62 protein-coding genes and 1 CRISPR repeat array (2 of these 63 running past the window's edge) are annotated in these 57671 nt (G+C 29.8%); of the genes, 41 read left to right on the top strand and 21 right to left on the bottom strand.

Annotated elements, in window-relative coordinates; genetic code table 11:
- From tolB to recO, 9 genes are all read left to right on the top strand, one after another.
- Positions 1-1122, top strand: partial view of a Tol-Pal system protein TolB gene (tolB, locus tag L8X40_RS01155; RefSeq protein WP_263667131.1) — the 3' portion only. 78 nt of this gene lie to the left of the window's left edge; the window shows 1122 of its 1200 coding nt (coding positions 79-1200); its start codon lies off the left edge, out of view; its stop codon occupies positions 1120-1122.
- Positions 1123-1192: 70 nt separating this feature from the next.
- Positions 1193-1678: a peptidoglycan-associated lipoprotein Pal gene (gene pal, locus L8X40_RS01150; RefSeq protein WP_087699394.1), complete on the top strand. Its 486-nt coding sequence runs from the start codon at positions 1193-1195 to the stop codon at positions 1676-1678.
- Between the two features lie 12 nt (positions 1679-1690).
- On the top strand, positions 1691-2680 hold the full coding sequence (locus L8X40_RS01145; protein WP_087699396.1) for a tetratricopeptide repeat protein: 990 nt from the start codon (positions 1691-1693) through the stop codon (positions 2678-2680).
- 13 nt (positions 2681-2693) lie between these two features.
- Positions 2694-3275, top strand: coding sequence for an FKBP-type peptidyl-prolyl cis-trans isomerase (locus L8X40_RS01140; protein ID WP_263667130.1), 582 nt, complete (start codon positions 2694-2696; stop codon positions 3273-3275).
- Entirely contained in the window at positions 3275-4195 is a 921-nt protein-coding gene (fabD, locus tag L8X40_RS01135; RefSeq protein WP_263667129.1) for an ACP S-malonyltransferase, read from the top strand. The genes L8X40_RS01140 and fabD overlap by 1 nt, the downstream gene beginning before the upstream one ends.
- Positions 4192-4878: a 5'-methylthioadenosine/adenosylhomocysteine nucleosidase gene (locus tag L8X40_RS01130; protein WP_261529626.1), complete on the top strand. Its 687-nt coding sequence runs from the start codon at positions 4192-4194 to the stop codon at positions 4876-4878. Before fabD ends, L8X40_RS01130 begins: the two co-directional genes overlap by 4 nt.
- On the top strand, positions 4875-5636 hold the full coding sequence (locus L8X40_RS01125; protein ID WP_039627820.1) for an ATP-binding protein: 762 nt from the start codon (positions 4875-4877) through the stop codon (positions 5634-5636). Before L8X40_RS01130 ends, L8X40_RS01125 begins: the two co-directional genes overlap by 4 nt.
- Complete coding sequence (locus tag L8X40_RS01120; protein ID WP_263667128.1) at positions 5629-6141, top strand: cysteine hydrolase family protein; 513 nt, start codon at positions 5629-5631, stop codon at positions 6139-6141. Before L8X40_RS01125 ends, L8X40_RS01120 begins: the two co-directional genes overlap by 8 nt.
- A gap of 1 nt (position 6142) precedes the next feature.
- The gene (gene recO / locus L8X40_RS01115) at positions 6143-6757 is read left to right on the top strand and encodes a recombination protein RecO (RefSeq protein ID WP_263667127.1); all 615 of its coding nucleotides are present in this window, start codon (positions 6143-6145) and stop codon (positions 6755-6757) included.
- Here the strand turns inward: recO and L8X40_RS01110 are convergent.
- The 7 genes from L8X40_RS01110 to bamA form a co-directional block, all read right to left on the bottom strand.
- On the bottom strand, positions 6741-7061 hold the full coding sequence (locus L8X40_RS01110; protein ID WP_039617382.1) for a hypothetical protein: 321 nt from the start codon (positions 7059-7061) through the stop codon (positions 6741-6743). The two genes, recO and L8X40_RS01110, sit on opposite strands and share 17 nt — an antisense overlap.
- A gap of 61 nt (positions 7062-7122) precedes the next feature.
- Positions 7123-8049, bottom strand: a complete 927-nt coding sequence (locus tag L8X40_RS01105) for a tRNA dihydrouridine synthase (RefSeq protein WP_263667126.1) — start codon at positions 8047-8049, stop codon at positions 7123-7125.
- Positions 8046-9029 (bottom strand): hypothetical protein, encoded by a 984-nt coding sequence (locus L8X40_RS01100; protein WP_263667125.1) that lies wholly within the window; start codon positions 9027-9029, stop codon positions 8046-8048. The genes L8X40_RS01105 and L8X40_RS01100 overlap by 4 nt, the downstream gene beginning before the upstream one ends.
- Positions 9026-9382, bottom strand: coding sequence for an RNA polymerase-binding protein DksA (gene dksA, locus L8X40_RS01095; protein ID WP_087699412.1), 357 nt, complete (start codon positions 9380-9382; stop codon positions 9026-9028). The genes L8X40_RS01100 and dksA overlap by 4 nt, the downstream gene beginning before the upstream one ends.
- Before the next feature lie 8 nt (positions 9383-9390).
- Positions 9391-9846, bottom strand: a complete 456-nt coding sequence (locus L8X40_RS01090) for a 23S rRNA (pseudouridine(1915)-N(3))-methyltransferase RlmH (protein ID WP_087699415.1) — start codon at positions 9844-9846, stop codon at positions 9391-9393.
- 3 nt (positions 9847-9849) lie between these two features.
- Positions 9850-10692 carry an acetyl-CoA carboxylase, carboxyltransferase subunit beta gene (gene accD / locus L8X40_RS01085; RefSeq protein ID WP_087699416.1) on the bottom strand — a complete coding sequence of 281 codons (843 nt, stop codon included), beginning with the start codon at positions 10690-10692 and terminating at the stop codon, positions 9850-9852.
- Positions 10693-10742: 50 nt separating this feature from the next.
- Positions 10743-12959, bottom strand: coding sequence for an outer membrane protein assembly factor BamA (bamA, locus tag L8X40_RS01080; protein ID WP_263667124.1), 2217 nt, complete (start codon positions 12957-12959; stop codon positions 10743-10745).
- A gap of 77 nt (positions 12960-13036) precedes the next feature.
- On the opposite strand from bamA, the gene L8X40_RS01075 reads away from it, so the two are divergent.
- The 12 genes from L8X40_RS01075 (at position 13037) to L8X40_RS01020 (ending at position 25125) form a co-directional block, all read left to right on the top strand.
- Positions 13037-13864, top strand: coding sequence for a prephenate dehydrogenase (locus tag L8X40_RS01075; protein ID WP_214099826.1), 828 nt, complete (start codon positions 13037-13039; stop codon positions 13862-13864).
- Positions 13865-13936: 72 nt separating this feature from the next.
- Positions 13937-15316, top strand: coding sequence for a M23 family metallopeptidase (locus tag L8X40_RS01070; protein WP_263667123.1), 1380 nt, complete (start codon positions 13937-13939; stop codon positions 15314-15316).
- A 2-nt stretch (positions 15317-15318) separates the two neighbouring features.
- Positions 15319-16203, top strand: coding sequence for a UDP-3-O-acyl-N-acetylglucosamine deacetylase (gene lpxC / locus L8X40_RS01065; RefSeq protein WP_263667122.1), 885 nt, complete (start codon positions 15319-15321; stop codon positions 16201-16203).
- Between the two features lie 41 nt (positions 16204-16244).
- The gene (locus tag L8X40_RS01060; RefSeq protein WP_263667140.1) at positions 16245-16652 is read left to right on the top strand and encodes a tRNA threonylcarbamoyladenosine biosynthesis protein TsaB; all 408 of its coding nucleotides are present in this window, start codon (positions 16245-16247) and stop codon (positions 16650-16652) included.
- Between the two features lie 9 nt (positions 16653-16661).
- Positions 16662-17540 (top strand): homoserine kinase, encoded by an 879-nt coding sequence (gene thrB / locus L8X40_RS01055; protein WP_214099830.1) that lies wholly within the window; start codon positions 16662-16664, stop codon positions 17538-17540.
- A gap of 24 nt (positions 17541-17564) precedes the next feature.
- On the top strand, positions 17565-17831 hold the full coding sequence (locus L8X40_RS01050; protein ID WP_263667121.1) for a DUF448 domain-containing protein: 267 nt from the start codon (positions 17565-17567) through the stop codon (positions 17829-17831).
- Positions 17812-20445 (top strand): translation initiation factor IF-2, encoded by a 2634-nt coding sequence (gene infB / locus L8X40_RS01045; RefSeq protein WP_263667120.1) that lies wholly within the window; start codon positions 17812-17814, stop codon positions 20443-20445. The genes L8X40_RS01050 and infB overlap by 20 nt, the downstream gene beginning before the upstream one ends.
- Positions 20442-20804, top strand: coding sequence for a 30S ribosome-binding factor RbfA (rbfA, locus tag L8X40_RS01040; protein ID WP_039625256.1), 363 nt, complete (start codon positions 20442-20444; stop codon positions 20802-20804). Before infB ends, rbfA begins: the two co-directional genes overlap by 4 nt.
- Positions 20794-21216 (top strand): ribosome maturation factor RimP, encoded by a 423-nt coding sequence (rimP, locus tag L8X40_RS01035; RefSeq protein ID WP_047207940.1) that lies wholly within the window; start codon positions 20794-20796, stop codon positions 21214-21216. The genes rbfA and rimP overlap by 11 nt, the downstream gene beginning before the upstream one ends.
- A 72-nt stretch (positions 21217-21288) precedes the next feature.
- Positions 21289-21576, top strand: coding sequence for a hypothetical protein (locus L8X40_RS01030; protein ID WP_261529615.1), 288 nt, complete (start codon positions 21289-21291; stop codon positions 21574-21576).
- An 11-nt stretch (positions 21577-21587) separates the two neighbouring features.
- The gene (locus L8X40_RS01025) at positions 21588-23750 is read left to right on the top strand and encodes an McrB family protein (protein WP_263667119.1); all 2163 of its coding nucleotides are present in this window, start codon (positions 21588-21590) and stop codon (positions 23748-23750) included.
- Positions 23743-25125, top strand: coding sequence for an McrC family protein (locus L8X40_RS01020; protein ID WP_263667118.1), 1383 nt, complete (start codon positions 23743-23745; stop codon positions 25123-25125). The genes L8X40_RS01025 and L8X40_RS01020 overlap by 8 nt, the downstream gene beginning before the upstream one ends.
- Here L8X40_RS01020 and L8X40_RS01015 read toward each other — a convergent pair.
- On the bottom strand, positions 25122-25787 hold the full coding sequence (locus L8X40_RS01015) for a BspA family leucine-rich repeat surface protein (RefSeq protein ID WP_263667117.1): 666 nt from the start codon (positions 25785-25787) through the stop codon (positions 25122-25124). The genes L8X40_RS01020 and L8X40_RS01015 overlap by 4 nt on opposite strands.
- Positions 25788-25890: 103 nt before the next feature.
- Here L8X40_RS01015 and ribD point away from each other — a divergent pair, with 103 nt between their 5' ends.
- On the top strand, positions 25891-26883 hold the full coding sequence (gene ribD, locus L8X40_RS01010) for a bifunctional diaminohydroxyphosphoribosylaminopyrimidine deaminase/5-amino-6-(5-phosphoribosylamino)uracil reductase RibD (RefSeq protein WP_263667116.1): 993 nt from the start codon (positions 25891-25893) through the stop codon (positions 26881-26883).
- Here the strand turns inward: ribD and sppA are convergent.
- Together sppA and L8X40_RS01000 are read right to left on the bottom strand one after the other, a co-directional pair.
- A complete protein-coding gene (gene sppA, locus L8X40_RS01005) occupies positions 26880-27773 on the bottom strand; it encodes a signal peptide peptidase SppA (RefSeq protein ID WP_263667115.1) in 894 nt (297 codons plus the stop codon). The two genes, ribD and sppA, sit on opposite strands and share 4 nt — an antisense overlap.
- Entirely contained in the window at positions 27761-28984 is a 1224-nt protein-coding gene (locus L8X40_RS01000; protein ID WP_263667114.1) for a metal-dependent hydrolase, read from the bottom strand. Before L8X40_RS01000 ends, sppA begins: the two co-directional genes overlap by 13 nt.
- Before the next feature lie 88 nt (positions 28985-29072).
- Between L8X40_RS01000 and aroQ the strand changes: the two genes are divergently transcribed.
- The 14 genes from aroQ to cas2 all read left to right on the top strand — a co-directional run bounded on the left by aroQ (position 29073) and on the right by cas2 (position 42429).
- Entirely contained in the window at positions 29073-29555 is a 483-nt protein-coding gene (gene aroQ / locus L8X40_RS00995; protein WP_039625266.1) for a type II 3-dehydroquinate dehydratase, read from the top strand.
- Positions 29552-30577, top strand: a complete 1026-nt coding sequence (locus L8X40_RS00990) for a M24 family metallopeptidase (RefSeq protein WP_263667113.1) — start codon at positions 29552-29554, stop codon at positions 30575-30577. Before aroQ ends, L8X40_RS00990 begins: the two co-directional genes overlap by 4 nt.
- Before the next feature lies 1 nt (position 30578).
- Positions 30579-31052, top strand: coding sequence for a 2-amino-4-hydroxy-6-hydroxymethyldihydropteridine diphosphokinase (gene folK / locus L8X40_RS00985; RefSeq protein ID WP_039617423.1), 474 nt, complete (start codon positions 30579-30581; stop codon positions 31050-31052).
- A gap of 8 nt (positions 31053-31060) precedes the next feature.
- A complete protein-coding gene (gene flhF / locus L8X40_RS00980) occupies positions 31061-32443 on the top strand; it encodes a flagellar biosynthesis protein FlhF (RefSeq protein WP_039667960.1) in 1383 nt (460 codons plus the stop codon).
- Positions 32436-33299, top strand: a complete 864-nt coding sequence (gene flhG, locus L8X40_RS00975) for a flagella biosynthesis ATPase FlhG (protein ID WP_039625269.1) — start codon at positions 32436-32438, stop codon at positions 33297-33299. Before flhF ends, flhG begins: the two co-directional genes overlap by 8 nt.
- 14 nt (positions 33300-33313) lie before the next feature.
- Positions 33314-33670 carry a hypothetical protein gene (locus L8X40_RS00970; RefSeq protein WP_087700664.1) on the top strand — a complete coding sequence of 119 codons (357 nt, stop codon included), beginning with the start codon at positions 33314-33316 and terminating at the stop codon, positions 33668-33670.
- Entirely contained in the window at positions 33657-34343 is a 687-nt protein-coding gene (locus L8X40_RS00965) for an RNA polymerase sigma factor FliA (protein WP_263667112.1), read from the top strand. The genes L8X40_RS00970 and L8X40_RS00965 overlap by 14 nt, the downstream gene beginning before the upstream one ends.
- The gene (fliM, locus tag L8X40_RS00960) at positions 34343-35434 is read left to right on the top strand and encodes a flagellar motor switch protein FliM (protein ID WP_087700665.1); all 1092 of its coding nucleotides are present in this window, start codon (positions 34343-34345) and stop codon (positions 35432-35434) included. Before L8X40_RS00965 ends, fliM begins: the two co-directional genes overlap by 1 nt.
- A complete protein-coding gene (fliY, locus tag L8X40_RS00955; RefSeq protein ID WP_039617433.1) occupies positions 35424-36263 on the top strand; it encodes a flagellar motor switch protein FliY in 840 nt (279 codons plus the stop codon). Before fliM ends, fliY begins: the two co-directional genes overlap by 11 nt.
- On the top strand, positions 36260-36895 hold the full coding sequence (locus L8X40_RS00950; protein WP_263667111.1) for a TIGR00730 family Rossman fold protein: 636 nt from the start codon (positions 36260-36262) through the stop codon (positions 36893-36895). The genes fliY and L8X40_RS00950 overlap by 4 nt, the downstream gene beginning before the upstream one ends.
- Positions 36858-37874 (top strand): tRNA 2-thiouridine(34) synthase MnmA, encoded by a 1017-nt coding sequence (mnmA, locus tag L8X40_RS00945; RefSeq protein WP_263667110.1) that lies wholly within the window; start codon positions 36858-36860, stop codon positions 37872-37874. The genes L8X40_RS00950 and mnmA overlap by 38 nt, the downstream gene beginning before the upstream one ends.
- A 239-nt stretch (positions 37875-38113) precedes the next feature.
- Positions 38114-41128: a type II CRISPR RNA-guided endonuclease Cas9 gene (gene cas9 / locus L8X40_RS00940; protein ID WP_263667139.1), complete on the top strand. Its 3015-nt coding sequence runs from the start codon at positions 38114-38116 to the stop codon at positions 41126-41128.
- Positions 41115-42017 (top strand): type II CRISPR-associated endonuclease Cas1, encoded by a 903-nt coding sequence (gene cas1, locus L8X40_RS00935; RefSeq protein ID WP_263667109.1) that lies wholly within the window; start codon positions 41115-41117, stop codon positions 42015-42017. The genes cas9 and cas1 overlap by 14 nt, the downstream gene beginning before the upstream one ends.
- Positions 42004-42429, top strand: coding sequence for a CRISPR-associated endonuclease Cas2 (gene cas2, locus L8X40_RS00930; protein WP_263667108.1), 426 nt, complete (start codon positions 42004-42006; stop codon positions 42427-42429). Before cas1 ends, cas2 begins: the two co-directional genes overlap by 14 nt.
- Positions 42430-42575: 146 nt before the next feature.
- Positions 42576-43337: a CRISPR direct-repeat array (repeat unit 36 nt; unit sequence ATTTTATCATAAAGAAATTTAAAAAGAGACTAAAAC).
- 77 nt (positions 43338-43414) lie between these two features.
- Here the strand turns inward: cas2 and L8X40_RS00925 are convergent.
- From L8X40_RS00925 to L8X40_RS00910, 4 genes are read right to left on the bottom strand one after another with little or no spacing between them, the layout of a single operon-like run.
- Positions 43415-43906 carry a phosphatidylglycerophosphatase A gene (locus L8X40_RS00925; protein ID WP_087700671.1) on the bottom strand — a complete coding sequence of 164 codons (492 nt, stop codon included), beginning with the start codon at positions 43904-43906 and terminating at the stop codon, positions 43415-43417.
- Positions 43907-43908: 2 nt separating this feature from the next.
- Positions 43909-45075, bottom strand: a complete 1167-nt coding sequence (locus L8X40_RS00920) for a sulfate adenylyltransferase (RefSeq protein ID WP_263667107.1) — start codon at positions 45073-45075, stop codon at positions 43909-43911.
- On the bottom strand, positions 45053-45928 hold the full coding sequence (locus tag L8X40_RS00915) for a response regulator transcription factor (RefSeq protein ID WP_087700673.1): 876 nt from the start codon (positions 45926-45928) through the stop codon (positions 45053-45055). Before L8X40_RS00915 ends, L8X40_RS00920 begins: the two co-directional genes overlap by 23 nt.
- Positions 45925-47040, bottom strand: a complete 1116-nt coding sequence (locus L8X40_RS00910) for a bifunctional 2-C-methyl-D-erythritol 4-phosphate cytidylyltransferase/2-C-methyl-D-erythritol 2,4-cyclodiphosphate synthase (protein WP_263667106.1) — start codon at positions 47038-47040, stop codon at positions 45925-45927. Before L8X40_RS00910 ends, L8X40_RS00915 begins: the two co-directional genes overlap by 4 nt.
- 107 nt (positions 47041-47147) lie before the next feature.
- Here L8X40_RS00910 and L8X40_RS00905 point away from each other — a divergent pair, with 107 nt between their 5' ends.
- On the top strand, positions 47148-48251 hold the full coding sequence (locus tag L8X40_RS00905; RefSeq protein ID WP_263667105.1) for an Mrp/NBP35 family ATP-binding protein: 1104 nt from the start codon (positions 47148-47150) through the stop codon (positions 48249-48251).
- A gap of 10 nt (positions 48252-48261) precedes the next feature.
- Entirely contained in the window at positions 48262-49425 is a 1164-nt protein-coding gene (locus tag L8X40_RS00900; protein WP_263667104.1) for a 2,3,4,5-tetrahydropyridine-2,6-carboxylate N-succinyltransferase, read from the top strand.
- Positions 49426-49435: 10 nt separating this feature from the next.
- Here the strand turns inward: L8X40_RS00900 and L8X40_RS00895 are convergent, their stop codons facing one another.
- From L8X40_RS00895 to galU, 4 genes are all read right to left on the bottom strand, one after another.
- The gene (locus L8X40_RS00895) at positions 49436-50317 is read right to left on the bottom strand and encodes an alpha/beta fold hydrolase (protein ID WP_263667103.1); all 882 of its coding nucleotides are present in this window, start codon (positions 50315-50317) and stop codon (positions 49436-49438) included.
- Between the two features lie 9 nt (positions 50318-50326).
- Positions 50327-50776 (bottom strand): Dps family protein, encoded by a 450-nt coding sequence (locus tag L8X40_RS00890; RefSeq protein WP_087700678.1) that lies wholly within the window; start codon positions 50774-50776, stop codon positions 50327-50329.
- 129 nt (positions 50777-50905) lie between these two features.
- Positions 50906-52129, bottom strand: a complete 1224-nt coding sequence (locus tag L8X40_RS00885; protein WP_087700721.1) for a glucose-6-phosphate isomerase — start codon at positions 52127-52129, stop codon at positions 50906-50908.
- Positions 52119-52949, bottom strand: coding sequence for a UTP--glucose-1-phosphate uridylyltransferase GalU (gene galU / locus L8X40_RS00880; RefSeq protein ID WP_087700679.1), 831 nt, complete (start codon positions 52947-52949; stop codon positions 52119-52121). The genes L8X40_RS00885 and galU overlap by 11 nt, the downstream gene beginning before the upstream one ends.
- A 74-nt stretch (positions 52950-53023) precedes the next feature.
- Between galU and L8X40_RS00875 the strand changes: the two genes are divergently transcribed.
- Positions 53024-53605: an IMPACT family protein gene (locus L8X40_RS00875; protein WP_263667102.1), complete on the top strand. Its 582-nt coding sequence runs from the start codon at positions 53024-53026 to the stop codon at positions 53603-53605.
- Positions 53606-53624: 19 nt separating this feature from the next.
- Here the strand turns inward: L8X40_RS00875 and L8X40_RS00870 are convergent, their stop codons facing one another.
- Genes L8X40_RS00870 through L8X40_RS00860 form a run of 3 tightly spaced genes read right to left on the bottom strand, consistent with a single transcriptional unit; the run spans position 53625 to position 55911 of the window.
- Positions 53625-53957 (bottom strand): hypothetical protein, encoded by a 333-nt coding sequence (locus L8X40_RS00870; protein ID WP_257927863.1) that lies wholly within the window; start codon positions 53955-53957, stop codon positions 53625-53627.
- Positions 53958-54007: 50 nt separating this feature from the next.
- Positions 54008-54340, bottom strand: a complete 333-nt coding sequence (locus L8X40_RS00865; protein ID WP_039617462.1) for a hypothetical protein — start codon at positions 54338-54340, stop codon at positions 54008-54010.
- Positions 54337-55911 carry an ABC-F family ATP-binding cassette domain-containing protein gene (locus L8X40_RS00860; RefSeq protein WP_214126017.1) on the bottom strand — a complete coding sequence of 525 codons (1575 nt, stop codon included), beginning with the start codon at positions 55909-55911 and terminating at the stop codon, positions 54337-54339. Before L8X40_RS00860 ends, L8X40_RS00865 begins: the two co-directional genes overlap by 4 nt.
- A gap of 53 nt (positions 55912-55964) precedes the next feature.
- Between L8X40_RS00860 and L8X40_RS00855 the strand changes: the two genes are divergently transcribed.
- Together L8X40_RS00855 and L8X40_RS00850 are read left to right on the top strand one after the other, a co-directional pair.
- On the top strand, positions 55965-56969 hold the full coding sequence (locus L8X40_RS00855; RefSeq protein WP_263667101.1) for a GGDEF domain-containing protein: 1005 nt from the start codon (positions 55965-55967) through the stop codon (positions 56967-56969).
- Position 56970: 1 nt separating this feature from the next.
- A protein-coding gene (locus L8X40_RS00850) for a phosphomannomutase/phosphoglucomutase (RefSeq protein ID WP_263667100.1) crosses the window boundary here: on the top strand, positions 56971-57671 show its 5' portion. 667 nt of this gene lie beyond the right edge of the window; 701 of the gene's 1368 nt are visible here — the first part of the coding sequence; its start codon is at positions 56971-56973; its stop codon lies off the right edge, out of view.

The following is a 57671-nucleotide window of genomic DNA, read 5'->3' as shown; positions in this document are numbered from 1 at the left end:
GGTATGCAATTGCCTAAAATTTATATTAAAGACCAGTCTAAACTAAATGATTTAGATCTTAAAAAAAGTTTTTACAACATGCTTGTTAATGATGTAAAAGTGAGTTCAAATTTTGAGATAACTCAAGATGAAAAACAAGGTGATTATATTTTTTCTTATATATTAAATAAAAATGGCAAACTTTTAGATATTGATGTTGAAATTTTAGCCGCAAATGAAACTAAAACAAGATTTTATGAGCAAATTCTTTCTATTGAAGAGTATCCATTTTTAGCACATAGAAGTATTGCTCAAATGAATAAAAAATTAGGCTTTGCACCAGTTGATTGGATGGATCATAAAATTTTAATAGCTAGAACTCAAGGTAATAAGCAAAGTGATATTTTGTTAGCAGATTATACTTTAACTTATCAAAAAGTGTTAATTTCAAAAGGCTTAAATTTATTTCCTAAATGGGCAAATAAAGAACAAAACGCATTTTATTTTACTGCCTATGAAGATGAAATTCCAACGCTTTACAAGTATAACATGAAAAATAAAAATATTACAAAAATCATTGCTAGTAAAGGTATGATGGTTGCTTCTGATGTGAGTGATGATGGTAAAAAAATTTTACTAACCATGGCACCAAAAGATCAACCTGATGTATATTTATATGATGTAGATTCAAAAAATTTGACACAAATTACAAACTATATGGGTATTGATGTAAATGGTAATTTTGTAGATGATGAGAAAAAAATTGTATTTGTATCTGATCGTTTGGGTTATCCAAATATTTTTATGCAAAATTTAGAGTCCAATTTAACAGAACAAGTTGTTTTTCATGGTAAAAACAATTCTTCAGTTTCTACTTATAAACATTATATGGTTTATTCTAGTAGAGAAGCAAATCAAAGTGGAGTTTTTAATCTTTATTTAATGTCAACTCAAAGTGATTATATAAGACAACTTACTGCAAATGGTAAAAATCTTTTTCCAAGATTTTCTAGCGATGGAGAAAGTGTTGTATTTATTAAATATTTAGGTTCGCAAAGTGCATTGGGTGTTATTAGAATTAATGCAAATAAAGCCTTTCACTATGGTTTAAAAGTAGGTAAAATTCAATCAATTGATTGGTAAAATATCAAAATAGCATTTTTTTTGTTATAATTAAATATGATTTTTAAATAAATAAAAAAGGGGAAAAGCAATGAAAAAAATCATTTTTGCTTCAATTACTGCGTTTGCTGTTATTGTAAGTGGTTGTGCTACAAAAAATACTAGTGTAAGTAGCTCAAGTAGTGTAGATGGTTCAAAAGGTAGTGGTGGTTCTGATAGATTTGAAAATCTTGAATCTTTAAATTCTGTAGCAAATGTATATTTTGATTTTGATAAATTTAATGTTAGAAAAGATATGCAAAAAGTTATTGCAAATAATGCTGAAATTTTCAATAAAGAAGCTGCGAATGCTGCAATCGTAGTTGAAGGAAACTGCGATGAGTGGGGAACTGATGAGTATAATCAAGCTTTAGGTTTGAAAAGAGCTAAAGCAGTAAAAGAATCTTTAGTAGCTCAAGGTGTTAGCGCAGATAGAATTAGCGTAAAAAGCTATGGAGAAACTAATCCTGTATGTACTGAAAGAACTAAAGCTTGCGATGCTCAAAATCGTCGTGCAGAATTTAAAATTGCAAAATAAAGCTTTAAATAAATGAAATTAAACTTATTATCAGTAGCTCTTTTAGGAGCTACTTTCTTACACGCTGAAATTTCAGCATTTGATGCAGGAAAAGTAGATACAAAAACACCTTATGGTTTAACTCAAAATGAAAAGTTGCAATATGAAAATCAAGAACGCTTGAAAGCTTTAAATGAATATTATACAAATTTGACAAGTAAAATAAATACAGCTGTAGAAAACATAGAAGGTTTACAAAGTGTAACTGAGGGTTTAAATGCTCAGTATTCAAAAGCTAACACAAAATTACTTTCACTGGAAGAAAACTATCAAAATTTTGATGCAAATATTACCCAAGAAATTCAAAATTTAAGAGCTTATGTTGAAGAAAATAGACAAATTCAAGAAAAAAATCACCAAGAAATTCAAAAGGTTTTAGGTGAAATTACAACTTTAATCAATAAGATCAATGATGATTATATCTCAAAAGAAGATATGAATCAAACTATAACTTTTTTTCAATCTGAAATAGCTAGAGTGCAAAATCAGGCAAAAGTTATTTCTGCTGTCCCTATTGTAAAGGATGATAATAAAACACAAGAAGTCATTCAGGATGTAAATGAAACTCAAGAAGAAGTGACTGAAAAAAAAGATGATAGTTGGAAAAAATTACAATCTAGTGAAATTTTGAAAAAGGCAATTGATGAAACCAATAAAAATCAATTTGAAGATGCAAAAGAAAAATTTGAACATCTAATTAGTATTCATTATAAACCTGCTAGATCTACTTTTTGGCTTGGGGAGATAAGATATAAACAGCAAGATTATGCAGGTGCTTTGGGATTTTATAAGAAAAGTTCTGCTATAAGCACTAAAGGTGATTATGTACCAAAATTGCTTTATCACACGGCTATTAGCTTAGATAAGGTTGGAGATCCAAAAAGTGCAAATAAATTTTATAAGGCTTTAAAGACAGCTTACCCTGATAGTCCTGAGGCAAAAGTTTCACCAGATAGAAAATAACAAAGGAGATAAAATGGCTATAGAAAAAAATAGTGTAGTTTCAATGTTTTATGAGTTAAAAGATGCAAATACTAATGAAGTTTTAGAATCAAATATTTATGCTGAACCTATTTCTTTTATTTTGGGTAAGGGTCAAATTTTAGAAGGATTAGAAGAAGAAATTCAAAAGCTTAATGCCCCATGTAATGCTGATATTGTGATAAAAAAAGAAAATGCTTTGGGTGAATATGACGCAAATGCTTTGCAAACTTTACCAAAAGAGCAGTTTGCAGGAATTGATTTACAAGTTGGTATGGAGCTTTTTGGCGAAGGTGAAGATGGTAATACAGTAAGAGTAATTGTTAGAGAAATTACTGAAAATGAAGTTACTATTGATTACAATCATGCTTATGCAGGAAAAGATTTGTTATTTTCATTAAATATTGTAGATGCGAGAGCTGCAAGTGAAGATGAAATTTTAACAGGAATTATTGCAGGTAGTAGAAGTTGTGGATGTGGTGGTGGAGGACATCATCACGATCATCACGGACATGGTGGCGGCGGATGTTGTGGCGGCCACGGACATGGCGGCGGTGGTTGCTGCGGTGGTCATTAATGAATAGTGCATTTATTTTCCCAGGTCAAGGCTCTCAAAGCGTTGGCATGGGTTTGAGTTTTTATGATAATTCTAAAAAAGCAAAAGAATTACTAGACAATGCTAGCGATTTTTGTAAAATTGATTTTAAAAATTTGCTTTTTAAGGAAAATGAAAATTTAAATAAAAGCGAATTTACGCAAATGGCCATAGTATTAAACTCGCTAATGGCCTATGAAGCTTTAAAAGAGCAAGTTAATATAGAAGCTAAGTATAGCTTGGGTCATTCATTAGGAGAATTTAGTGCTTTAGCAACCCAAGATGCATTTGACTTTTTAGATGTAATAGCACTTGTTAATAAACGCGGTAAGTTTATGCAAGAAGATTGCTCTAAAATCGAAGCTGGTATGATGGTGGTTTTAGGGCTTGAAGATAAAGTGGTAGAAGAACTTTGTCAAAAGGCATTAAGTGAACAAAAAAGTATTTTTGCTGCTAATTATAATTGTGATGGGCAAATTGTAGTAGCAGGTTTAAAGCCTGATTTGGCTTCTTATGAGAGTGAGTTTAAAAATGCAGGAGCTAAAAGAGCTATGCTTTTGAACATGAGTGTTGCAAGCCATTGTCCATTATTAAAAAATGCGTCTTTGAAACTTACAAAAGAATTAGAACCTATTTTAAAAGAGAGTTTTAAAAGCGTAGTATCAAATGTCAATGCAAAAATGTATAATGATAAAAATCAAGCTCTAACGCTTTTAAGCGAGCAACTTATTAAGCCTGTTCTTTATAAACAAAGCATTAAGGCAATAGATGAAGAAGTGGATTTTTATATAGAATTTGGTGCAAGTGTATTAAAGGGTTTAAATAAAAAAATCACTCAAAAAGAAACTTATGCTTTAAGTAAAATAGAAGACATTGATGAAATTTTAAAGGTAATTAAATGAAAATAGCTATTTTAGGAGCTATGCCTGAAGAGGTTACTCCTTTACTAGAAACATTAAAAGAGTATCAAACAATCGAATATGCAAATAATACTTATTATCTTACAAAATATAAAAATCATGAATTAATTATCGCTTATTCTAAGATAGGGAAAGTAAATTCCACTCTTAGTGCGGCTATTATGATAGAAAAATTTAAAGCTGAGCTTTTACTCTTTACAGGCGTAGCCGGTGCTTTTAATCCTAGTTTAGAAATAGGGGATTTGATCTATGCTACAAAATTAGCTCAATATGATTTAGATATCACAGCTTTTGGGCATCCGCTTGGCTATGTTCCTGGCAATGAAATTTTTATAAAAACAGATGATAGGCTAAATAATCTTGCCATAGAAGCTGCTAAAGAGCTTGGTGTTAAATTACAATCAGGTATTATCGCTACGGGCGATGAGTTCATTTGCGATGAAAATAAAAAAGCAAAAATTAGAGAGATTTTCAATGCAGATGCTTGCGAAATGGAAGGAGCTAGTGTAGCTTTGGTGTGTGATGCTTTAAAAATTCCATGTTTGATTTTAAGATCAATGAGTGATAAAGCAGGTGAAAAGGCTGAATTTGACTTTGATGAGTTTGTAGAAAAATCTGCTAAAATTTCAGCTAATTTTGTCTTAAAAATTTGTGAGAAATTATGATAAATCTTAGTAAAAGACTAATCAGAGAAGTTGCAAAAGCAAACGCTAAATTTTCCTTAATAGGAGATAATGATAAGGTTTTATTAGGACTTAGTGGTGGGAAAGACTCTCTTGCTTTAGCCCATCTTTTAAAGCGTATGCAAGCACACGCGCCTTTTAAATTTGAACTTAAAGCAGTAACTTTAAGCTATGGTATGGGTGAAGATTATACCAAACTTCATAATCACTGCAAAGAACATGGTATTGACCATGAGGTTATTGATTCTAATATTTATGAAATTTCAGGTGATACCATTAGAAAAAATTCAAGCTTTTGTAGCTATTTTTCAAGAATGAGACGCGGTGCTTTATACACTTACGCCTTAGAAAATGGTTTTAATAAATTAGCCATAGCCCATCATTTAGACGATGCAGTGGAAAGTTTTTTTATGAATTTCATTTATAATGGTGCTCTTAGAAGTTTGGCTCCAAAATATAAAAGCAAAAGAGGTGTAGAGGTTATTCGGCCTTTGATTTTTGTAAGAGAAAGACAACTAAGGGAAAATGCTATTAATAATGAATTAGAAGTTATTGGTAATGAATTTTGTCCTGGTATGAAATTAAGTGAAAAAAATGTAAAATTTCCTCATGCAAGAGAAGAGGCAAAGCAACTTTTAGCAAATTTAGAAAAAGAAAATCCAAAATTATTTACAAGCTTAAAAACTGCATTTGAAAATATCCACACGGATAGTTTTTTTATGGTTAAGGATAATGACTAAACTTTTGGTTGTTGTTGATTATCAAAATGATTTTATCGATGGTAGCTTAGGTTTTGAAAAAGCTACCAAGATAAAAGATAATATTCTTACTCTTTTAAAAAATCATCAAGGTGATATCGTTTTTACTTTTGATACGCATGATGAGAATTATTTAAAAACTCAAGAAGGAAAAAAATTACCTATTTATCATTGTATTAAAGATACTTTTGGTTGGCAAATGCCAAGTGATTTTGATGTGTATTTAAAAAATGCAAAAAAAATCTTTTATAAGAATGCTTTTGGTAGCCTAGAATTGGCTAATTTTTTAAAACAAAATCATTATGAAAGTATAGAATTTTGTGGTTTGGTTTCGCATATTTGTGTATTTAGTAATATTATTTTAGCTCAAAGCGCTAGTATCAACTCAAAAATCATATTGTATAAAAATGCAACAGCAAGCTTTAGTAAGTCTTTGGAAAATAGTGCTTATGAAATTTTGCAAGCTTATGGCGTAGAACTTTTATAAAATGCAAGGTTTTATCTTACACACTCAGAGTGTAAAAGATGAGGACTTAATCGTTTATCTTTTAAGTGCTAAAAGAATTATTAAAAGTTATAGATTTTACGGAATGAGACATTCTAATATTTTAAGTGGATATAAGATTGATTTTGAGCTTGAAGAAAGTTCGAGGTTTTTACCACGCTTAAAAGATGTTTTGCATATTGGTTTTTCTTGGATTTTAGACAGAGAGAGAATGTTTTTTTGGCAAGAGTTTATTAGGCTTTTTTATTGGCATTTAAAAGATGTTGAGGAAATTGATAGTTTTTATTTTGAGCTTTTAGAAGATTGTGCTAAACGTTTTGAAAAACAAGATTGTAAACGTGTTATAGTAGATGCTTATTTAAAAATTTTAAATTTTGAAGGACGTTTACATAAAAGCTTTGTATGTTTTTATTGCGATGAGTATATACAAAAAAACGTTGTATTAGTAAGAGCTTTTTTACCAGCACATAAAAAATGTGCTTTTGGCTTTGAGTTTAAAACTAAAGATCTTGCGAAGTTTTATGAAAAGTTTAATTCATCGCATTTTAGCGATGAATATATTGATAATTTATATAAAATCATTAAAGAGGGTTTTTAAGAGTAATATCATACATCATAATAGCCTCTTGTCTTAATTTTGCGATGATATTTGCACTATCAATATGTGTATTTTTTATAATAGCTTCCTTGCTATTTTTAATATCTTCCAGTAAATTTCCAAGTTGTTTTTGAGAGCTTTGTAAGCAAGTACTTATACATTTTGGTTGGGTTTGTTGCAAAACTTGCTCGAAATTTAAACTTTGATTGTTAAGCTTTGAAGCATGTGCTGCTAGATTGTTTGCACTTGTTCTAATGCCACCTAATGCTTTGTAAATCCCTTTTGAATTGATATGAGCTGCCATGAACCTTCCTTGTTTTATGGTATCTCTTCATTCATATTGCTTAGAAATTTACAAGCAAAAATCATTCCTTATTGAAAAATTCTTGAATATATTTTCGCATAATATCTGCATCATTAATACGATTAACACAATCTCTAAAATTAGAAGCATCGTCATAGCCTTTAGAATATTCATGCAAGTGTTTTCTAAATATGCTTATGCCTTGTTCTTTATAGTGTTTTAGCATTTCTTCAAAATGTGCAAAAATGATTTTATTTTTCATAGCTTTTTCTATTTTTTTGCCAGTTTTTATCTCATAAAATATCCAAGGTTTTCCTATGCTTGCACGTCCTATCATCAAAGCATCACATTTTGTTGTTTCAAATACTTCTTTAGCATTATCTGCACTAATATCACCATTTGCTACTAAAGGAATTTTGATATTTTCTTTGGCTAAAGCTATGGCTTCATAATCAGCATTTCCACTATACATTTGTTTTCTAGTGCGACCATGCATACTGATAAAATTTACTCCAGCATTTTCACACGCTTTAGCGATGGCAATAGGATCTTTTTTTTCAAATCCCAATCTTACTTTGACACTAGTTAATTTTTTATTGCTTGTTTTTTTGATAAGTTCTAAAATTCTTTGTAATTTATCAAGATCTTGTAAAAGAGCACTACCTGCGCATTGTTTTATAACTTTATTTACAGGACAACCGCAATTAAAATCAATCCCATCTATAAAATCAAAACGATTTAATATTTCTACTGCTTTTTGAATCACACTTTCATCTGAGCCTGCAATTTGAACTATGTAAGGATTTTCAAGTTCAGCTTTTTCTAGCATTTTAAGAGTTTTTGAGCTCTCATACACTAAGGCATTAGAACTTATCATTTCACTAATGGTTACATCAGCCCCAAATTGCTTGACTAAATTTCTTAAAGGCAAGTCTGAAAAACCTGCCATAGGGGCTAAAAATAAAGGCTTTTTGCTAAAATCTATCATTGTATTAATTTTTCAAGTTCTATTTTTTTATTATGTTCTCTTAAAAAGAGCAAGAGTCTAAAGTCTTTATGCTCATTTTGATCATTTCCTAATTCATTAAGTAATTCATCATACATACCAAATTCTGCTAAAGTATAAAGATAAGCCCTTAAAGCTTGAGAATAACTATCTTTTAACTTTTTAAATAAAGCAATTAATACTTGAGGCTCTATTTTTTTACAAAGTATTTTAGCACAACGTAAATATGACTTATCATCTAAGGTATTCATACTAAGTAAAACTTCGATTTCGGCATGATTTAATTCTAAGTTTTCTTTTTCAAATCTATTTAAAAGCAATAAAATATCATCTTGATTTTTTTGTATTTTTAGTATTTTAATTTGACTATAGGGTGCATTTTCTAACACCATTTTATAAGCAAAAATTTCTAGTTCATCTGCTAAGGTATCTTTGTTTTTGATAAAAGAAAAAGCATAATTGTTATCATTTTGAAAGTGATTTTTTTCATTTAAAATAAAAAATTCATTATTTGGATCTAGCTTGTATTTTTTTAATTCTACAAATTCTTTTTTATCTAAGTTCTCAAAAATATCAATAATTTCATCTATTTTAGGATTTTGAATTTTTTCTTTAAAACAAAGGGCTTGAGTGTTTTTTGCTATATTTTGAAATTCTTGAGTTTTAAATTTAACCTTGCTTATTTTTTTTAAAAAAATATCAATAATAAAATTTTCATAATTTTTACTATCTTTAATTAGATTTTTGTATTGTAAATGTTTTAAAAAGCCATAAAAACTCATATGTGCTAAAGCTAGTATCATTAAAAATAAAGCAGGCAAAACAACCCATAAGCTAACAGGTAAATTTAATTCAAAAGTGGAAATTGCAAAAGTGTAATTTCCTAAATTTAGATTATAAACTAAGGCTGCAACAATTAAAAGATAAACCAAACTTGCAAAGAAAAATAATCTTATCTTCATAGCTCTTTCCTTTTTTCTAGAGTTTCACGGCAATTGATACAGTATTTTGCGTGAGGTTTTACCTTAAGTCTTTCAGGGTGAATATCATCTTCGCAATACTCGCAAATACCATAAGTATTGTTATCTATTTTACTTAATGAATGTTTAATTTCTTCTAGTTCGGCTTTTAAATTTTCATTGATTTTAAAATCAATATGAGAACTATTGTCGATTTGCTGCAAATCAACTTCATCTCTAGGTTCGCTATCTTGTAGATTATGGATATTGTTTATATTGCCCTGAAGCTCTTGTAAAATTTCTTTTTGTCTTTGAAGTAATATATTTTTAAATTCCTCAAGATTTAATTCTTGCATAAATGCTCCTATTTGTGATATGGGTGATTTGTATTAATGCAAAATGCACGATAAATTTGTTCTAAAAGCATGGTTTTGGCAAATTTATGCACTAAAGTCATTTTGCTAAGGGCTATACTTGTATGCATTTGTGTAATAAATTCTTGCTCAAACCCATAAGCACCGCCTATAAAAAATGAAATTTCATTTTTATCTAGTAATAATTTTGCAAATTCTACACTCGTAAGCTCTTTACCTTTTTCATCTAAGGCTATGCAAAAACCTTTTTTATAAGGATTTAGTGCATTTGTATAAGATTTTTTTGCTTCTATGATATTAGTGTTTTGTGCTTGATTGATTTTATTATTAAAAATACAAATATCATTAAAACTGCAAAATTTTTTGATGAGCTTGGTGTAGTGCTCATCTATTTTGCTAAATTCATTGTTATTGTTTTTTTGAATGCTTAAAAGATTGATTTGCATTTTTTAGTTTTTAGAAAAAAATCTTAAAAAATCTGCTATAAATTTTTTATGTTCACTTCTTTCTACAATCGCATCGATTAATCCATGTTCAAGTAAAAATTCGGCCTTTTGAAAGCCTTCTGGTAAATCAGCTCCTATAGTTTGTTTAATTACCCTAGCCCCTGCAAAACCTACTAAAGCGCCAGGTTCGGCTAAGATGATATCTCCAAGCCAAGCAAAAGATGCACTTACTCCACCCATGGTTGGATCCGTTAATACTGAAATATAAGGAAGTTTTTCTTCTGCTAGTAGCTTTAATGCTGCACTTGTTTTGCTCATTTGCATTAAAGAATAAGTACTTTCTTGCATTCTAGCTCCACCGCTTGCACTAACTATAACAACAGGTGTTTTTTTCTCAATTGCTCTTTCAATCGCTCTAAGAATTTTTTCACCTTCTACTGAGCCCAAACTTCCTCCCATGAAAGAAAAATCAAAAACAACTAATTGAGTTTTAATGCCATCTATATTACACTCGCCACTTATTATAGCACTTTTTCTTCCTGTTTTTTCTTCGTTTTCTGCTAATCTTTTTTTATATGATTTACTATCTACAAATTTAAGCGGGTCGATTGCATGTAAATCTTTATCCATTTCTATAAATGTGCCTTCATCGCTAAGTAACTCGATGCGTTTTAAAGGGTTTAATCTCATGTGAAAATTACATTTAGGGCAAACATTATAACAAGTTTCTATTTCTTTATAATACATTAACGCATGACAAGAATTACATTTAACCCAGTGGTTTGGAGCTTCACTTGGAGTAGCTTGTTTGCGTCTTATACTAGAAAAAATATCTAAAAAATTCATTATCTCTACCTAAAATAAAATTTCAAAATTATAGCAAGATTTTATTACTTTTAGAATCTTGCGCCTAACATAAATTCAAATTTACTTATGTCGTCTTTTGAGTTAGTATTAAATGGTTTAGCAAAAACTAAATTTAAAGCACCTAGTGGGGTTAGCCACTCAAAACCAACGCCTGTACTCCATCTTTGAATTTGACTTAAAGAGCTTTGTCCTATGGCACCATAGTCAAAAAATATACTTCCTCTTAGTTTGATTCTATCAAAGATTGGAAAGCTAAGTTCTACAGAGTTTGCAAAGGCAACTGTACCACCTGTCTCATCGCCCCATTCGTTTTTAGGACTCACGCTTCTTCTATCAAAACCTCTAATGGTTCCTATACCTCCAAGATAGAGTTTTTCGTTAATTGGTAAATAGCCTTGGTCCCATACTTTATAAAAACTTGCTTTATAACGATAAATCAAATCCCAGCCTATAAATTCTTCTAAGCCTTGATAATAATTAAATTTAGTGGTAGAGCTTATAAATTCTTGATCCCCACCTAAGCCTGCATATTCAAGTGAGGTTGAAGCGATAAAACCTGATCTTGGTAAATAATAATCATCTGTATTGTTAAATACTATTGAAGGAGTAATAGAGCTTTTGTAAGTTTTTCCAAGTTTATATCCTTGAGCGATTAAGCGATCACTTAAATGATAAATATCACTTTGTTCAAGATTATAAGTTAAATCTATGCTTGTATATCTTCCTAAAGTTTTACCAACGCTTATATCAAAACCATAATTTCTCTCATCATAGCTATCCCACTCTAAACGGTCTGAATATAATGATCCTCCAAGAGAATAATCGCTATCATTTACTCTAGGATTTCTTAAAGATACTCTACCTGAAAGTGTATCATCGCCTTTGTCTATACTTACACTTCCTTTCATACCAGAACCTAAAATATTTGCATCAGATAATGAAGCACTAAGTAAAATTCCATCACTAGTTCCATAACCAATACCACCTGAAATAGCTCCGGTTGAAGCTTCCTTGACTTCTACTATTAAATCAATATGTGTATCATCCACTCTTTGTTCTTTAATGTCTACATTTTCAAAATATGCAGTTCTTCTTAGAGCATTTCTTGAGTCCATTAAATCAGTTCTATTATAAAGATTACCTTCGGTTAAATAAAGCTCTCTACGAATAACCCTATCAACTGTCTTGGTATTGCCTGAAACGATGACATCTCTTATATATACTTTTTCATTCGGTATAACTTTAAAAATAATTATAGCTTCATGATTTTCTTTATCTTTTTGTATATCAGGTATAACTTGTACAAAAGCATAACCTAAATCTGCTGTTTTGGTTTCTATAGTTTTTATATCTTCTCTTAGTTTTTCTATATTGACTATTTTTCCAACACTTAATTTTAAATCATTTGCCAAAGCTTCATTTTCTTCATCGCTAAAAATTGGATTAAAAATTTTAATCTCTTTGACTTTATAAACCTCGCCTTCATTAATAAAATAAGTCAAATCAGCTTGATAAGTATCTGTGTAAGTATTTAAAAAAGCAGGAGATACGCTCACATCAAGATAGCCTTCTTTTAAATATACATCTGAAATTCTTGAGCTATCATTTGCAAGATCAAAAATTTTAAGCTTACCATCATTAAAACCCCACATCCAACCCAAAGCTTCTCTTTGTTTATTTGCTATTGCAGGTTCAATATCTGAATAACTTAAATTTTTTGCGCCACTTAAATGCACTTTTTCTATGATGATATTTTCCCCACGATTTACCACAAAAGTAAGTTTTAATGAACTTGAGTTACTTAATTTTTCATCTTTGATTTCTACAACAGTATCATAAAAACCTTTGGCTTGATAAAAAAGTTTGATTTTTTCGGCCGCATCTTTAGCTGAATTTTCATCATACAAAATTCCAGGTTTTAAGCCAACAAGGCTTTCTATTTGTTTTCTATCGTTACTTGCTATACCTTGAATATCTATTTTTCCAATAGATGGTTTTTCTACCATTTTAAAAGTTAGCACTCCATTTTTTTCTTCTACTGCTATATCTTTAAAATAATTTCTATCAAAAAGATTTTTAATCGCTATATCTATACTAGCAGGATCAATTTTTTGTCCTATTTTTAATTTAGAAATCGCAATAGCACTTTCTTTAGAAAGTTGCGATAAGCCTTCAAATTTTATATCTTTAATCGTAGTTGCACATAAAGAACTTGAGAGTGCAAAGAAAACAAACCATTTTTTCATCATTTTACCTAAATTTTTATATACAAAATCGTTATAATACCAAAATATTTTTAACTAATGCTTTTTAAGGAAAATTTATGAAAGTAGGTATAGTTGGACTTGGCTTAATAGGCGGATCTTTGGGTCTTAGTTTAAGAGAGAATAAATTAATAGATTTAGTTTGCGGGTACGATATAAATAAGGAATTTGAACAAATCGCACTAGAGCGAAAATTAATAGATAAAATTGTTTCTTTTGAAGAGTTAAAAAAATGTGATGTAATTTTTTTAGCTATCCCTGTAAGAGCTATTGTAAAAATTTTAAAAGAATTTCAAGGCATTTCCAAAGATTGCACTATCATTGAGCTTGGAAGTACAAAAGAAGAAATTATTAAAAATTTACCATCTGATTTACAAAGTCAATTTATCGCAGCTCATCCTATGGCAGGAACGGAAAATAGCGGTCCAAGTGCAGCTATAAAAGATTTATATAAAAATGCAGTTTGTGTTTTGTGTGATGTGCAAAATGCTGATCATATTCACCAAAAAAGAGCCATAGAAATTTTTTCAGATTTAGGAATGAAACTTGTATTTATGGATAGTATTGCGCATGATCATCATGCTTCCATCATTTCACATTTACCGCATGTGATTAGTTTTTCTTTGGCAAATTTTGTAATGAAAGAAGAAAATAAAAAAAACATAGCCCACCTAGGTGGTCCTTCTTTTAAAGATATGTGTAGAATTGCAAAATCAAACCCTCAAATGTGGAGTGGTATTTTTGAGCAAAATAAACAAAATTTATTAAATTCTATTGATTTGTTTCAAAAAGAATTGCAAGAATGTAAAAAAATGATAGAAAAATGTGATATAAATGAGCTTGAAACTTGGATTAAAAGTGCAAATAAATTAAGAGAAATTTTATAAAATTTTTTATAATTTACTCTTAATTTGCTAAAGAATAATATATTTTTAAAAAAATAGATTGAAAGTGAAAATATGGTTTTTGCACGTAAAAGATCAAATAAAAAGTGGATTTTGGCAGTTTTTTTAATACTTTTAGCCTTTGTGGTGTTTGTTTTAAATACAAAGTTATTTGAAAAAAATCCTCCGCTGATTCAAACAAAATCAGATATTATTTATAGTAATTTAACAGATCCTATATCCATAGAAGTAAGCGATGAAAGTGCTTTAAAAGATATAAAAGTTACTTTATTTAAGGCAAATGAGTTAAATGGTGAAATACTTGTTAATGAGCATGTTAAGGGCAACAAAAAAAGCATTCATTTTGATTTAAAATTACCAAAACTAGCTTATAAAGAAAAAGTCGATTCTTATAAACTTGTAATAGAAGCAAGTGATAGTAGTTTTTGGAATTTCTTTTTAGGAAATCAAGCACTTAAAGAAGTGAAAGTTATTATTGATACCAAAAAACCACTTGTAGAAATTTTAGATAATTCTTACCAAATCGAACAAGGTGGAGTAGGTAGTGTGGTATTTAAAGCAAGTGATGAGAATTTGCAAGAAGTTTATATCACAACCGATAAAGATAGAATTTTTAAAGCAACTCCTTATGTGAAAGAAGGATATTATGCTGCTTTGATTCCTTGGGAGGCAACTGATGAGCACTTTAGAGCTTATGTGGTGGCAGTGGATAAAGCAGGTAATGTAAACAAACAAAGAATTAGATATTATTTTACTAATAAAAAATACCGTGTATCTAATATAAAGGTAAGTGATAGATTTTTAGATGGTAAGATTGAATTTTTAGCACAAAAATATGCTCCAAAAGATAGAGAATTAAGCAGGCTTGAAAAATTTAAATTTGTGAATGAAGATTTAAGAGCTTCTAATGAAGTTATCATTCATGATATTACAAGTAAAGTTCCTGATACTATGATTAATAATTTTAAAGTTAATCTTTTCAAACCTTTAAAAAATGGCCAAAAAGTAGCTGATTATGCTGATCATAGATTTTATTCTTATAATAATCAAGCATTTAGTAGTTCTTATCATATGGGGCTTGATTTAGCAAGCGTAAAAGAAGCGCCTATCATTAGCAATAATGATGGTGAAGTAGTATTTGTACAAGAAAATGGAATTTATGGATTAAATATTATTATTTATCATGGCTTTGGTATTTATACTCTTTATGGACACTGCACTAATGTGGATGTAAATGTGGGCGATAGAGTTAGAGCAGGTGATGTTATAGGCACCACAGGTACTACAGGCTTAGCACTTGGAGATCATGTGCATTTTGGTGTTTTAGTGCAAGGAGTTGAAGTGCGTCCTGAGCAATGGCAAGATGCAAAATGGATAAAAGAAAATATCTATAATGTATTAGAATCAAGTAAAAAAAGAATTTTGAGTGAATAAAAATGAATCAAACAACAATAGCAAAAGAAGTTAAAGGTGTTGGCATAGGTTTGCACAAGGGTGAGCCTATTAGTATAAAATTAGAGCCATTAGAAGCTGGCAGTGGTATAGTGTTTTATAGAAGTGATTTAGGAATTTCTTATGAAGCAAAACCTGAAAATGTCATCGATACACAAATGGCTACTGTAATAGGCGATCATAGAGGTTATGTATCTACTATAGAGCATTTAATGAGTGCGATTAATGCTTATGGTATTGACAATGTGCGTATAGTTTTAGATGCTAATGAAGCTCCTGTAATGGATGGTAGTAGCATAGGCTTTTGTATGATGCTTGAAGAAGCAGGCATAAAAGAGCTTGATGTGGCTAAAAAAATTTTAGTGATTAAAAAAAGTGTAGAAGTAAAAGAAGGCAATAAATTTGTGCGTTTAAGTCCTACGGATATGCCTATTGTAAACTATACAATCGAATTTGATAATCCTATCATAGGTAAGCAAAATTATTGTTTTGAATTTAGCAAACAAAACTACATAGAGCAAATAGCAAGAGCAAGAACCTTTGGATTTTTAAAAGATGTTCAAGCTTTAAGAGCTATGAATTTAGGTCTTGGTGGAAGTTTAGAAAATGCTGTTGTGATTGATGATAATCGTATTTTAAACCCTGAAGGTTTGCGTTTTAAAGACGAATTTGTGCGCCATAAAATTTTAGATGCTATCGGGGATTTAACCTTGCTTGGATGTAGAGTTTTTGGAGACTATACTTCTTATGCAGGTTCGCACAAACTTAATCATCTTTTAACCAAAGAACTTTTAAAAGATCCTAGTACTTATGAAGTGGTAAGTTTAGAAAAAAGTGCATATAAAGTTTATGAAAAGGTTTTTGCATAAAAAAGGTTACTTTGCTTTTAAATGCTATAGCAAAACCTTTGATGCTTGGTATTTATGAAAATGATGTATTGATAAAAACCATTAAGGATGATTTAAAAGTTAGTGAAGTTTTGCCAAAAATATTGCAAGATTTACTTTCACAATATGAGTTTGAAAAGCTTATTTATGTGCATGGACCAGGCTCTTACATGGGTATAAAGATTTCTTATGTTTCTTTTAAAACTCTAGCTATAGTTAAAAACATTCCTTTAAAAGCTATTAGTGCTTTTGAGTTAAACAATAATGCTCCTATAGCCGCTAATAAGCATTTATGTTTTGTAAAAAAAGATGATGATGAAGTTGTTTTAGAAAAGACACAAGCGGGAAGCTTTTTTATGCCCCAAAGTTTAAAAGATTTAAATTTCAGTAAAGAAAATACACCTTTTTATGTTTTAGATGCGATTAATTAAGGTAAAAAAATGAAGATTTTAGTTCCTGCTACAAGTGCAAATTTAGGTCCTGGTTTTGATTGTTTGGGTTTGAGTTTAAAATATTTTAATCAAACCATAGTTGAAAAATCTAAATTTTTTAGCATTAGCATACACGGAGAAGGTGAAAATAATATCTATCTTAAAAAAAACAATACCTTTGTTAATATTTTTTATGAAATTTATCAAAGACTAAGTGGTAAAAAAGATAATTTCCGCTTTGTTTTTCAAAATAACATCCCTTTAGCAAGAGGCATGGGAAGCTCTTCTGCTGTAATAGTTGGGGCTATTGCTTGTGCTTATGAATTAAGTGGATTTAAAGCGGATAAAAATACCATTTTAAATGAAGCTTTAAAATATGAAAACCATCCAGATAATATAGCTCCAGCAGCACTTGGGGGTTTTGTGTGTGCATTAACTCATAATGAAAAAGTTTTAGCTATAAAAAAAGAAGTGGATAAAGACTTACAAGCTGTTATAACCATACCAAATGTAGCGATGAATACTCAAAAATCAAGAGCAGTTTTAGCTAAAAAAATCAATCTAGAAGATGGTGTTTTTAATCTTTGTCATGCTTCATTTTTAACTGCTTGTTTTTTAGAGAAAAAATATGATTTATTAAAATATGCAAGTTTAGACAAACTTCATCAAAACCAAAGAATGAAACTTTTGCCTGAGCTTTTTGAGGTGCAAAAACTAGCTTTAGATAATAATGCTCTCATGAGCACGCTTTCAGGATCAGGTTCGAGTTTTTTTACTCTAGCTTATAAAGATGATGCCAAAAAAATCAAAGAAAAAATCAAAAATAAATTTGCTAAATTTAGAGTTGAGCTTTTAGAATTTGATGATGAGGGCTTTAAAATTTGCTAAAAATTCCAAAAAAAAGATATAATTTTGAAAAATCATATACCCATTAGAATGTGCATTGTTTGCAAAGGTCGTTATGAAAAGCAAAGTTTGCATCAATTTCAAATAAAAAATTCTCAAATTATCACTAAAGTGGAATTTGGCAGGAGTTTGTATATTTGTAATTCATGTTTTGATAAAGATGAAAAAACATTGCAAAGGGCTTTTATGAGAGCTTGCAAAGGCAGTTTTCATGGTAATATAAATCAGCAGGATTTAAAGGAGATATTTTTTAATGGCAGATGTAAAGATTAGCGAGATCGCTCAAGAGTTAGGATATACAAGTAAAGAAATTATAGAAAAAGCCAATGAAATGGGCTTAGAAGATATCAAATCCCCTAACAAAAAAGTATCTTCTGAAATCGCAGAAGCGATTTATCAATACGTTCAATCCGGTGAAATACTAGATGTGGTAAAAAAATTGGCCAAACCTAAAAAAGAAAGTACGGCAAAAAAAACTACTAAAAAAGAAGAAAATAAAAAAGAAGAGAAAAAAACTACTACTAAAAAAGAAAGCAAAAGCCCTGCTAAAGCAGTAAGTGAAAAAAAAGATGAAATAAAAAAAGAAGATAAACAACCTGAAAATCCCATAAAAAATGAGGCATTAGAAGAAAAAAAAGAAGAAATTAAACTCGATGAAAAGCTAGGTTCTAATTTAAATTTAGCTAAAAGAAGAGGCTTGGTTATCGTTAAAAAGAAAAAAGAAGAAAGCAAAGAAGCTCAAATAAATAAAGAAGAAAAAGTTAGTACACAAACTACTCAAGGTCTAAGCCTTAGTATGATTTTTTCAAATTCAGATGAGAATTTAAAAAGAAAGAAAAAAGAAAAGAAAAATCATCCTGTAGCAAGCAAAAAAGAAAACACTACCAAAATGGATCTTTTAGGAGATAAAGACTTTGCTGATATTTCTTTAGAAGATGACGATATGGTAGTTTTACCTGATTTTAGTGTAAAAGAAAACAAACCAGCACAACCAGCAAACAAAAAACAACCAAATATTTTAAAGCAATCTTTAAATAACTCTATCAACCCATTTGGCGAGGGTGGTATACAAAGAAGAAGTCGTAAAAAACCACCTAAAAAGGTAGAGAAAAAAGAAAGTGAAGCTATAACAAGTGTAAGCATACCTAAAGAAATTCGTGTGTATGAATTTGCTGAAAAACTTGGTAAAAACACCGGAGAAGTTATCTCTAAGCTTTTCATGCTTGGTATGATGACGACTAAAAATGACTTTTTAGATGAGGATGCTATAGAAATTCTTGCTGCAGAATTTGGCGTGGAGATTAATATCATTGATGAAGCTGATGAGTTTGATTATGTAAAAGATTATGATGAAAATCAAACAGAAGAAAATCTAAGTCAAAGAGCTCCGGTTATCACTATCATGGGGCATGTAGATCATGGTAAGACTTCTTTGCTTGATTATATAAGAAAATCACGCATTGCAAGTGGCGAAGCAGGCGGGATCACTCAGCATGTTGGTGCTTACATGGTGGAAAAAAATGGTAGAAAAATCACTTTTATTGATACTCCAGGCCATGAGGCATTTACTGCTATGCGTGCAAGGGGAGCTAGTATAACGGATATTGTTATTATCGTAGTAGCTGCAGATGATGGGGTAAAACCACAAACTAAAGAAGCGATCAATCATGCAAAAGCAGCTAATGTGCCTATCATCATTGCTATTAATAAAATGGATAAAGAAAACGCAAATCCTGACATGGTAAAAACCCAACTAGCAGAAATGGACATCATGCCAGTAGAATGGGGTGGAAGCCATGAGTTTGTGCCAGTTTCAGCTAAAAAGGGTGATGGCATAGAGGATTTACTTGAAATTGTATTATTACAAGCTGATATTTTAGAGCTTAAAGCAAATCCAAAAGCCCATGCTAAAGCAAGTATTATAGAATCTTCAGTGCAAAAAGGTAGAGGTCCTGTGGCTACTATCATCGTACAAAATGGTACTTTAAGAGTGGGAAATACAGTCGTAGCAGGGGAAGCTTATGGTAAAGTACGTGCTATGAGCGATGATCAAGGCAAAGCTTTAAAAGAAATAGGTCCAGGTGAGTGTGGGGTGATCATAGGTCTTAGTGAAGTGGCTGATGCAGGAGAAACCCTAATAGCCGTAGATAGCGATAAACAAGCAAGAGAATATGCTAATAAACGCCATGAATACAACCGCCAAAAAGAACTAAGCAAATCCACTAAAGTAAGTATAGATGAGCTTGGTGCAAAAATCAAAGAAGGCAATTTAAAAGCCCTTCCTGTGATCTTAAAAGCAGATGTGCAAGGTTCACTTGAAGCGATTAAGGCTAGTTTAGAAAAACTCAAAAACGATGAGATTAAGGTTAATATCATCCATAGTGGCGTAGGTGGGATTACTCAAAGCGATATAGAGCTTGCAAGTGCTAGTGAAAACTCTATCGTTTTAGGTTTTAATATACGCCCAACCGGTGAGATCAAAGAGCGTGCCAAAGATAAAGGCGTAGAGATAAAAACTTATAATGTTATTTATAATTTGCTTGATGATGTAAAAGCCTTACTAGGTGGTATGATGAGTCCTATCATCTCTGAAGAACAACTTGGTCAAGCTGAAATTCGCCAAGTGATCAATGTGCCAAAATTAGGCCAAATCGCAGGTTGTATGGTGACAGAAGGTACGATCAATCGTGGTGCGAAAATCAGGCTCATTAGAGATGGGGTTGTGGTATTTGAAGGTAATGTAAGCTCACTCAAGCGCTTTAAAGATGATGTAAGAGAAGTTGCAAAAGGCTATGAATGCGGTGTAGGTATAGAAGGTTGTAATGATATGAGAGTGGGCGATTATATAGAAAGTTACAAAGAAGTTGAGGAACAAGTAAGCCTATGAACCCAGCTGAAATCAAAAAGCTACGCACAGAAAGCATTTTAAAAGAGCTTATACCAGAAGCTTTAGCAAATTTAGACAACGAAGCTTTAAAAAACTTGTGCGTAGTGGATGTAGAGTGTAAAAAAGGTAGATATGATGCTTTTGTGTATTTAGATAAAATGTTTTTTAATATCCAAGAGCAAGAAATCATACTCAATCAGCTTAAAAAAGCTGCCCGTGCTTTGCAAAATTACTGCATGAGTGAGCAAGGGTGGTATAGATGTCCGAATTTTCACTTTAAATTTGATGATAGATTAGAGTATCAAAACCATATGGATGCTTTATTTGAAAAAATCAAAAAGGAACAAAATGAATCTTGAAGCACTTTGTAAAGAAGCAGGGCTTAGCTTTTATGATGATGAGCTGGTAAGTGAAAATGGTAGAAAGATTTATAGAATTTATGTACAAAAAGAAGGTGGGGTAAATCTTGATGATTGTGCTAGACTTAGTGAGATTTTATCGCCTATTTTTGATGTAGAGCCACCTGTGAGTGGGGAGTATTTTTTAGAAGTATCAAGCTGTGGGCTTGAGAGAAAACTTAGCAAAATTGAACATTTTGCAAAAAGCATTAACGAGCTTGTAAAAATCACAACTAGTGAAAAAGAAAAAATCGAAGCAAAAATCATCGCCGTAGATGATGAAAATATCACTTTAGAAAATTTAGAAACTCAAGAAAAAACTACTATAAATTTTAGCGACATAAGAAAAGCTAAAACCTTCATACAATGGTAAAAATTTAGAATTCTAAATTTTTACTTATTTTTTGTATAATTAAATTTAAATACGAAAACAAAAAGGCGTATAATGCTTGAAAATAAATATGATTATAATATAAGCAAAAAAGATAAAAATGGTAATGTGTATTATCATTTTCCAAAAGATGAAGATGAATTTAAAGAAGCAGTTGTAAAAAATGGTGGCATGAGTGTGTATGTTTATCAAGATGATAAATTAATAGATGAATTTCATACGAAAAGCCGAGGTTATAAATGGACTACGCCTATTTTTACTTATTTGAAAAATATGAACAAAGATAGAGAATATTTTCATAGATATTATAAAAATTGTAAATTTTTTGCGGTTGTAGATTAAAAGGAAATAGTATGAATATTGTTGAATTTCGCTTTTCAAATGGAAATAAAACACAAGCACAAATAGAAAACTCAAACGAAAAAATTTTTAGAATATTTTTGGAAAAAAGACTAAAAAACTACAATCAATACATCAAAGCTACAAAAGATATAGTTAAAGAATGCAAAAGATTAAATATTGTCAATAGAGATGATTTTGATATATTTCAAATAAACTCTATAGAAGTTTTAACAAATTTGTTACTTGAATTAAAAAATGGACTATTGCGAGAATATGATCTTAAGAGTGGCAATCGATGTCCGCATGCTTGCATTAAATCTCATTATTTGGAATTTGTAAAATATGTTAATGCTTATAAAAATTATGTTTCAAAAGATATGGTTAAGTATTTGAAAACAAGAGGTGGCGAGAAAGAATTTAAAGTAGAAATAAAAAATCAAAAGATAGAAATTATTGCTAGTATTAATAATATTAGAAAATATTCTTCGAACAGATTTTTAGAATATAGTGTTTTAGGTAAAAATGAAGATGAGTCAAGTTATGCTAAACCATTATTTGAAGATATATTAAGTAGCTCAAATCTTAGTGCAATTAAGCAAAGTGAAAATGAAAAATTTTACAAAGAACAATATTTTGAAAATGAAAAAACACCAAGTAAAAATCAAAATCCACCTTTAAATCAAATTCTTTATGGACCTCCAGGGACAGGAAAAACTTATCATACTATAGATAAAGCTTTGGAAATCTTGGGTGAAAATTTAGCAAATAAAGATAGAGATGAGAAAAAAGCAAAATTTGATGAGTATGTAAAAAATGGGCAAATAGTTTTTACTACTTTTCATCAAAGCTATGGATATGAAGAATTTGTAGAAGGTATAAAGCCTCGTATAGATAGCAAAGAAAATTCCAAGGAAGTAGAATACGAAATAAAAGACGGAATTTTTAAAGAACTTTGTAAAAAAGCTTTGGATAATTACAAAGTATCTTTATTAACACAAGAAGAATTTGTAAAGAGTGAAGATTTAGAAAACAAAATAGAAATTTTTTTAGATGAATTAGTAGATCAACAAAAATTTATAGAAAAAACTCAAAGTGGTGGATTTAAATTAGAAGAATATAATGAAAAATATAGAATTATCACAGATGATACTAATGCAAATTTGTATTTAAATTTAGAAATTTTTAAAACGCTTTTGGAAAATAAAGATAAAATTATAAACGGAAGAAGCATTAAGCAAATTTTAAATAACAAACATAGAAGACAAATCGATAGTTATTATTTTCAGCTAGCTAAATTGTTTAAAGAACGAGAACAAGATTATAAAGTAGATAATAATCCTAGTGAAAAGCCAGAATTAAAACCTTATATAATAATCATAGATGAGATTAATCGTGGTAATGTAAGTAAGATTTTTGGTGAACTTATAACCTTGATAGAACCTAGCAAAAGAATAGATGAAAGCGAGGGATTAAAAGTTACTTTGCCTTATAGCGGTGAAAAATTTGGAGTACCTAAAAATGTTTATATCATCGGCACTATGAATACAGCTGATAGAAGTATAACTTCACTTGATACAGCTTTGCGAAGACGCTTTGAATTTGTCGAGATGATACCTAAACCTAATTTGCTTTATAATATATTTGTGTGTAAAAATGTTGAAAATCCAAATAAAGATGAAGATTATTTGGGTGATGATCGTAAAACAGAAGGCGATGCAGAAATACTTCAAAAAATCTTGATAAGTATAAACAAGAGAATTGAGTTTTTATTAGATAGAGAAAAAACAATAGGGCATGCATTTTTTATAAGTGAAGCTGTTAAATTTGATAAAAATAATTGGATCAAACCAGGTAAATATAAAGAAGATTGGTATGTTTTGAGTATTTCAAAATTAAAAAGTATTTTTCAAAATAAAATCATCCCGCTATTGCAAGAGTATTTTTACAATGATTATGCTTTAATAAAAGCAGTTTTAAATGATAATGGTATGATTTCTGAAGATAAAAAAGATGATAAATATCTTCAAAAAATAAAGAATTTATATAATGTTGATAATGAGAGAAATATTTATAGTATTGCTCCATTTAATAATGGAATTTGGGATAAAATAGAAATATATCAAGCAATTTATGATGATAAAATAGCAAATAAAACAAAAAACGAAAATGAATAACACCTTTTCTATCATCGAATATCAAGCTTTTTCTAAAGAAGATTTAAAAGAAATTTTCAAAGAAAAGACTGAAAGGTTCTATAAAGAGCTAGAAGACTTTGCAAAAAACAATGAAAGTCTTCTAGGCTTTAAAAATAAAAATACCTTAAAAGCTAAAAATTATGTCGGCATTATACAGACTAAAAGCGGTGTTTTAGAAATCTTGCCAAAATGCACAAATTTGGATAGCTATAAAGAAAAAAAAGATAAATCTTTGAAAGTTTCAAAGAGTAAGTTAAATTACGCCTATGCAATAAGTAACGACAATAAATTATATACTAATTTTAGCTATTTTCAAGAATATAAAATTGTGAAAAATATTAAAGTAAAGAAATGGTATAGTATAAAAGAGATAAATTTTAACCCCAAAAATCTTTTAATCAATATGTTAAAAACCTTAAAAAATTCTCCCTTTAAAAAGTCTCAAATTTCATCTTTACAAATTGCTAAAATGCCTTTGTTTGAAGTATTTATCGCGATGTTTTTAGATGAATTTGATAGTGTGTATAAAAAAGGTTTGATGAGATCTTATGTAAGTAGCGAAGAAAATAGAACTTTTTTAAAAGGAAAATTACTTTTTAATGAGCATATAAAATCAAATTTAATACACAAAGAAAGATTTTTCACAAGTAGCGATGAGTTTGTTTTAGACATAGCTCCAAATCGCTTGATAAAATCAACGCTAAATTTTTTAAAATCCAAAACAATCTTGAATAAATTTAAAATCATCAAAGCTATGCAAATGCTTGATGAGGTAGAGTTTTCTAAAAATTACGAAAAAGATTTTAGTTTTAAAATTTCAAGACATTTTGATTATTATGAAAATATACTTTCTTGGTGTAAGATATTTTTGCAAAATCAAAGCTTTGCTCCATATAAAGGCAAAAACGAAGCCTTTGCTTTACTTTTTCCTATGGAAAAACTTTTTGAAAACTATGTGGCTTATATGTTTAAACTTGCTAATCCTAATGAAAATATAAAAACCCAAAGCAGTGGAAAGTATCTAATCTCAAAAAATGATGAAAAGTGTTTTATGTTAAAGCCTGATTTATATATAGAAAATAAAATGATCTTAGATACCAAATGGAAAATTCCAGATGATAGTGAAGATGAGAAAAAACATGGCATATCGCAAAGCGATTTATACCAAATGTTTGCTTATGCAAATAAATACGAGATAAAGGAAATTTATCTTATTTACCCTCTATGCGAGAGAACTTTTGACTTAAGAGAGAAGTTAAAAACCAAAGATATTAAGTTTTTAGCGCAAGGTTTTTTAAAAGCTTGCGATGAACATGCAAAGCTTAAGGTGTTTTTCGCACCTTTGCCTTTTTAAAACAAGTAATCTTGATCTAGTTTCCATTTTTGCGCAATGCTTTTGTCAAGTTTATGGCAGTTTCTAAACATTTTATGCATATAATCAACTTTACTTGTATCCCAATTAGATAAGTCTTGATTAAAATTAACGCAATTTTCAAACATAAAATCCATATTTTTTACTTTAGAAATATCCCAATTCGATAAATCCTGATTAAAATTTTCACAACCTTCAAACATTGAAGCCATGTTTTTTACATTTGAAACATCCCAATATTTTAATCCTTTAAAATCACTTCTTGTAGAATTTTTAAATAATTCGCTCATATCTGTGATAAAGCGGGTATCTATATCTTTTAAATTAATTTCATCTTCAATCAACTCTTTTAACTCATCTTTTGTTTTTGGGTGATAATTTTTTAAAGATAAAATTTTCGTGTAAATATAATATAAAAATACTATACCTATAAGAATTGCTCCGATTATTAATATAGCACCAATTATAAAAGAGAAGACAAGCATAATAACATCGATATTATAGTATATTAAAAGCCCTATTCCTATGATTGCTCCAATTATGAGTGTTGGGATTAATATAAATAAAGCTAAACCTAGCCATAATTTCCAAAAAGCTAAGAGTAAAAGTATAAATATCATTATTCCTACGATAGTCCAAATCATATTATTCCTAATTAATTATATTAATTTTATTATATTGATTATTTATTGATAAGTGATTAATATATTTTGCTATATTTTTAAAAATAAAATTATAGAAGGCAATATGAATCACGAATTTTATATGAATTTAGCCATAGATGAAGCTTGGAAATATCAGCTTTTAACCTACCCAAATCCAGCCGTAGGTTGTGTGATTTTAGATAAAAATGGCAAAATTTTAAGCATAGAAGCACACAAAGAAGCAGGTAAGGCTCATGCAGAGCTTGAAGCAGTGAGTAAAGCCTTAAAAGCACTTAATCCAAATTTAGATTTACCCCAAAATGCAAACGATTTGCATGAGTTTATTTGTCAAAATCATCATGGGTTATTAAAAGGCGCTAGTGCTTATGTGAGTTTAGAACCTTGCAATCATCAGGGTAAAACCCCACCTTGTGCAAAGCTTTTTAGCACGCTTGGTTTTAGCGAAGTTTTTATCGCCACTAAAGATAAGCATAAGCTCGCAAGCGGTGGAGCAGAGTTTTTAAAAAATCAAGGCATAAAAGTTCACATGGGAATTTGCGAGCAAAGAGCCAAAGAGCTTTTAAAGCCTTTTTTAAAATGGCAAAAGTCAAGTTTTAAATTTTTTAAACTAGCCCTTTCTTTAAATGGCTCTGCTTATGGTAAAATCGTAAGCTCTAAAGCAAGTAGAACCTATGCTCATGCAATACGCTCAAAGCTTGATTTGCTTGTAGTAGGTGGAGAAACTATAAGACATGATAGGCCTATTTTAGATGCAAGGCTAGCTCAAGCTAAAGCACCAAATTTATGCATACTAAGCCGTCAAAATTTAGAAAGTTTTGATCCAAACATTCCTTTATTTAGCGTAGCTGAAAGAGAAATTTTTACAAGCATTCCTAGCAAAGCAAAGTTTATTATGTATGAGGGCGGGGAGAATTTTTTAAAAGCCTTTAAAGATGAGCTAGATATGCTTTTGATTTTTTCAAGCTCGAATTTAAATACCTTTGAAAATGTTAAATTAGATTTAAAGCTAAAGCCTTTATACAAAGGCTTTTTAGAAAATGATACTTATGGATTTTATGAGATTATTAAATCTTAGTAGATTTTTTGTGAGCTTACTTGTGTGAAAAATTGCGCTAAAGTGTTAGCAAAAAAGCTAGCACTTTGCTCTTCTAATCGTTTTAAAAACTTATCTATAGCATCTTCTTTTTGCCAGATAGGGTTTTGCACTTTGGCTAGTTTTTCTAACTCTTTTTTGGCTTGCTCGTAATTGCCTATTTTATCAATGAGTTTTAATTTTAAAGCCTCATTAGCTAAAAATACTTTCGCATCAGCCCATGAGTTTGTTTGGTTTAAGTCTAGCTTGCGATTTTTAGCGACAAATTGTGTGAAAAGTTCATAGCTTTGATTAGCTAAATTTTGTAAAAAGTCTTTTTCATCTTCGCTCCATTTACGCATGAAAGTTCCTGCTTCTTTATAGCTTCCTGCTTTGATAGTTTGCTCATTTATGCCAAGTTTTTGTGCAAGCTCACTTACTTCAAAACCTTGCATGATTACCCCAATAGATCCTACAAAGCTAGCAGGATTAGCGATGATCATATCAGCTCCTACTGCACTTAGGTAGCTTCCACTTGCTATAGTTCCACCTGCATAGACTACCACAGGCTTTTTAGCTTTAAGATCTTGTATAGCTAAAGCTATTTCCATGCTTGGTGCAAAAGCTCCACCAGGGCTATCTATAAAAAGTAAAACCCCTTTGATAACTTTATCCTCTTTGATTTTGTAAATTTGTTCTAAAAGATTACTTGCATCGCTAATTTCACCTTTAAGATTAATTTGGGCTAAGTTTGCATTAGAAAGTTTGGCATTATTCCCGCTTGGAGTAAGGATCAAAAATACGATAAACAAAAACACAAAGGTTTTAAAATAAGTGTTGATATAAGAAATGATTTTTCCAATTCCTTTAAAAAATGATTTTATAATTTGCATTCTTTCCCTTCTATAAAAAGTTTTAACACTTCTTTGCTTTGTAAGATAAATTGCAAAGGAAGTTGTTTTAAATTTACACTATTTGGTAAAGCAAAAAGACTAAAATCTGCTATTTTGCCTTTTTGAATTTGACCTAGGTTTAAATTTAAAGCTTTTGCGGCTTTGTTTGTTGCCATTAAAAGCAATATTTTAGCAAAATTTTCTAACTCAAAATCATCATGTATAAGTAAATTTGCTTTCATTTCATCAAGCATACTTAAAGAAGTGTTTGAGCTTAAGCCATCGGTTCCTAGATGGATATTAACACCATTTTTTAAAGCAGATTTTAATTTAAAAGTATTTTTACTCAAAAGTCTGTTTGAAAAAGCACAATGCGTGATCGAGTGTAAATTTTTATCTAATAAATCCCATTCTTTAAAATACACACAATGAGTAAATAAAGTCCTTTGGTCTTTAAAAAGTTCTAAAAAACTTTGTGGAGTGTAAAATGGCATAGGATTTTTGCTAAATTTAGCCAAGCTCTTTTTAAAACCACCATTTTTAAACCTTAGCCAGTTGTTTTCATGATTACTTTCAAGAAAATGTGTGCTTAGTAAATGATCATTTTCTCTAGCAAGTTTTATAGTAAATTTGGCAAGTTCTGGGTGGGTTGAGTAGGGCGCATGTACTGAAATAGCAGGGATAAATTTAGAAGTTTTAAAACGCATGCTTTTTTCATAGCGAGTTAAAAATTCTTCTTTTTTAGCTTGGATAAAATTTGCATTTGAACCTAAAATTTCATTAAAAAATACCACTCTAGCTTGTGAATTGACACAAGGGTTTAAATCACTCCCAAAGCTTGAAATTTCACCTATGGTAGCAGTGCCACTTTTTAGCATTTTATGGATATTTTGCGAGATTAATTTTTCTTTGGCTTTTTCGTTTAATTGCTCGCGGTTATTAAAAATACTATCAAGCCATTTTAAAAAGTCTCCAAATACTAAATTTCCATTATTTGCACTAAATTCTAAATGCGTGTGCGGGTTGATAAAAGCAGGTAAAAGTAAAGTATCTTTTGGAGTTGGTATAAGCTTAGCTTGTGGGTGGGATTTTTGTAAATTTTCTAAGCTATTAATTTCTAAAATATTATCATCAAAAAGAACTGCTTTGTCTTCTAAAATATTAAAATCATCATCACAAGTTAAGATGATCTTGGGTGCTATTATAAACATTTTACCTCCTTTAAAAAGGGAAATTGTAGCTAAAATTTAGCTTTAAAATGCTATAATATAGTAAATTTTACTAAATAAAGGTTAGATTATGAAAGTTATGGTGATACAAGGACCAAACATCAATATGCTTGGTGTGAGAGAAACTCATATTTATGGCAATATGAAAATGGAAGATATCCATGAGCAAATGAAACAAGCTGCAAAACAAGCTAATGTAGAGATTGAGTTTTTTCAAAGCAATTTTGAAGGTGAGTTAGTTGATAAAATTCAAGAATGCTTAGGTAGTGTAGATGGAGTGATTATTAATGCAGCTGCTTATGCACATACTTCTATAGCAATCCGCGATGCGATTGCTGCGATTAATATGCCTGTGATTGAAGTGCATATTAGTAACACTTATAGAAGAGAAGAATTTAGACAAAAAAGCATGATAGCACCAGTTTGTGCAGGTAGTGTGGTGGGTTTTGGTCCTTTTGGTTATCATATGGCTTTAATGGGGCTTTTCCAAATTTTTGATCAAATCAATGCATATAAAGCAGCTCAAGCAAAAGCACAACAAGCAAATCAATGAATTTTATCTTAAAAAACGAAAATGCACTTTTTTATGAGTGTGGCTATTCTTGCGATAATGCTTTGTTTTTGAAACTTGAAGATGAAGCATTTTTCATCACTGATGCAAGATATAGCTTTGAAGCTAGCGAAATGATAAAAAATGCTAAGGTAGTTTTAGCACAAGATCTTTTTGCTAGTGCTAGAGAGCTTTTAGAAAAAGCAGGGATTGATAGGGTGTGTTTTGACCCAAAAGACTTTAGTTATTTTGAATTTAAAGAACTTAGTAAAAGTGCAAATATCGTTTTTGAAGAAAAATTAGACTTGAGTAAAAACAAACGCATTATAAAAAATGCCAAGGAATTACAACTTTTGCAAAAGGCTGTAAATTTTGGCAAAGAATGTTTTGAAGAATTTGCTAAATTTATCAGCCAAGAAGGCTATGGAAAAAGCGAAAAAGAATTACATTTTAAAGCATGTGAAATTTTTCAAAAAAAAGGTGCTTTAGGACTTTCTTTTTCACCTATTGTAGCTATTAATGAAAATGCGGCTAAAGCACATGCTTTACCTAGTGATAAATGTTTAGAATATGGAGATTTGTTATTAGTTGATGCGGGTGTGGTTTTTCAAAGGTATTGTTCTGATCGCACAAGAACGGCTTGTTTTGATGAGAATGGTATAGTCTTTGATAAAAATAAGCCAAATTTTAAAGACAAAGAAACGGCACAAATTTATGAAGTAGTTAAGCAAGCCCAGCTTCAAGCTATTGAAAAAGCACGTGTTGGTATGATGGCAAGTGAGCTTGATTTTATCGCAAGAGAAGTGATTAAAAACGCAGGTTTTGAAAAAGAATTTATTCACAGCTTAGGACATGGAGTAGGGCTTGATATACATGAGTTGCCAAACATTAGTCCAAGAAGTGATTATGAGTTAAAAGAAGGTATGGTATTTACCATTGAACCTGGAATTTATATCAAAGATAAACTTGGTATTAGGATAGAAGATATGGTCTATCTTGATAAAGAAAAGGCAGTGGTATTATAATTTGCTGATTAAAGGGGCTAGAAGGTTAGAAAAAATTCGTTTTTTTCCTTTTTATTCAAAGGCAGATAAAAAAGGAAAATACATAGCCATTATAGGACTTGGAAGCAATATAGAAGATGAGAAAAAACGTTTTCGGAGTTTATTTAGGCTTTTAATGCAAGATAAACGCTTGCAAGTATTGCAAACATCGCCATTTTTGATTAATAAAGCTTTTGGTTTTGAAGAGCAAAAAGACTTTACTAATGCAGTGATGGTTGTTAGCACAAGTTTGCACGCAAGAGCACTTTTAAAAGTTTTGTTTTTTTATGAGTTTAAATTCAAAAGAAAAAGAACTTTTAAAAATGCTCCTAGAACGCTTGATTTGGATTTGTTGTATTTTTCAAAAAAAGCGCGTAAAGATGAGTATTGCACAGTGCCTCATGTGGGGGTAAATGATAGAATTAGTGTAACTTTGCCTTTGGGCTTGTTAAGATAAGGAAAAATATGGGACAATTGATTCATACTTTTACAGTTGAAAGCACAGATGAGATTATACCTAAGGTTAAGCAAGATTATGGCGATAAGGCTTTGATAGTAACTAATAAGCAAATTCGTCCAAAAACCATCAATCAAAAGCCTTTATACGAGGTTATAGTGGCGATTGAAGAAGCTGATTATGAAGAGCATTTAAAACAAAACAATTTACCTATGCCACCAAAGAAAAAACCAAACACAGCAAGTTTTCCTGAGGCTAAAATTCAAGCACCAAAACTTGAAGATGAAAAAAAAGAAGAAGATGTAGTGCTTGATTTTTCTTCAAAAGCTAAGCAAAAACCTATTAATCCTTATTTAAATACAAGCAAAAAAGATGATAATTTTTTAAATTTAAAAAATAAACTTTCTCAGGTTAGTTCAGAAATTAGCAAAGTTTCAAACTATCAAGATTTTTCTATGCCAAATCCAAATTATGATAAAAAAATTGAAGCCTTTGAAAAGCAAATGAATAAGCTTAATGATAAGATGAATTTGCTTGTGGATATGATGTGGGATGATAAGGCAGATTTACGTAAAGAACTAGCTATACCACCTGAGTTTGCAAGTATTTATAAGCAAGCTAAGGCAAGTGGCATGCAAGAAGCGCATTTAGAAGCCATTATGAAAGCGACTATTGAAAATATGCCAAGCACTATGAAAGCAAATCAAGAAGCAGTGCAAAGGTATTTTTACTCACTTTTGCGTAATATGCTTCCATGTCGTTTAGAAAGTGAAATTAAAAAGCAAAAAATCATGATGTTAGTAGGCCCAACAGGAGTGGGTAAAACTACCACTTTAGCTAAACTTGCTTTTCGCTATGCTTATGGAGATAGACGCTATAAAACCGGTATTATAACTCTTGATACTTATAGAATAGGTGCAGTAGAGCAACTTTTTCAATATGCTAAGATGATGAAACTTCCTATTATTGATAGTATAGAGCCAAATGATTTAGATGATGCGATTAGAAGTTTAAATACTTGTGAGGTTATTTTAGTAGATACAACCGGAAATTCACAGTATGATAAAGCAAAACTTGAAAAAACAAAAGAATTTTTATCGCATTCTAATGCGCAAATTGATGTGAATTTAGTGCTTTCAGCAAATACAAAATATGAAGATTTATTAGAAACTTATAATAATTTTTCATTTTTAAATATAGACACTTTAATCATTACTAAATTTGATGAAACAAAAGTATTTGGAAATGTGTTTTCTTTACTTTATGAAACTAGCACTCCGATGAGCTTTTTTTCCATAGGTCAAGAAGTACCTGATGATATAGAAGTGGCTAATAGTGACTTTTTAGTGCGTTGCGTGTTAGAAGGTTTTAGAAGGGATGAAAATGAGTAATCAAGCAGAAAAATTAAAAGATCTAGTAAAAAATGAAAACTCAAATGTAAAACATACTCATTTTATCGCAGTTACTAGCGGTAAAGGTGGGGTTGGAAAAAGTACTTTTAGTGCAAATTTGGGCAACATCCTAGCTAAAAATGGTTATAAAGTAGGGCTTTTTGATGCAGATATAGGGCTTGCAAATTTAGATGTGATTTTAAATGTGCGTGTGGAAAAAAACCTTTTGCATGTTTTAAAGGGTGAGTGCTCGCTAGAAGATATTTTAATAGAAGTAAAGCCAAATTTATGGCTTATCCCAGGTGAGAGTGGCGATGAAATTTTAAAATACAATGATAAAAATATTTATGAGAGATTTTTAAATCAAACAAGTATTTTAGATGATTTAGACTTTTTAATCATTGATACAGGAGCGGGTATAGGTGGTAATATAGGAAATTTCTTAGAAATGTCTGATGAGGTTATTGTCATCACTGTGCCTGATCCTGCTGCGATTACTGATGCTTATGCTACTATAAAAACCACTTCAAAAACTAAAGAGAATTTATTAATGGTGTTTAATGTTGTTAAAAATGAAAATGAGGCTTTGAGAATTTTTGATAATATTAAAAAAGTAGCAGATATCAACATTAAGCATAATTTAAATTTAGAATTTTTAGGATTTTTAGGTCAAAGTAAAGATATTAGTTCTAGTATTAAAAAAAGAACTTTATTTAGTGATGATGATACAAATGCAAGTGATGAGCTAAAAACCATAGCCTCTAAGCTTTTGTATAGATTGGAACAAAAAGTGCTTAATAATGTGGGAGATAAAAGCATTATGAGTTTTTTCAAAAAGCTTTTGGATCGTTTTTAGATTGAGGGAAAAAGATGAGACCAGAGAATTTTGTTGCTTTTTTTACTGTTTGTGGTTTTTTTATAGGATTAATGTTTACCATAGTTAATATAGAAGATGCAGTAGAGATAGTTGTATATACTTGTTTGATTACTTTTGTATTTTATGTGTTAATCCATATAGTAATTATGATCTTTGTAGATGCAAATAAAATTAGCGGTAGAAGCTTTAATAAAGAAAAATATGAAAATGAAAACAATAGTTTTATAGCAGAATTAGCTGCAAGAGAAAAGAAAATGGATTACTTGCTTGAAAAACTTCAAGAAGAGCGTGAAGACCTTAAAAAACTTGAAAGCTCTTCAAAAAGAAAAGTAAAACATGCAGCCGCATAATGCCTATGCTTCTACGCTAAAAAAAGAACAAGATGACTTAGTCATCTCTTATATGCCAGCATTAAGAGCTATGGCTTTTAGACTTAAAGAGCGTTTGCCTGCAAGTATTGATGTAAATGATTTAATTAGTATTGGCGTAGAAGAGATGATTAAACTTTCACGTCGCTATGATAAAGAACAAAATGATAATTTTTGGGGTTTTGCAAGAAAAAGAGTAAATGGAGCTATGCTTGATTATCTAAGAAGCCTTGATGTAATGAGTAGAAGCAATAGAAAAATCATCAAAGATATTGACGCTATTATAGATGAGTTTTATCAAGAAAATGAAAAAGAGCCTGATGATGAATATTTAGCACAAAGACTAAATTTAGAAGCAGAAAAGGTAAAAGAAGCAAGAGCAGCTCATGCTATATCGCTTGTTATGCCTTTGGATGAACAGCTAAATTGCTTTAACGATAGCAATATCATAGAACAAATAGAAAAAGAAGAATTAATAGAAAAAATCAACACAGTTTTAGAAGAATTCAAAGAAAGAGAAAAGCTTGTAATACAGCTTTATTATTATGAAGAATTAAATTTAAAAGAAATCGCAAAGATTTTAGAGATTAGCGAGTCAAGAATTTCACAAATTCATAAGCGTTTGCTTAAGAAGATTAGAGAAAGGCTAGTTTAATGGCTGAGATACTTTCCCAAGAAGAAATTGATGCTCTTTTAGAAGTTGTCGATGATGATAGTGATGACAGCACTGCTTCTTCAAAATTAGAAGAAATAGAAGATAAAAGAGATATAGTAGTATATGATTTTAAGCGTCCAAATAGGGTTTCTAAGGAACAGCTTCGTTCTATTAAAGGGATTCATGATAAATTAGCAAGAAATCTTGCTTCTCAAATTTCATCTATGATGAGAAGTATAGTTGAGATTAAACTACATTCAGTGGATCAAATGACTTATGGTGAGTTTTTGATGTCTTTACCTTCGCCAACAAGCTTTAACGTTTTTTCGATTAAGCCTTTAGATGGAAACTGTGTTTTAGAGATTAATCCAAGCATTGCTTTCCCTATGATAGACAGACTTTTAGGTGGTCAAGGCGAAAGTTTTGACACCTTAAGAGAGCTTACAGAAATCGAGCTTAATTTGCTTGATTCTATTTTGCGTATTATTATGCAAAGACTTAAAGAAAGTTGGATGAATGTTACTGAAATTTATCCAAGTGTAGAAGCGAAAGAATCAAGCCCAAATGTTGTGCAAATTGTTTCACAAAATGAAATTGTTATCATGGTGGTAATGGAGATTATCATCGGAAATTCAAGTGGTATGGTAAATATTTGCTATCCGGTTGTGCATTTGGAAAGTATTTTGAGTCGTTTGGCAAATCGTGATATTATGATGGGTGAAACTTCGGCTAAAAAGTCAAGAAATAAAGAACTTAAAACCTTGATCGGTCGTGCTGAGGTAATTTATGAAGCTATGCTTGGTAAGACTTTTATCAATGTGAATGAATTTTTAGATTTAAAACAAGGAGATATTTTAAAACTTGATAGAAGCGCAGATGATAAAGCTATAGTGGCTATTGATAAAAAAGAAGTATTCTTAGCTCAAGTGGGGCTTCATAGATTTAGAAAGTCGATTAAAATCTTAGAACTTATCAAAACAGATAAAGATGAGATTAAAGAAATGCTTGAAAAATATGAAGATGAAAGAAGAGCAAAAGCAAATTCGTATGATGATAATGAAGAACTAGAAGAGGAAGACGATGATCAATGATTTTTTAGGCATATTCGTCAATGAATGTGTAAGTACAATAGAAGGTTTAACAGGAAAAAGTGCTGAATTTAGTGAGTATTATGAGTATGATGTAAATTCTCAAGATTCTATGACTCCACCATTAGTTAGTGCTACTTTTAGTGTTAATAATGAAATGAAAATTAAAATCCTAGCCAGTGCAGTTTTAATGAGTGCAATTGGTGAGTGGATGATGGGAGAAGAAGAAATCTCCAAAAACAGTGAGCTAAATGAAGATGAAATGGATGCAGCCAAAGAAGCTATACAAAATATCATCTCAGCATTTTCTACAACTTTAGGCGCGCAAAAAGAAATTCCAAAAATGGAGTTTAGTCTAGAAAATTGTGAATTTGTTGCAGATAGCTTAGAACTCGGTGGTTTTCATAAACTATATTTATACAATGTAAAAATAGCTGATTTAGAAGAAAAAATTTCTTTAGTTTTTGATGAAAAAATTTATAAGATTTTAACTAAAACCGACTTAGAAGAAATCGTAGCAACAAATGAAGATCATACGCAAGATCATAAAGCCTTGGCTAATGTAGAAGAGCTAAGAAATATCGGTTTGATCATGGATGTACGCTTACCTATAAGAGTACGTATAGGTAGTAAAAAAATGCTTTTAAAAGATGTTTTAACTATGGATATAGGTTCGGTTATTGAGCTTGATCAATTAGCAAATGATCCTTTAGAAATTTTGATAGGCGATAAAAAAATCGCTTATGGAGAAGTAGTTATCGTAGATGGAAACTTTGGAGTGCAAATTACTGAGATAGGCTCTAAAAAAGAAAGATTAGAACAACTAAGATGAAAGAATATATCATTGAAGATATTACCTATCTTAAAGAATTAGAAAAAATTCAAAAAGGCATAACTTTTTTTGGTTCTGCACGCTTAAAAGAAGATAATGAGTATTGTATTTTGGCTTCAAAATTAGCTCAAAAGTTAGCAGATCTTGGTTATAGTATCATCAGTGGCGGTGGCGGTGGCATTATGCAAGCTGCAAATTACGGGGCTATGCAAAGTCAAACTTCGCACTTGAAATCTCTTGGATTTAATATACATTTACCATTTGAGCAAAAAGCAAATGATTTTTTAGAGTATAATATCACTTTTAAGAGCTTAGCCATTCGCAAAATGGCTCTTATTCAAAAGAGTTTAGCTTTTGTGATTTTCCCAGGCGGCTTTGGAACATTAGATGAATTTTTTGAAATTCTTACTCTTAAACAACTTAGTTTTAAAAAAGATGTTCCTATTATTTTAGTTGGGCAAAAATTTTGGCAACCTCTTGATGAATTTATCAAAACTTCTTTACTAGGACTTGGAACTATATCTAAAAATGATGAGTTAAAGTATAGTATAAGTGATGATTTAGATGAAATTATAAGAATGATAAAGGAAAAAGATGAAAATTCTTGTTGCAATGAGTGGGGGTGTGGATAGTACTGTAACTGCTTATAAATTAAAACAAGCAGGACATGAGATCATAGGTTGTTATATGAAGCTTCATGGAAAAGCTAATTATCATGAAGAAAATATACAAAAAGTTGAAAAAGTTGCTAAATTTTTAGACATTAAATACCATATTTTAGACTTACAAGAAGATTTTAAAAATCAAGTTTATATGCCTTTTGTTAATACCTATAAAGAAGGAAAGACGCCAAATCCTTGTGCTTTGTGTAATCGCTTTATCAAGCTTGGTAAGCTTTTGGAATTTGCTAAGAGTTTGGGTTGTGAGAAATTAGCCACAGGTCATTATGCAAGGATAGAAAATTGTTTGATTAAAACTGCGGTTGATGAGAGCAAGGATCAAAGTTATTTTTTAGCAAATGCAGATAAAGAGGCTTTGGAATATTTGATTTTCCCTCTTGGAGAGATGAAAAAAGAAGATGTGAAAAAATTTGCTTCTACAATCGATGTTTTAAAATCTTTTGCAACACAAAAGGAAAGTTCTGAAATTTGTTTTGTGGAAGATACTTATGTGCAAGTTTTAGATCAGTTTATGGATACTAAAATTCCAGGTATTGTAAGAGATAGTAGCGGTAAAGAAGTAGGAAAACACGAAGGTTATATGCATTATACCATAGGTAAAAGAAGAGGTTTTGAGGTACGTGGGGCTCATGAGCCACATTTTGTATTAAAAATTGATCCTAAGAAAAATGAAATCATAGTAGGTAAAAAAGAAGAGCTTAAGATAAGTGAATTTAATCTTGATAATATTAATTTATTTATCGATGCTAAAGAATTAGATTGTGAAGTAAAAATACGCTATAGGTCAAGATCAACCCCGTGTAAAGTTTTGATTAATGAAGATAAAAGTGCAAAAATCATCTTACAAGAGCCTGTTTATGGGCTTGCTAGCGGACAAATGGCAGTATTTTACGATAAAGATTTGGTTCTTGCAAGTGGATTTATAAAATAATGCTAAAGTTTGATGTTTTTAAATAGCAGGAGTTAAAAATTAAGTTTTGTAAAATTATTTTACTATTAAGTGGTAGCTTGAAATTAATTTCTTATTTTAATCTTTTTTCAAGAGTAAGGCCATCATACTCGGTGGCTTTTTAAAATCTGTTTTAGAAATTTTATTATATAAATTTAATATAAGATGTATAAAAATTTTATATAATTTTAACTATAACAGTTAAATCAACAAAGAGTAATATTATGAGGATATTAGGTTTTGATATAGGAATTAATTCTATAGGCTGGGCTTTTGTAGAAAACGATGAGTTAAAAGATTGCGGAGTTAGGATATTTACAAAAGCTGAAAATCCGAAAAATAAGGAATCTTTAGCCTTGCCTAGACGCAATGCAAGAAGTTCTAGAAGACGTTTAAAAAGAAGAAAAGCAAGATTAATTGCGATCAAGCGTATTCTTGCAAAAGAATTAAAACTAAACTACAAAGATTATGTAGCAGTCGATGGAGAACTACCTAAGGCTTATGAAGGGAGCTTAGCAAGCGTTTATGAGTTAAGATATAAAGCATTGACTCAAAATTTAGAAACAAAAGACCTAGCAAGAGTGATTTTGCATATAGCAAAACATCGTGGCTACATGAACAAAAACGAAAAAAAATCAAACGACGCCAAAAAAGGAAAAATTTTAAGTGCTTTAAAAAATAATGCTTTAAAATTAGAAAACTATCAAAGCGTTGGAGAATATTTTTATAAAGAATTTTTCCAAAAATATAAAAAAAATACTAAAAATTTCATCAAGATCCGCAATACTAAAGATAATTATAATAATTGTGTTTTGTCAAGTGACTTAGAAAAAGAACTAAAGCTTATCTTAGAAAAACAAAAAGAATTTGGCTATAACTATAGTGAAGATTTTATAAATGAAATTCTTAAAGTCGCATTTTTTCAAAGACCTTTAAAAGATTTTTCACATTTAGTGGGAGCTTGTACTTTTTTTGAGGAAGAAAAGCGAGCTTGCAAAAATTCATATAGCGCTTGGGAGTTTGTGGCTTTAACTAAGATTATCAACGAAATAAAAAGCTTGGAAAAAATAAGCGGAGAGATTGTACCAACTCAAACAATAAATGAAGTTTTAAATCTCATTTTAGATAAAGGAAGTATCACATATAAAAAATTTAGATCTTGTATCAATTTGCATGAAAGTATTAGTTTTAAAAGTCTTAAATACGATAAAGAAAACGCTGAAAATGCAAAATTAATTGACTTTAGAAAGTTAGTAGAATTTAAAAAAGCTTTAGGAGTGCATTCTCTTAGTAGACAAGAGTTGGATCAAATATCTACGCATATTACCTTAATAAAAGATAATGTTAAACTTAAAACTGTTTTAGAAAAATACAATTTAAGCAATGAGCAAATCAATAATTTACTTGAAATTGAATTTAATGATTATATCAATCTTAGTTTCAAAGCACTTGGCATGATCCTTCCTTTGATGAGAGAGGGAAAAAGATACGATGAAGCATGTGAAATTGCAAATTTAAAACCAAAAACAGTTGATGAAAAAAAAGATTTCCTTCCAGCTTTCTGTGATAGTATATTTGCGCACGAGCTTAGTAATCCTGTTGTAAATAGAGCTATAAGTGAGTATAGAAAGGTCTTAAATGCTTTGCTTAAAAAATATGGCAAAGTGCATAAAATTCATTTAGAATTGGCAAGAGATGTGGGGCTTAGCAAGAAAGCAAGAGAAAAAATAGAAAAAGAACAAAAAGAAAATCAAGCGGTTAATGCTTGGGCTTTAAAGGAGTGTGAAAACATAGGACTTAAGGCAAGTGCTAAAAATATTTTAAAATTAAAACTATGGAAAGAACAAAAAGAAATTTGTATTTATAGTGGCAATAAAATATCCATAGAACATTTAAAAGATGAAAAAGCCTTAGAAGTTGATCATATATATCCTTACTCAAGAAGTTTTGATGATTCATTCATAAACAAGGTTTTGGTTTTTACCAAAGAAAATCAAGAGAAACTTAACAAAACACCTTTTGAAGCTTTTGGAAAAAACATAGAAAAATGGAGTAAAATTCAAACACTAGCTCAAAATCTTCCTTATAAAAAGAAAAATAAAATTTTAGATGAAAATTTCAAAGACAAACAACAAGAAGATTTCATCAGTAGAAATTTAAACGACACAAGATATATCGCAACTTTAATAGCTAAATATACAAAAGAGTATTTAAATTTTTTACCTTTAAGTGAAAATGAAAATGCAAATTTAAAAAGTGGGGAAAAAGGAAGCAAAATTCATGTTCAAACCATCAGCGGTATGCTTACATCAGTTTTAAGACATACTTGGGGTTTTGATAAAAAAGATAGAAATAATCATCTTCACCACGCACTTGATGCGATTATAGTTGCATACAGCACAAATTCTATCATAAAAGCTTTTTCAGATTTTAGGAAAAATCAAGAGCTTCTAAAAGCAAGATTTTATGCTAAAGAGCTTACAAGTGATAATTATAAACATCAAGTTAAATTTTTTGAACCTTTTAAAAGCTTTAGGGAAAAAATTTTAAGTAAAATCGATGAAATATTTGTTTCAAAACCACCTAGAAAAAGAGCAAGAAGAGCTTTACATAAAGATACTTTTCATTCTGAAAATAAAATTATCGATAAATGTAGCTACAATTCTAAAGAAGGCTTACAAATAGCGCTAAGCTGTGGAAGAGTTAGAAAAATAGGCACAAAATATGTTGAAAATGATACTATAGTAAGGGTTGATATCTTTAAAAAGCAAAACAAATTTTATGCTATACCTATTTATGCTATGGATTTTGCCTTAGGAATTTTGCCAAATAAAATAGTGATCACTGGTAAAGATAAAAATAACAATCCAAAACAATGGCAAACAATAGATGAAAGTTATGAATTTTGTTTTTCTTTATATAAAAATGATTTGATTTTGTTGCAGAAAAAAAATATGCAAGAGCCTGAATTTGCTTATTATAACGATTTTAGTATTAGCACCTCTAGTATTTGTGTTGAAAAACACGATAATAAATTTGAAAATTTAACATCTAACCAAAAATTATTATTTTCTAATGCAAAAGAAGGAAGTGTCAAGGTTGAAAGTTTAGGAATCCAAAATTTAAAAGTATTTGAAAAATACATTATAACCCCTCTTGGGGATAAAATAAAAGCAGATTTTCAACCAAGAGAAAATATATCTTTGAAGACAAGTAAAAAATATGGCTTACGATGAAGCCTTTAAAAGCGCATTGATCGCAAATCAAGCAAAACTAAGCCTTGAATTAAATCATCTTGTAATAAAACAAGATGATAAAGAGGTTAGAATTTTTCTAAAAGATATTAATTTTATTATATTAGAATCTTTACAAGCAAGTATTACTTCAAGCTTGCTTAGTGCTTTGGCTAAATATAAAATTATACTTTTAACTTGTGATGAATCTCACAATATAAATGGAATTTTTTCTCCATTTTTAGGACATTTTATAAGTGCAAAAGTAGCTAAAAAACAAATCGCAGTAAGTCTGCAAAGAAAAGCGATTTTATGGCAAAAGATTATTAAAAACAAAATTTCAAATCAAGCTTATATTTTAAAAATTACCAATCATTCTAAAGAAGCCAAAGAACTTTTAAATATGGTTAAAAATGTAAATTTAAACGACTCTAAAAACTTAGAATCAACTGCAGCTGCTTTATATTTTAAAACGTTATTTGGTAAAGATTTTACAAGAAATGATATATGTTTTATAAACTCAGGATTAAACTATGGTTATGCTATTATAAGGTCGCTTATCGTTAGGGCAGTTTGTATAAGTGGGCTTTTGCCATGGCAAGGTATAAAACATGATAATATTTACAATGACTTTAATCTTTGCGATGATTTGATAGAAGTTTTTAGACCGTTGATTGATTTGTGTGTATTTAAGCTAAAAGATACAAAAGATAGTGAATTTTTAGACAAGGAAACAAAGCAAAAATTAATTAGTATTTTGCAAGAAGAAGTGGTTTTTGAAAATAAATCTTATCCTTTAAATAGAGCTATAAATTTTTACGTGCAAAATTTTAAAAATGCTTTATTAGAAGATGATGAGCTGATGATGGTAAATTTATATGATAGAAGATAAATTTATGAGAGTTTTATTGATGTTTGATATGCCCACCAAAAGTAAAAAGGATCAAAAAAACGCAAATAAATTTAGAAACTCATTGATAAAACTTGGATTTTTTATGATGCAATTTAGTGTATATGTAAAAATTTGCAAAGGATCAGCTTCGGCAAAAACAACGATAAAATCGATAGAGAAAATTTTACCACCTTATGGAAATATAAGAGTTTTAACCATAACAGAAAAACAATTTGATAATATGCAAATTCTTTTAGGCGGGGTTTCTTTTAATGAAAAAATAAATGATGATAAAAATCTAGTTTTATTTGAATATGATGAAAAAAGTAAAGATTTTAAATATGGCAATGAAAAAATAAACAAAGAAAAGAAAAAAACTAAGTTGATACAACCTAGTTTATTTGAATTTTAATGGTTTTAAAGGGATTGTAACCCTGCGTGGATGACCAAAAACCACTTATTTTAGTCTCTTTTTAAATTTCTTTAGCAAGAATTATAGCATATTCTAGGTTTTTTTCTATAGAAAAACACCTAGTTTTCTTTGTTGGATAAAAGTCTATTTTATCATAAAGAAATTTAAAAAGAGACTAAAACCATTATCATACTAAACACCGCATCGCTGTTATTTTATCATAAAGAAATTTAAAAAGAGACTAAAACAATTTATGATGATATAAATTCAATAAAAGAATTTTATCATAAAGAAATTTAAAAAGAGACTAAAACAATTTATGATGATATAAATTCAATAAAAGAATTTTATCATAAAGAAATTTAAAAAGAGACTAAAACTACCATTCACTTGCATATTATTACCATTTGATTTTATCATAAAGAAATTTAAAAAGAGACTAAAACGCACTTGCTGCCTGCTTTAGTTCTTCAAAGATTTTATCATAAAGAAATTTAAAAAGAGACTAAAACTACATTTATGCTGTTATTAAAGGGTGATTTATTTTATCATAAAGAAATTTAAAAAGAGACTAAAATTCTATACTTAAATACCAAAGATGTAAAGGATTTTATCATAAAGAAATTTAAAAAGAGACTAAAACTAAGTTTCAGTTGGGTAAGCCCATAGCAATTATTTTATCATAAAGAAATTTAAAAAGAGACTAAAACAGCTATGCAATACTTTTTAATATCAAAATAATTTTATCATAAAGAAATTTAAAAAGAGACTAAAACCGATACCGTGCAACTTGCTTCTACTGCTCTATTTTATCATAAAGAAATTTAAAAAGAGACTAAAACAAGTTAAGACTAAAATTAAAAGGGAGCTAAATTTTATCATAAAGAAATTTAAAAAGAGACTAAAACCGTATAGCAAATACAATTAGAATTATTGTTATTTTGCTCTAAAGAAAATTAGAAAATAGCTTCACAAATTTATGAAGCTAAAATATTTCCATAATGCTTATATCAAACCACAAAAGATCAAATTTAAGCAAAATTCCATAAATCACAGCACTAAATAATCCTGCGAAAATCCCCGCTAAAACATCATCTAGCATTACACCTAAACCACCTTTGGTTTTTTTGTCAATTTTACCTATGATAGAAGGTTTTGTAATATCAAAAAATCTAAACAAAACAAAAGAAAGTAAAAAAGTAAAAACACTTTGTCCGCAAATTGCCAAGGCTAAAAATACCCCTACAACCTCATCTATTACAATATGTTTATCATCGTGTATGCCTGTTTGTTTTTCATACTGATCGATGATTTTTATAGAAACTAAGAAAAGTAAAATTGCAAGCAAGATTAAAGTTCCTATGCCTAAATACCTTAAAATAAAAAAAGCAGGGATTAGCGCTGCTATCGTGCCAAAGGTTCCTGGAGCTTTACTAATACTACCTGAATAAAAAAAAGTTAAAAATAATTTTTGCATGATTACACCATATATGACATTTGATGAAGTTTTATAAGTTGCTCATAAAATTCTTTATCGCTTCGATATTCTAAAATACCATGCGTAGGAAAAAGATTGCTATAGATATTTTGTTTATTATGAAAGCGATTTGGGAAAAGTTCAGATAAAATCAAAGCCGAAATTTCTCTTCTTATAAAAACTGCTGGTGGAATGATACCAAGTCTAAGTAAATTTTTTAAAGAATCGCCATGGTATTTCATATGATGATGAGCTCCATGCGGGCATGATTTAGTGCTTACTATCATTTTACACTCATCACAAAATACAAATTCAGGAAGTATGGTTACTTCTATATTATAATCTTTTGCAAAATCATCAAGCACAGTAAAGGCTCTGTTTTGATTAAAATACATTCCAAGCCCTGCGTGATTTTGTCCTACAAAAAGTTTATTACAGTCAAAACTTTTAGCCAAAGCACACTCAAGAACTGGATTTAAATGTGAGGCAAAAATTTTGATATTATGTAAAGGTATGAGTAAAACCCTAGAAGATGGTAAGTAATTTTGCGCAAAAACATCAAAACAACGCTTTTTAAGTTTTAAACTTAAACCATTACTTTCATAAGATTCTATAAGGAAAATAATTACTAGATCAGATTGCTCTATGGCCCATCTTAAAATTCTCTCATGTGCTCTATGAAAAGGATCAAAGCTTGAAACAATAGCGGTAATATTAGAAGGGTTTAATCTTTTTTTGATTTTTTCAAAATCTTCTTTAATAGCTTTGATATGATTATGATAAATTTCAAATTCCCCGCTAATGCAAGTTTTCCCAAAATCATCAATTAAACAAGCATTGGGCCTAAAAATATCATTGCTGTTTTTATCATTTTCAAATTTACTTTCTAAGATGATATGTCCTATGATTTTATCATTGCAGATAAAATCTATTTTATCGCCAACTTTTGCGTTTTCTAAAATTGTATTATTTTCTTTTGTGCTAGCGGGTGCAAAGGTTAAAGTGTAAGGAATTTTTTGATTATGGATCATTCCAGTAGCTAGGACTTCATCTCTTTCTTTTTGGTTCATCAATTTAGTAAAAGAACCAAAAATTCCCTCTTTGATAAAGCACAAAACCTCGTATTCTTCTTCTGAGATTATAATGCTATTTTTTCTTTGTAATGCCATATTTTTTCCTTTTTTCCCATAAAGACTTTCTTGAAATTCCTAATTTTTTAGATAAATCCGTATCAGGAAAGACATTTTGATAACTAATGATAATATGTTTAACATAATCATCAATAGTTAAAATCCCATTGCTTTCAAAGCTTTTTTCATCTTCGCCTAGCTCTAAAATTTGAAAATCACTATGCTCAATATTCGCACTTGTATGTATAATAACAGCTTTTTTTAAAGCAAGATTTAACACTTTCTCTTTTTCTAAAGGTTTTAAGGTTTGAAAATTGACTAAATAATATAAAGAATTATCCTTAAAAATTTTATCTAAATTTTGTTGGTGTGAAAGATCTATATAGATATTTGCGATATTGTGCTCATTAGTATAATTAAATACAAAATGATCAGCAAAAATTTGATTGTTAGTTTTTAAAATCAAAGGCAATTTGAATTTTTTATAATCAAAACTTGGTAATTTTGCTGTTTCAAATTTATGTTTTAAGTAAGATTGATAAGTATGATTTAATATGCTTATTTTTTTAAATTCTTGAAAATGCTTTATTTTACGCATTAATTCTTCTATCATGAAAGGCTTTTGTATATAATCACTCGCGCCAGCTTTTAATGGTGCTAAAACAGTATCTGAGCTTATGTAAGATATAAGTAAAATAATGATTTTATGCTTAAAAATTTCTATAATATGTTCAAAATTAGCCATACTAGTAGAAAGTAAAATGATTTCATAATCATGATGAGCAAGTTCATTAACATTTGCGATAATATCACAATCATAACCTATAGAATTAAGTTTTGAGCCTATACTTTGAGCTAAATAAAATTCATTTTCTACTATTAAAACTTTCATAATTTCATCCAATCAAAATATTTTAAATTTACACTTGCTAAAACCGCAATTCCTTCTTTTCTTCCTACAAATCCTAGATGTTCTGTGGTGGTGGCTTTGATATTGATTTTATTTGGTGTGGTTTTTAATGTTTTAGCGATATTAAAAACAATAGCTTCTTTAAAATCTTTCATCTTAGGTGTTTGGGCTATGATAGTAATATCAGCATTTACAAGCTCAAAACCATAATTTTGCACCAAAGTATAAGCATTTTGCAATAAAAGCATAGAATCAGCGTTTTTATACTGCATATCATTATCTGGGAAAAGTTCGCCAATATCTCCAAGCCCTGCTGCACCCAAAAGCGCATCAATTAGCGCATGAGCTAGCACATCTCCATCAGAATGAGCTTTTAAACCCATGCTTTCATGTACTTTTACCCCACCTAAAAGCAAGGCTCTTTGCTCTCCAAATTCATGCACATCAAAACCATTTCCATTAAAAATATCCCAAGATGGTTTTGGTAAATTTAAGCTTTTTAAATCTTCCTTAAAGGTAATTTTTTTAGCTAACTCATCACCTTGTACATACCAAATTTTACCACCAATAGCTTGTATAGCTGTGCTATCATCAGTGAAATTTGAGTTTTGTTCTAAAGCTTTTTTTAGCATACTTGTGCGTGAAAGTTGAGGGGTTTGTATGAGTTTGATTTTATCTCTATCGATAGCTTCTTGAGCATAAATTGTTGTATCGCTTACTTTTAAAACAGGTGTAATACAATCAGCTTTGTCATGATTTTCTATGATATTGTTAAAAAGATTTTTAGAAATCAAAACTCTTGCAACATCACTAACTAAAACATACTCGCTTTCAACCATACTTAAAGCATTAAGTAAAGATTGTGCTCTAGTTGCACCACCTTGAACAAATTTATATTCAGGGGCAAATTTTTTCATATAAGAAATATTACCAGAAGTAACAACTATTTGTTTAAAAGGATAAAAAGAACTTAAATTTTTAGTAGCATAAAGCCATAAAGGTTGTTCGCCTAGTCGTAAAAATTGCTTTTTTACTGGAGCATTAAATCTTGATGATTCTCCCGCAGATAGCATTATCAAGGAAATATCTAACATTTGTTACACCTTAATTTCTTATTAATGTTACGATATTATACACCATAAAAGCCAAAATTTATATTTATGTTAGTAGAATTAATCATTTTAAATAATAAGGAGAAAAATTGAAGGAAAAAATTGAAGAAAGACTAAAACAAGTTATATATCCAGGGTTTAAAAAAGATATAGTTAGTTTTGGTTTTGTAAAAAAAATTGAATCAAATGAAAATCAAGCACATATTGTAGTTGAAATCGTTTCAGCTAATGCTCAAATCACACAAGAGCTTAAACTAAATATTGCAAATGCTTTAAAAGATTTAAATTTAGAGCTTAATTTAGAAATCATTCAACCAAAAATTCCTGAAGAAAAAAGCAATTCAAGAAGTGGTAAAAATATCGCTCCACAAATTAAAAATTTCCTTATGATTTCAAGCGGTAAAGGTGGGGTAGGTAAAAGTACTACAACTTTAAATTTAGCGATTTCTTTGGCTAAAATGGGTAAAAGAGTAGGGCTTTTAGACGCAGATATTTATGGACCAAATATACCAAGAATGCTTGGCGAGAGTAAAAGCAAACCTGAAATTGTAGGTCAAAAAATTCGTCCTATTTTATCTCATGGGGTTTATATGATGAGTATGGGTGTGCTAATAGAAGAGGGTAAAGGTTTGATGTGGCGTGGCTCTATGATTATGAAAGCGATTGAGCAACTTTTAGCTGATGTACTTTGGCCTGAACTTGATGTATTATTGCTTGATATGCCTCCAGGAACAGGTGATGCACAAATTACCTTAGCCCAAAGCGTGCCAGTGAGTGCGGGTGTGTGCGTAAGTACTCCTCAAGTGGTATCTTTAGATGATAGTAAAAGAGCGCTAGATATGTTTGAAAAATTACACATTCCTGTTGCAGGTATTATAGAAAATATGAGTGGCTTTTTATGTCCTGATAATGGTAAAGAATATGATATCTTTGGTAAAGGTACCACAGAAGAAATGGCAAAAGCTTATAAGTGTGATGTTTTAGCTCAAATTCCTATCGAAATGAGTGTAAGAGAAGGTGGAGATAGCGGTAAGCCTGTAAGTTTTTATATGCCTGAGAGTGTAAGTTCAAAAAGATATTTGCAAGCTGCTGAAAAAATTTGGGAATTTATAGAAAAAGTTAATCAAGAAGGTAAAGTAGATAATTCAGCTATTCAACCTATAATGAATGGCAAAAGTGCGTGCTCGCAATAAGGAGGAAAATATGCCAATAGAAAGTAAAGAAGAATTTTTAAATTTAATCAAGCAAATCGAACAAAGGATTAATTATAAAAAGCCTAAAGCTTTTGCTATAGCAAGACTTGATCTAAGTCAAGTTGATCCTAGTAAAAAACTTCAAGCTAATTTTGGTGTGATTAATTTTGAGCAAAATTATGCCGCTGCAGCTGTTATGTTTGAAGCTTTTTTTAGAAGAGGGGTTGATGTTGATTTTAATGAAAGTGAGTTTGTGGCTACTTTGATTAAAGAAGATTTGGATTTTGCACTTGAATGCTTTGCGCCATTTTTACAAGAGCAAGGTCATAAAAATATAGAAGCAATCAAAGCAGCAAAGGAAAATTTTAGAGAAAATGCTTTTTCTTTTGTTTGTATTTTTGAAGATGAAGCACCAAAAAGTTTAGAAAGTGTGTATTTAAAACTTTACTTGCTTTCCAATAAAAAAGTGCCTTTAAGAAGCTTAAATTTAACAGGTGCTTTTGGGATTTTACCAAATGTTGCATGGAGTGATAATAAGCCTATTGATTTAGACTTTTTAAGAGAAAATGAGATTGATTTAAAAATGAGTGGAAGGTATCCAAGGATTGATTATGTAGATAAATTTCCAAGATTTTTAGCTCATGTTATTCCTGAGGATAATACTAGAATTTTAGAAAGTTCTAAAGTAAGAATGGGTGCTGTTTTAGCCGCAGGTACTACTATAATGCCAGGAGCTGCTTATGTGAATTTTAATGCAGGTACAACTGGAGCTTGTATGGTAGAAGGGCGTATTAGTTCTTCAGCTGTTGTGGGCGAGGGTAGCGATATAGGAGGCGGTGCTTCTATACTTGGTGTTTTAAGTGGCACTAGTGGTAATGCTATTAGCATCGGTAAAGCTTGTCTTTTGGGTGCAAATTCAGTTACGGGAATTCCTTTAGGGGATAATTGTATTGTTGATGCGGGTATTGCTGTTTTAGAAGGGACTAAATTTGCTTTAAAAAATAAAGAAGAACTTCAAAAAATCAACCCTGATTTTAAATTTGATAAAGATATATATAAAGGTTTAGAATTAGCAGGGCTAAATGGCTTGCATTTTAGACAAGACTCTCAAAGTGGAGTGATGATAGCAGCTTTAAATAAAAAAGCTGTAAAACTTAATGAAGATTTACATTAATTCTTAGCCCTTATGGGTTAAGAATTTTAAATAATTCATGCAGTTTATAAATACACACGCTAGGATGATGTTTAATGCTTCCTATGTGTAGTAAAATCTCTTTACTATCTTTTTTATAAAGCTTTTGCACAAAATTAAAATTCCACCATTTGTAAGTTTTGAAATTTAAATTATGGGTGGTATTTATATGAAAATTTATATACGAATGATTTTGAAAGTTTTGGTTTAAACCAGGTGCTTGAAAGGCATAGACTTCTTTTACCGCGTTAGGAAAGGTTCTTGCGAAAGTTTGAGCTAAATATCCTCCTAAAGAATGCCCTATGATGATGAGCTTTTTATCAATGGCGTATTTTTGTTTGAGTTGATTGTAAAAATACTGCATGGATTGAATTTGGCCTTTTGGAGTTTTGTTAAGTAAAATCAAAAAATCACTATAAAGATCTTTAAAATCAAAACATAAAGGATTTAAATCACTCCCTGCAAAGGTCAAAATATAGTTTTTTCTTTTTTTATCATAAATAAAATTAGCTCTAAAACCCATTTTAGATTGAGGGTGTGTTTCATTGATGTGTTCGAGTATTTCATAATTTTTTAAAAATTTTAAAGCTAAAAATGCATTGTTTAAACCACCTACAGGGATTTTTTCTTTTTTATAAAAAGGATTAGTTAAAGCTTTTATAATGGCTTTGTATTTTTGTAAACCTTCTTTTTGTAAGCTTTGATTTAAATATATATTAGCACAATAAGCTACCAAACTATAATCATATAATTTTTGCAATAAATCGATATTTTTTTCAAAATGAGCATAGAGTTTTAATAAGAGTATTTTTTCTTGGGAAGTTAAATTTGTTTTTTGACTTAAAGCAATAAAGCTTTGCAAGTCAAAAAACATTATAAATTCTTACATAGAGCAAGTATTTTGGATAGTTGAATTAAGCATCCAAAGAGCTTTTTCATATTTTGCAATATTTTCTTGAGCAAATGCTGCAGTTGTAGTATCGCTTGCTTTTTCAGCTTCTTCATTTAGCTTTTTAAATTCAGCCAAAAGATATTTATAATCTTCTCTAATAAGCTCTAAAACTTCTACCGGAGTAAAGCAGTCTTTTTGAACCTTAGGTGCTTTTGCATTTTCTAATAAAGTGTTTGGGCAAACGATAGCTTTTTCTCCTAGTTGTAAAGCTCTTTCAGCACAATCATCAAAAAGCTCTGCCATTTCTTCGTAAGCTTTTTCTGTATATTCATGAATTGAAAAAAATTGTAAACCTTTTACATTCCAATGATAATTATGAAATTTAATCCATAAACTATGAGCATCCGCTTGTAATTGTAATAATTGTTTTGTTACTGACATGTTATCTCCTTTTTTATTTTTAAAAATTATAACATAAAATTCTTAAATAATAATTATTATTATCTAATAAATTTTAATGTTAGTAATTATTATATTTTCATTATACTCTTTTTTTACAATAAAGCAAATTTATTTACTTAGCATATTTTTTAGTATTAATTTCCCTACTTCAACACCAGGTTGATCATAAGTATTAATTCCAAGCATAATGCCACATGCAGAAGTAAATAACTCATAATAATACATCAAATACCCACAATGATAAGCATCTAATTTTTCAAGTTCTATTACATCAACACTTAAATTTTCAGCAATTAATGCATGCATGGTTGCATCACATTGTGCGTTTAAAAGATCATGTAAATTGACCTCATTAGTAAAGTCACAATTTTGCAAATGATTAAAGCTTATATTTGGGATACTAGGAGATTTTTGACTATCTTTGATTTTTAAAAAAGTAACAGTTTTATCTTTAGGTCCATCCATGATAAGTTGTAAAAAGCTATGCTGATCTCTAGCGCCAATTAAAGCAATAGGAGTTAAACCTATGCGTTTAAAGCCTTGTTTTTTGCCTAGACTTTCAGCAATTAGTTGAATATACCATTCATTAAAGCCCTTAAAAGCATCTCCATAAGAAAAAAGCACATTAATATGTGCACTTTTATGTGTGCAGTAATGATAAGCCTTTTGCAAAATTTGATCACATTTTTTCTCAAAAAAATCCACATAACAAGCTTTTGCACCTTCTAATAAGGCTTTAGTATCATACCCACAAAAACTCAAAGGAACAATACCAATAGCAGATAAAACACTAAATCTACCTCCAACATTTTTAGGTATAAAAAAGCATTTTATGTTTAATTCTTCTCCTAGTTTGTGAAGTTTTGACTCAAAATCAGTAATAAACACAAAGTTTTCGTGTAAATTTTCATTTTTAAAATCAAAATGAGCAATGATGAGTTTAAATAAAGAAATCACCTCTATAGTTGTACCTGATTTACTTGCTATGATGAAAAGTGTTTTTTGGGGATTTATTTTTTGCATAGTTTGGGTAAAAGTATGTGAGGAGGTATTGTCAATAATAAAAAGTTTTTTTTCTTCTGCTTGATCAAATAAAAGCTCTTTTAAAGCTTTAACCCCACAACTTGATCCACCCATACCTACTAAAATAATATTTTCTATATGAGTTTTAGTTGCGATAAATTCTTTGCTTTCTTTGATTAAATCAAAGCTTGTATCTACTAAGTGATAATACCCTATATCGCCACTTTCTAACTCATCATTCATTCTATTTGCATAAGCGGTGATTTTTTTAAAATCTTGGGTTTTAAAAAATAAAGTATTATTTAGCATTTTTACTTTTCTCATAAAAATAATTTGTCGCTTCCACAAAGCCTTCTACGCTTCCACAATCAAACCTTTTTCCTTTAAATTTATAAGCTAAAACCATATTGTTAGTTGCTTGTGAAAGTAAGGCATCGGTTAGTTGAATTTCTCCGTTTTTACCTGCTTTAGTATTTTCTAAAATACCAAAAATATCAGGCGTTAGAATGTATCTTCCTATGATGGCTAAATTGCTTGGAGCATCTTTTGGATCAGGTTTTTCTACCATAGAATTTACCATGATTAAATCCTCCTCCACAGCATTTCCTGCTATAACCCCATAATTTGAAACTTGATTGGCTTCAACCTCCATTACAGCTATAACAGAGCAGCGGTATTTTTCATAAATTTTTACCATTTGAGCTAGGACATTTACCCCATCTTCATTTACGCATAAATCATCTGCCAAAATTACCCCAAAAGCTTCATCTTGCACTAAAGGCTTTGCTTTTAAAACTGCATCTCCTAAGCCTTTCATTTCATTTTGTCTTGTAAAAGTAAAAGTACAACGATCTATGAGTGTTCTTATTTCACTTAAAAGATATTCTTTTTTAGTACCTGCGATTTGGTGTTCAAGTTCATAAGAAATATCAAAATAATCCTCCAAAGCTCTTTTTCCACGTCCTGTAACAAAGCCCATAGTTTCCATACCAGCTTCTAAAGCCTCATCTACACCATAATGAATTAAAGGCTTAGTTAGTATAGGTAGCATTTCTTTAGGTAGGGTTTTTGTAGCAGGTAAAAATCTAGTACCATAACCTGCTGCAGGAAAAATACAAGTTTGAAGCATAGTTTATCCTTAAATTTTTATAAGTTGTTTTGATTATAATTTTATTTAAATATTATAACTAATTTAAGGAAAATATGAAAACTATTGATCAAATTTATCAAGCAAAAATAGAAGTCAAAAAATCAACTTTTTTGTCTTTTTTATGTCCTTTTGAAGATTTTCAAAATTTAATGCAAAAGCTAAGAAATGAGCATTTAAAAGCCGTACATTTTGTATATGCTTATAGGTATTTAAATGAATTTGATCAAATCATAGAAGATAAAAGTGATGATGGTGAGCCAAAAGGAACTTCTGCTATGCCTTGTTTGAATGTCTTAAGAGGGGCTTTGCTTGTTAATTGCGCGGTGATTGTGGTGCGTTATTTTGGAGGGATTAAACTTGGTACAGGCGGTCTTGTAAGAGCTTATAGTGAAGCTACAAATGAAGCTATTTTAAATGCAACGCTTTTAGAATTTGAAGCTAAAAATATTTTAATTTTAAACATTCCTTTTCATCTTTATGCAAGATTTGAGCATTTTTTAAATAAAAATAACATTTCATATGAAAAAAAATTTCAAGAAAATGTTGAATTGATTTTAAGCGTTAATGCTAAAGAAGAAGAGGAATTTAAAAAATTTGCAAAAGAGTTTGAATTTGGCGGACTTGTTTGGAAGTAAGCGTTTGCTTACTTCATTTTTATAAAGAACTTAAAAGATCTTTTACCATATCTTTTTGTGGCTCTTGTTTTTCTTCTATATTAGCTTGCATAGGAGTTTCGTTTTGTCCTCTAAAACGATAATTATAAATATTTGACATATTTGAGCTAAAAATTCCTGTGCTAAATTGATCTTGATTCATAGCTTTTGAAAAAAGCTCATCAAGTTTTATGCTTTGCTCGTTTAAATTTTCACTATTGCTTTGACTAAGTAAAGACATAAAGTCTTCATTAGCTCCTTGAGTGCTTTTATAGGCACTACTTTGACCATATCCATACTCTTTAACCGATAAATTATCATGGTTAACTTGCATGTTTTCTCCTTTCAAAATATTACAAGGAAAAAACAAGCAAAAATCATTCCTTAATCACCATGAGTTGGGTAGTATTCAGCTTCTATTTCATTGTTTTTGATAAACTCTTCTCTAGCTTTGTTACAGCGCTCATCTCTTAGTTTTCTATAAGCATTTCTACTTTCTAATTCTTGAGAAGTTAAAGGGCGATCTTCTAAAAATGAAATGTGAAAATAAGTATCATCTTCTTTGCTGAATTTTTCATAAAATTCAACATAGTCAAAATAATCTTTTTCGCTTTGAAAATCAATACTTTCTTCTACATAAATAGTTGGGCCAAAACCTCTGTGATTTTGAGTAAAATGTCCAAAACCAGCTGCATATTTTATCTTAAACGAATTCATTCTAAACCTCCTAAAAATTCGTCATAACTTCCTTTAAAATCTGTTAATTTCCCATCTTCTAAAAACCATATACGATTAGCAAAAGCACTAATTAGTTCTCTATCGTGGCTTATGCATATCACGCAACCTTTGAAATTATACAAGGCTTCACCTAATGCAATGATACTTTCAAGATCTAAATGATTATCCGGTTCATCTAAAAGTAAGAAATTTCCACGTTCTAACATTAATTTTGAAAGCATTAAGCGGTGTTTTTCGCCCCCGCTTAAGCTAGAAGCCATTTTCTCTTGATCGCTTCCACTAAAGAGCATTCTACCAAGACATTTGCGAATTTCATCCAAATCTTTGAATTTTTCACTCATTAGCCATTCATAAAGTTTCAAATCTTCATTAATTAAATTCGTTGTATCTTGTGAAAAATATCCCATTTCTATGGTAGCACCAAGGTGGATGTGGCCACTATCAGGTTCTAATTTTGATGCAATGATTTTAGCTAAAGTACTTTTTCCAACACCATTTGCACCGATTAAGGCTATTTTATCACCTTTTTCTAATTTCAATTCTAAATTTTCAAATAAAGTTTTATCATAAGCTTTGCTAATACCTTTTAATTCTAAAACTTCATTTCCTATTTCTCTATTTGTTCTAAAAACTATGCTAGGATCACGTCTACTTGAAGTTTTAATCTCTTCAAGTTCAAGTTTTTCTAAAGCTTTAGCCCTACTTGTAGCTTGTTTGGCTTTTGAAGCATTAGCGCTAAAACGACGTATGAAATTTTCTAATTCTTCTCTTTCTTTTAAGGTTTTATCGCGTTTGAGTTCAGCTTGCTTAGCAAGTAAGGTTGAAGCCATATACCAATCATCATAATTTCCAGCAAAATCGCGTATTTGTTTAAAATCCACATCTAAAATTCTTGTACAAACTTTATTTAGAAAATGTCTATCATGGCTAATTACTACTAAAGTTCCCTCATGTCTTAAAAGTTCATTTTCAAGCCAAGAAATAGCTTCTAAGTCAAGGTTATTTGTAGGCTCATCTAAAAATAATACATCAGCACCTAAAAACAATACTTGTGCTAATAAAACTTTAAATTTATCCGCACTTTGTAAAGTGCTCATAAGAGCATTAAAATCTTTTATATTTAAAGAACTAAGAATTTTTTCACATCTAAGCTCACAATCATAGTTTGGATCTTCTTCTGCTGTTATGATTTCAAGCTCGCTTAATCTATCATTGATTGCATCGGTAAATTCTTCACTCATATAAAGTTTTTCTTTTTCTTTTAGTGCATCATATAATCTTTTATTTGCACACATTACCGCATCTTTGATAGTGTAGTTTTCAAAAGCAAATTGATCTTGTCCTAATACAGCGATTTTTAAATTTGGATCTATGCAAATTTCTCCACTGCTTGATTCTATTTCGCCTGAGAGAATTTTTAAAAAGGTTGATTTTCCTGCGCCATTTGCGCCTATAAGTCCATATCTTTCACCACGGTTTAATTTTAAATTTACATCTTCAAATAATAACTGATTTGCAAAACGCATAGTGAGATTTTTTACTTCTACCATTAATATCCTTAAAATATTTTTGCTATAATTTTAACAAAAAAAGGTTTATTATTTTGGATTTTTCGTATTTATTGTTAAAAACATTGCCTAGTATGACTTTGGTTTTTAATATCTTAGCTTTATTTTTAGCTTATTTTTTTAAGCAAAATAAGATTTTTTTCTTACTTTTGTTGATTTTATGTGCTAGAGCTTTATCTTTAGTAGCAAGTGAATATCAAGCGCATTTATTTATCTCGGTATTTTTGCCTTTTTCTTTTGTGCTTTTTGTGTTTTTGCAAGATAGCAAGCTTGTGTTTGAAAGAATTAATCTCATTAAATTTGCGTATTTAGCTTTTATGGGTTTTGTAGCGTTAATACTTAGCACAAGCACTAATTTTAATGCCAGCATTACAAGTGAAATTTTTGGTCTCTCAACGCAATTTTTTAAGCCTATTAGTGAGTTAAGTTTTTGTGTGTTTTGGGTGGGAATGATATTTTTATTATTTTCGTATTTTAAAAACAATGATTTTCATTTTTTACTAGCTTATATGGGCTTGAGTGTGCAGTTTTTATTTTACAATAGTGTTGATTTGGGTTATTATGAATTTGCTTCTTTAGTGTTGATAGGATTTTTAGCATATAAAGCTTATAAAATAGCCTTTTTTGACACTTTAACCAATTTGCCAAATTTAAAAGCCTTAAGAAGATATGCTCAAGGACTTGAAAATTTTCATTTAGCCTTGATTGAAATAAAAAATATCAATGAAATTTATCATCAAAAAGGCTCAAAAATGGGTGAGTTTATAATGCATGAGTTTGCTAGGATTTTAAAAAAAGCTTTACATGCTAGGGTTTTTAAAGATGATAAGGATTATTTTATCATTGTATTTGAAAATGAAAATATAGCTTTTGTACAAAGCAAGCTTCAAATGCTTGAAAATTTTATGCAAAAATATAGTTTTGAATTGAAAGAGCAAAATGCAAAATTAGAAATTAAACTTTGTTTATCAAGCAAAAATGAAAACATAGAAGAAAGTTTAAAACAAGCAAAATTAGAACTTAGAAGACAAAAGGATTAAAATGTTAGATTTGATTTTTAGAGAGTATGATATAAGAGGGCTTTACCCAAGTGAGTTAAATGAAAAAAGTGTAAAAGCTATAGGTTATGCTTTGGGTTTAGAAATGAAATCAAGAGGTTGTGAGAAAGTAAGTGTGGGCTATGATGCAAGATATAGTGCAAATGAACTTTTTAATTATTTAATCAGTGGTTTAAATAAAACTAATATGCAAGTTTTTAATATAGGTTTAGCGCCAACTCCTATGGGATATTTTAGTTTGTTTTTCGATGATATTTTTGATGCAAATATTATGATAACAGGTTCGCATAATCCAAAAGAATACAATGGCTTTAAAATCACGATTAATAAAGAAAGTTTTTTTGGTGCTGATTTGAAAAAACTTTCTTTAAAAGTGCAAGAGTATTTAGAACTTGAAATCAATGATGATTTAAGATGTGAAAATTATGATGTTAAAAGCTTATATATAGACTTTTTAGCTAAACATTTTTCACATCTTAAGGGCTATAAAGAAAAAATCATTATTGATTGTGCAAATGGAGCCACTGGAGTAATTATAAAGCCTTTGGTGGAAAAATTAAATCTTAATGCGCAAATTTTATTTGAAAATCCTGATGGAAATTTCCCAAATCACGCACCCGATCCAACAGAGCTTGAAAATTTACACGCATTGCAAGTTGCGCTAAAAGAAAATGAAAATGCAAA

The sequence above is a fragment of the Campylobacter sp. CNRCH_2013_0855 genome (assembly GCF_025773025.1).
GTDB lineage: Bacteria > Campylobacterota > Campylobacteria > Campylobacterales > Campylobacteraceae > Campylobacter_D > Campylobacter_D jejuni_C.
This window is presented reverse-complemented; position numbering and strand designations above follow the sequence as displayed.

Coding starts and splice junctions, on each gene's coding strand:
- L8X40_RS00885 (WP_087700721.1), bottom strand. CDS start 52,129: ATGCTAAATAATACTTTATTTTTTAAAACCCAAGATTTTAAAAAAATC.
- L8X40_RS01090 (WP_087699415.1), bottom strand. CDS start 9,846: ATGCAAATCAATCTTTTAAGCATTCAAAAAAACAATAACAATGAATTT.
- L8X40_RS01000 (WP_263667114.1), bottom strand. CDS start 28,984: ATGTTTATAATAGCACCCAAGATCATCTTAACTTGTGATGATGATTTT.
- cas2 (WP_263667108.1), top strand. CDS start 42,004: ATGATAGAAGATAAATTTATGAGAGTTTTATTGATGTTTGATATGCCC.
- sppA (WP_263667115.1), bottom strand. CDS start 27,773: ATGCAAATTATAAAATCATTTTTTAAAGGAATTGGAAAAATCATTTCT.
- L8X40_RS00865 (WP_039617462.1), bottom strand. CDS start 54,340: ATGAATTCGTTTAAGATAAAATATGCAGCTGGTTTTGGACATTTTACT.
- L8X40_RS01140 (WP_263667130.1), top strand. CDS start 2,694: ATGGCTATAGAAAAAAATAGTGTAGTTTCAATGTTTTATGAGTTAAAA.
- L8X40_RS00915 (WP_087700673.1), bottom strand. CDS start 45,928: ATGAAAGTTTTAATAGTAGAAAATGAATTTTATTTAGCTCAAAGTATA.
- L8X40_RS01070 (WP_263667123.1), top strand. CDS start 13,937: ATGGTTTTTGCACGTAAAAGATCAAATAAAAAGTGGATTTTGGCAGTT.
- L8X40_RS01075 (WP_214099826.1), top strand. CDS start 13,037: ATGAAAGTAGGTATAGTTGGACTTGGCTTAATAGGCGGATCTTTGGGT.
- fabD (WP_263667129.1), top strand. CDS start 3,275: ATGAATAGTGCATTTATTTTCCCAGGTCAAGGCTCTCAAAGCGTTGGC.
- cas1 (WP_263667109.1), top strand. CDS start 41,115: ATGGCTTACGATGAAGCCTTTAAAAGCGCATTGATCGCAAATCAAGCA.
- L8X40_RS00970 (WP_087700664.1), top strand. CDS start 33,314: ATGAGACCAGAGAATTTTGTTGCTTTTTTTACTGTTTGTGGTTTTTTT.
- infB (WP_263667120.1), top strand. CDS start 17,812: ATGGCAGATGTAAAGATTAGCGAGATCGCTCAAGAGTTAGGATATACA.
- L8X40_RS00875 (WP_263667102.1), top strand. CDS start 53,024: ATGAAAACTATTGATCAAATTTATCAAGCAAAAATAGAAGTCAAAAAA.
- L8X40_RS01100 (WP_263667125.1), bottom strand. CDS start 9,029: ATGAAGATAAGATTATTTTTCTTTGCAAGTTTGGTTTATCTTTTAATT.
- L8X40_RS00950 (WP_263667111.1), top strand. CDS start 36,260: ATGAAAGAATATATCATTGAAGATATTACCTATCTTAAAGAATTAGAA.
- rimP (WP_047207940.1), top strand. CDS start 20,794: ATGAATCTTGAAGCACTTTGTAAAGAAGCAGGGCTTAGCTTTTATGAT.
- L8X40_RS00920 (WP_263667107.1), bottom strand. CDS start 45,075: ATGGCATTACAAAGAAAAAATAGCATTATAATCTCAGAAGAAGAATAC.
- accD (WP_087699416.1), bottom strand. CDS start 10,692: ATGAATTTTTTAGATATTTTTTCTAGTATAAGACGCAAACAAGCTACT.
- flhF (WP_039667960.1), top strand. CDS start 31,061: ATGGGACAATTGATTCATACTTTTACAGTTGAAAGCACAGATGAGATT.
- lpxC (WP_263667122.1), top strand. CDS start 15,319: ATGAATCAAACAACAATAGCAAAAGAAGTTAAAGGTGTTGGCATAGGT.
- L8X40_RS01025 (WP_263667119.1), top strand. CDS start 21,588: ATGAATATTGTTGAATTTCGCTTTTCAAATGGAAATAAAACACAAGCA.
- L8X40_RS01130 (WP_261529626.1), top strand. CDS start 4,192: ATGAAAATAGCTATTTTAGGAGCTATGCCTGAAGAGGTTACTCCTTTA.
- bamA (WP_263667124.1), bottom strand. CDS start 12,959: ATGAAAAAATGGTTTGTTTTCTTTGCACTCTCAAGTTCTTTATGTGCA.
- L8X40_RS00890 (WP_087700678.1), bottom strand. CDS start 50,776: ATGTCAGTAACAAAACAATTATTACAATTACAAGCGGATGCTCATAGT.
- rbfA (WP_039625256.1), top strand. CDS start 20,442: ATGAACCCAGCTGAAATCAAAAAGCTACGCACAGAAAGCATTTTAAAA.
- L8X40_RS01020 (WP_263667118.1), top strand. CDS start 23,743: ATGAATAACACCTTTTCTATCATCGAATATCAAGCTTTTTCTAAAGAA.
- aroQ (WP_039625266.1), top strand. CDS start 29,073: ATGAAAGTTATGGTGATACAAGGACCAAACATCAATATGCTTGGTGTG.
- mnmA (WP_263667110.1), top strand. CDS start 36,858: ATGAAAATTCTTGTTGCAATGAGTGGGGGTGTGGATAGTACTGTAACT.
- fliY (WP_039617433.1), top strand. CDS start 35,424: ATGATCAATGATTTTTTAGGCATATTCGTCAATGAATGTGTAAGTACA.
- L8X40_RS01120 (WP_263667128.1), top strand. CDS start 5,629: ATGACTAAACTTTTGGTTGTTGTTGATTATCAAAATGATTTTATCGAT.
- L8X40_RS00910 (WP_263667106.1), bottom strand. CDS start 47,040: ATGTTAGATATTTCCTTGATAATGCTATCTGCGGGAGAATCATCAAGA.
- pal (WP_087699394.1), top strand. CDS start 1,193: ATGAAAAAAATCATTTTTGCTTCAATTACTGCGTTTGCTGTTATTGTA.
- galU (WP_087700679.1), bottom strand. CDS start 52,949: ATGCTTCAAACTTGTATTTTTCCTGCAGCAGGTTATGGTACTAGATTT.
- L8X40_RS01125 (WP_039627820.1), top strand. CDS start 4,875: ATGATAAATCTTAGTAAAAGACTAATCAGAGAAGTTGCAAAAGCAAAC.
- L8X40_RS01105 (WP_263667126.1), bottom strand. CDS start 8,049: ATGATAGATTTTAGCAAAAAGCCTTTATTTTTAGCCCCTATGGCAGGT.
- dksA (WP_087699412.1), bottom strand. CDS start 9,382: ATGCAAGAATTAAATCTTGAGGAATTTAAAAATATATTACTTCAAAGA.
- L8X40_RS00900 (WP_263667104.1), top strand. CDS start 48,262: ATGCCAATAGAAAGTAAAGAAGAATTTTTAAATTTAATCAAGCAAATC.
- recO (WP_263667127.1), top strand. CDS start 6,143: ATGCAAGGTTTTATCTTACACACTCAGAGTGTAAAAGATGAGGACTTA.
- L8X40_RS01145 (WP_087699396.1), top strand. CDS start 1,691: ATGAAATTAAACTTATTATCAGTAGCTCTTTTAGGAGCTACTTTCTTA.
- fliM (WP_087700665.1), top strand. CDS start 34,343: ATGGCTGAGATACTTTCCCAAGAAGAAATTGATGCTCTTTTAGAAGTT.
- thrB (WP_214099830.1), top strand. CDS start 16,662: ATGAAGATTTTAGTTCCTGCTACAAGTGCAAATTTAGGTCCTGGTTTT.
- flhG (WP_039625269.1), top strand. CDS start 32,436: ATGAGTAATCAAGCAGAAAAATTAAAAGATCTAGTAAAAAATGAAAAC.
- L8X40_RS01110 (WP_039617382.1), bottom strand. CDS start 7,061: ATGGCAGCTCATATCAATTCAAAAGGGATTTACAAAGCATTAGGTGGC.
- L8X40_RS00860 (WP_214126017.1), bottom strand. CDS start 55,911: ATGGTAGAAGTAAAAAATCTCACTATGCGTTTTGCAAATCAGTTATTA.
- L8X40_RS00965 (WP_263667112.1), top strand. CDS start 33,657: ATGCAGCCGCATAATGCCTATGCTTCTACGCTAAAAAAAGAACAAGAT.
- L8X40_RS01030 (WP_261529615.1), top strand. CDS start 21,289: ATGCTTGAAAATAAATATGATTATAATATAAGCAAAAAAGATAAAAAT.
- L8X40_RS00870 (WP_257927863.1), bottom strand. CDS start 53,957: ATGCAAGTTAACCATGATAATTTATCGGTTAAAGAGTATGGATATGGT.
- L8X40_RS00990 (WP_263667113.1), top strand. CDS start 29,552: ATGAATTTTATCTTAAAAAACGAAAATGCACTTTTTTATGAGTGTGGC.
- ribD (WP_263667116.1), top strand. CDS start 25,891: ATGAATCACGAATTTTATATGAATTTAGCCATAGATGAAGCTTGGAAA.
- L8X40_RS00925 (WP_087700671.1), bottom strand. CDS start 43,906: ATGCAAAAATTATTTTTAACTTTTTTTTATTCAGGTAGTATTAGTAAA.
- L8X40_RS01060 (WP_263667140.1), top strand. CDS start 16,245: ATGCTTGGTATTTATGAAAATGATGTATTGATAAAAACCATTAAGGAT.
- L8X40_RS00895 (WP_263667103.1), bottom strand. CDS start 50,317: ATGTTTTTTGACTTGCAAAGCTTTATTGCTTTAAGTCAAAAAACAAAT.
- L8X40_RS01015 (WP_263667117.1), bottom strand. CDS start 25,787: ATGATTTGGACTATCGTAGGAATAATGATATTTATACTTTTACTCTTA.